Raw genomic sequence first — 54688 nt, 5'->3', positions numbered from 1 at the left:
CAGCAATGGCAGTCGACCGACGGGGATTTCGACTTCCACCCGGCTTGACCCCCGCCGGAGGCGGCGCCCAGACTTCCGCGGAAGCGTCCACGGAAGGAATGCGCCGCATGCTGCCCTTGCAGGGTGTGACGGTGGTCGAGCTCGGGCAGAATTTGGCCGGCCCCTATGCCAGCGAGATCCTCGGCCTGCTCGGCGCCCGGGTGATCAAGATCGAGCGCCCGGAAGGCGACGACGCGCGCGGCTGGGGCCCGCCCTTCCATGCCGGGACGGCGACCACCTTCCATGCCATCAACCGCAACAAGCGCAGCATCGCGCTCGACCTCAAGGACAAGGCGGCCGTCGAGTGGCTGCGGGACTTCCTGCGTGAGGCGGACGTGTTCATCCAGAACATGCGTCCCGGCGCGCTGGAGGGGATGGGCCTCGGCGCCGAGGCGGTGCGGACGCTGAATCCCCGCCTGATCTACTGCTCGCTGCATGCCTTCGGCGCAACCGGCCCGCTGGCGCTGAAGCCGGGCTACGAGCCCATCGTGCAGGCCTTCGCCGGCATGTTCAGCGTGAACGGCAGCGCCGAGGTGCCGCCGGCGCGGGTCGGGATGCAGGTGCTCGACCTCGGCACCGGCGTCTGGGCCGCGCTCGGCTGCCTCGCCGCCCTGCAGCGGCGGCACCTGACGGGGGAGGGGGCGACGGTCGATACTTCGCTCTTCGAGACCGGGCTCGGCTGGATGAGCCAGCATTTCGCCGGCTTCTTCGAGACCGGCCGGCAGCCGCCGCGGCATCGCAGCGGCAACCCGAAGCTCATCGTCTTCCAAGCCTTCGACACGGCGGATGGCGAGATCGTCGTCGCCGCGGCCAATGACCGGCTCTTCGCCAAATTCGCCGCCGTGCTCGGCCACCCGGAATGGGGCACCGACCCGCGCTTCCGCACCAACAAGGACCGCATCGCCCACCGCGACATCATCCTGCCCCTGCTGGAGGCGGCGATGCGGACGCGCGGCAGCGAGGACTGGGCGGCGGCGCTGGAGGCGGCCGGCGTGCCCTGCTCGCCGATCCAGGACCTCGCCGCCGTCGCCGCGCATCCGCAGACCGAGGCGCTCGGCATGGTGCTGCAGGGGCCGGGCGAGGCGCCGCGCAGCATCGGCCTGCCCGTCTCCTTCGACGGGCGGCGGCCGCCGGTGGAGAGCGGCGCGCCGGACCTCGGCGAGGCCAATGCGGAATACGGGGCGCCGCTGCCGCTGCGCCTGAGGGAGGGCGGCTAGGTGACCGGTAGCCGTGCCTTCAGCTCCTCGACCAGGACGCGCTTGTTCTCGGAATAGTCGATCGGTGTCGCCACCAGATGCACGCCGCCGGCCGCGAAGGCGGCCTCGAGCGTCGGGATCAGCGCCTCGGTCGACTCCACCCGGTGGCCCTCGGCGCCATAGGCCCGCGCGTACTGCACGAAGTCGGGGTTGCCGAAGGTCATGCCGAAATCGGCGAAGTCGTCCACCGACTGCTTCCAGCGGATCATGCCATAGGCATTGTCGACCAGGACCAGCACCACGAGGTTCAGCCGGAGGCGGACCGCCGTCTCCATCTCCTGGCTGTTCATCATGAAGCCGCCATCGCCGCAGACCGCGAGCACCCGGCGGTCGGGGTGCAGCATGGCCGCCATCATCGCCGAGGGCAGCCCGGCGCCCATGGTGGCGAGCGCATTGTCGAGCAGCAGGGTGTTCGCCATCGAGGTGCGGTAGTTGCGGGCGAACCAGATCTTGTACATGCCGTTGTCGAGGGCGACGATGCCGTTGGGCGGGATCACCTGGCGCACGTCATGCACCAGCCGCTGCGGCGTCGGCGGGAAGCGCCCCTCCTCCGCGCGGTCGGCGATGCGGGCGAGGATGCCGTCGCGCAGCGGCAGCAGCGCCGCCGCCCGGTGCAGCCTGCCCTCCACCCGGTCGGCCAGCAGCTCGAGGCTCGGGCCGACATCGCCCACGACCTCGGCATGCGGGAAATAGACCTGCTCCACATGGGCCGCGGTGTAGTTCAGATGGATCACCCGCGGGCCGCCCGGCCCCATCAGGAAGGGCGGCTTCTCGATCGTGTCGTGGCCGATGGCGAGGATGAGGTCGGCCCGCTCGATCGCCTCATGCACGTAGTCGCGTTCGGAGAGGGCGGCGGTGCCCATATACAGGTTGGTGCCGCCGGCGACGGTGCCCTTGCCCATCTGCGTGGTGAAGAAGGGGATCCCGGTGCGGCGCACGAAGCCGAGCAGCCCGGCGGTGGCACGCGGCCGGCTCGCGGCGGCGCCGAGCATGATGAGCGGCCGCTCGGCCGCCAGCAGCATCTCCGCCGCGCGGTCGAGCGCCGTGCGGTGCGCGACCGGGATGTCGATCGGGTGCGGCGGCACCAGTGGCGGCGGGCTGGCCACCGTCTCGGCGGCGATGTCCTCCGGCAGTTCCAGGTGCACCGGCCCCGGCCGCTCCTCCTGGGCGACGCGGAAGGCGTCGCGCACCAGGGTCGGGATGGTGGCCGGGCTGACGATCTGGCGGCTGACCTTGGTCAGCGGCCGCATGGTGGCGATGGTGTCGACGATCTGGAACCGTGCCTGGCGGCTGCTCAGGATCCCTTTCTGCCCGGTGATCATGACCATCGGCATGGCGCCGAGCTGCGCATAGGCCGCGCCGGTGACGAGGTTCAGCGCCCCCGGCCCGAGCGTCGAGAGGCAGACGCCGGGCCGGCCGGTGAGCCGCCCGTAGGTCGCCGCCATGAAGGCGGCGGACTGCTCGTGCCGGGTGAGCACGAGCTGGATGGAGGAGGTGCGGAGCGCCTCGACGACGTCGAGGTTCTCCTCGCCCGGCACGCCGAAGATGCGGTCGACGCCCTCGTTCTCGAGAGCCGCGACCAGAAGTTCCGAGCCCTTGCGCATCCACCGCTCCTCCCGTTGTCCGGGGCCGTGCCGGGGTGGCAGGGCCCCGCCGCCTGTCAGGCTTCGCTTCGCACGTGCCGGATGACCGCCTCGGCGAATTCCATGGTCGAGGCAGTACCGCCGAGGTCCCGCGTGCGGATATTGTCCTCGTTCAGCGTCTTCGCCACCGCCGCGCGCATCCGGGCGGCGAGGTGGCCGCGGCCGACATGCTCCAGCATCAGCGCCGAGGCCAGCAGCATGGCCAGCGGGTTGGCGACGCCCCGGCCGGCGATGTCCGGCGCCGACCCATGCACCGCCTCGAAGATCGCCGCATCGGCGCCGATATTGGCGCCCGGCGCCGTGCCGAGCCCGCCGATGAGGCCGGCCGCCAGGTCGGAGAGGATGTCGCCGAAGAGGTTGGTGGTGACGATGACGTCGAAGCGCCAGGGATCGAGCACCAGCTGCATGGCGCAGGCATCGACGATGCGGTCGTCCCACTCGACCTTCCCGGCATAGCGCGGCGCCACCTCCTTCGCGGTCTCGAGGAAGATGCCGGTCAGCGCCTTCAGCACATTCGCCTTGTGGACCACCGTCACCTTCCTGCGGCCGTTGCGCGCCGCGTAGTCGAAGGCGAATTCGAGGATGCGGCGGGAGCCGGCGCGGGTGTTCACGCCCGAGGAGATGGCGACCGCATGCGGGTCGCCGTCGATTGGGATGTAGTGCTCGAAGGCGACGTAGAGGCCCTCGACATTCTCCCGCACGATGACGAGGTCGATATCCTCGTAGCGGCCACCGGGCACCATGGTCTTCGCCGGGCGGACATTGGCGTAGAGGCCGAATTCCTCGCGCAGCCGGACATTGACCGAGCGGAAGCCGCCGCCGACCGGCGTGGTCAGCGGCCCCTTGAGCGCCAGCCGGGTGCGGCGGATGGAATCGAGCGTGACGCCGGGCAGCGGGTCGCCATGCGCCTCGATGCCGGCAAGCCCGCCCTGCTGCGTATCCCAGGCGAAGGGAGAGCCGAGCGCCTCCAACACCGCGACCACGGCCCGGGTGATCTCCGGCCCGATGCCGTCGCCGGGGATCAGCGTTGCCTCGATGGCACCGTCTTTGTCCTGTCCACCCATGGGGGCTCCGATCTGCCTGGGTTAGCGGGAAGGCGCGTGCCGGCCTCGGCTGACGCAGAGGGCCGTCGCCGGTCCCCCCCTCCCGCAGGCGGGCCGACGCTGGCCGAGGGTGATCCCCCGGCACGCCGCCCGGCCATGATTCGGCCGGGACGGGGCCGCGGTCGCGGCCCGCCCTGCATGTACCCCAGCTTGGCCGCCAAATCGAGCCGCCCCCAGGGCCGGTGCCGAGGCGCCCTCGGAATGCGGCGGAACGCCGGCTTGGCATGGCCGTTGCCCCGCGCAGACCCGCTGCGGAGAGTCCATCCATGCCCATCGCCGCCGCCAGCGCCGCCCTCGTCCGCCATCTGCAGGACAGCCTCGAGCAGGCTGGCGCATTGCAGGACATGGCGGTGGAGGCAATGACCCTGTCCCAGGCCCGGACGAATCCGGGCCATGGCATCGCCCTGGTCCTCTGGCGCATCCAGCCTGAGGAGAGCACCGGCGACACCTCGCCGCTGCGGACGGCCTCGCGCGGCGACCCGCCCGATGGGGTCGGCCTGCGGCTGCGCTACCTGCTCACCGTCCGCGGCCATGACAGCGAGGCGGAACAGGAAATGCTCGGCCACTGCATGGCGGCGCTGGAGCGGAATCCGGTCATCGAGCAGACCGGTGCGCCGGGCGAGATCGATGCCGAGGCGCTGGTCGTGACGCTCGAGCACATCCCGGACGAGACTTATCTTCAGCTGCTGGAAGCCTGCGGCGACCCGCCGCCGCTGCTGCTGCCCTACATGGTCCACAGTCTCCGGCTGCGGCCGGGGCCGGGCTGAAGACGGAAGGAACCGACCGGCAGGCGCCTCGTTGGCGAGGCTTCGCGGCAGTGCAGCATGAGCGCGGCCGCCCCTGCCATTGAAGGACGCCCCATGCCCCAGCCTCACCGCATCCCCGCTTCCAACGCCAGGCCGGGCCGGTAGCCGCCATGGACATGCATCTTCCGGAGCGTGCCGCCGAGGCCGTGCCCGCCCATCCTCGCCGCGCCCTGGTGCTGACCGGCGGCATCGCCCTCGGCGCCTTCGAAGCCGGTGCCTGTGCCGCGCTCGATGGGGCGGAGGAGGGGCTGCCGCCCTGGCTGCTGGGCGCCTCGGTGGGGGCGCTGAACGCGGCGATCCTCGCCGGCAACCCGCCGGAGCGGCGCCTCGCCCAGCTCCGCCGCTTCTGGGAGGTGGTGGCGACTGAGCCGATGCCCTTCGCCGGTGCCCTTCTCGGCCTGCCGCCCGCGAGCGGCCTCTGGCGGCGCGGCTACAACCAGGCGAGCGCACTGCAAACCCTGCTCTTCGGCAACCCGGCCCTGTTCCGGCCCCGGCTGCTGCCCGAATTCGGCCCCGCCGCCTCGCTCTACGAGCTGGGCCCGCTGATGCGCCGGCTGCCGGATTTCATCGATTTCAATCGGCTGAACGAAGGCGAGACCCGCCTCACCATCGTGGCCACAGATGTGGAGAGCGGCGAGCGGGTGGTCTTCGATACGGCCGCGGGCGCCCGCATCGGGCCGGAGCACCTTGCCGCCTCCTGCGCGCTGCTGCCGCTGTTCACCCCGGTGGAGGTGGCGGGCCGGCTGCTGGCCGATGGTGGCCTGGCCAGCAACGCGCCGCTCGACCTGGTGCTGGACGCGACGGGGACGGGACCGCTGCAATGCCTGGTGGTGGAGCTTTTCGCCCGGTCGGGCCGGCGCCCGGCCTCGCTGAGCGCGGCCATCGCCCGGGCCGGGGACCTCGCCTTCGGCAACCAGACCCGTCAGGCACTGGAGAGCCGTACCCGCGAATACCGCATGCGTGCCCTGATCGGCCGCCTCGCTGCCGAGTTGCCGCCGGAGCGGGAGCGGGAGGCGGAGCTTGCCGCGCTGCTGGCCCATGCCGAGGCGACCGTGCTCTGCCTCGGCTATCATGCCGCCGAGGATGAGGCGGGGGCGGGCAAGGTGTTCGACTTCTCCCGCGCCACCATTGCCGATCGCTGGGCGGCGGGCGAGCGCGGCATGCGGGAGGGACTCGATCGCCTGCACCGGCCCGAGGCCGCCGAGGTCCTGGCGCCCGGCCTGCTGCTGCACGAGGTCGAGGCGCTGTCGGCGCCCTGACCCCGGGCCCGGGGCTCAGCCGCCGCGGCGGCGGGGCGGGTCCCGGCTCAACCCCTTCTCGGCCAGCGCCTGCTCATAGGCCGCCCAGCGCTCGGCCTGCTCGGTGCCGAGGCGATGGAGGTAGTCCCAGGAGTAGATGCCGCTGTCATGCAGGTCGTCGAAGGCGATCCGGATGGCATAGTGGCCAACCGGCTCCAGCCGCAGGATGCCGACCTCCCGCCGGCCGGAGACCAGTACCTTCTGCCCCGGCCCATGCCCCTGCACCTCGGCCGATGGGCTTTCGACACGGAGGTATTCGGCCGGCAGGCGGAAGCGGCTGCCATCGTCGAAGGCCACCTCGAGCAGGCGCTCGGCGCGCTTGAGGCGGATCTCGGTCGGGGTCGGCACGGCGCCCGTCAGTCGTCGAGCCGGCGGGCCTCGTCCGGCAGCATGATCGGGATGCCATCACGGATCGGATAGGCGAGGCGGGCCTGCTCGCTCACCAATTCGCCGGCAGCGCGGTCGTAGCGCAGCGGGCCCTTGGTCAGCGGGCAGACCAGGATCTCCAGCAAGGCAGGATCCACCTCGGCGGGAGCCGGGCTGGGGGCTTCGGTCGCGGTCTGGCTCATGGCGTCGTCCTTCAACTGGGCCGCGGGCGTGGCGGCGCATCGCCGGATGCCGTGCCATGGGCGCCCATCTGGAGCAAGGCGATCAACATCGCGGCGCGGTCCGCGGGCGTCGCGGCCTCCAGCAGGGCCTGCTTCTCCGGCACCTCGAAGGGGCAGACCATGGCGAGGGTCAGCACCAGCGCGGCATCGGTGGTCTGTTCCACCGCCTCCCAATTCGCCTCGATGCCGCGCGCCTGGAAATAGGGGCGGAGGGCGGCGAGCAGGGCCGGGCGGTCCACCGCCGGCGGCGGGGCCTTGGTGTCGAGATCGGCCAGGAAGGGGCTGTAATCGGCGCGCAGCCGGCGATAGCCGCGGCGCATCTCGAGTTCCTCCACCACGCGGAAGCGGATCATGCCGGTCAGCGTGATGAGGAAGCGCCCATCCTCGGTCTCCGCGAAGGAGGTCAGGCGGCCGAGGCAGCCGGTGCGGTAGAGGCCCGGCCCGGTCTCCCCGCGCGGGGCGGCCGGGTCGGGCTGGATCATGCCGAACATGCGTCCGGCGGCCATGCTGTCCTGGGTCATCGCCAGGTAGCGTGCCTCGAAGATGTTCAGCGGCAGCCGTCCCTCGGGCAGCAGCAAGGCACCCGAGAGCGGGAAGACCGCGATCTCGGCCGGAAGCGCGCCTGGCTCGATCGGGGGGGCTGCCACGAAGCGGGCGCTAGCGGAACAGCAGCGAGGAGAGCTTGCGCCGGCCCGCCACGGTTGCCGGATCGGCGAAGCCCCAGGCCTCGAAGAACTTGAGCAGCTGCTTGCGCGCTGCCTCGTCGTTCCAGGCGCGGTCGCGGCGGAAGGATTCGAGCAGCGCATCGGCGGCCCCGGCGCGGTCCCCGGCGGCGTTGAGAGCAACCGCCAGCTCGATCCGGGCCTCATGGTCGTTCGGGTCGGCGGCGAGGCGCTCCTCGAATTCGGCGGTCTTCTCGCGGGCGCGCCGGCCTTCGGCGGCCAGTTCCAGCGTGCTGCGGACGGAGGCGATGGCGGCATGCTCGGCGATCTTCGGCGGCAGGTTCTCGAGCACCTGCAGCGCCTGCTCCTCCTCGCCCAGCTCCATCAGGCTGCGGGCGACGCCGGCGAAGGCCTCCGGGTTCTCGGGCTCCTCCTGCACCAGGGCGCCATAGAGCTGGAGGGCCGTCTGGTGGTCGCCCTCCTCGGCGGCGGCCTTGGCCTCGGCCAGCAGGTCGGCCGAGGGCATCTGGCCGCCGGCGAGCTTCAACAGGCCTTCAACGAAGCGCTTGATCTCTCCCTCGGGCAGCGCGCCCTGGAACAGGTCGGCGATCTGGCCCTGCCAGAAGGCGGCAACCGTCGGCACGCTCTGCAGCGGCAGGCCGAGCTGGGTGAGCTGCTGGACGAGGGCGCGGTTCTTGTCGATGTCGATCTTGACCAGCTTCACCCGGCCGCCAGCGGCGCGCACCACCTTCTCGATGGTCGGCGTCAGCGTCTTGCAGGGGCCGCACCAGGTCGCCCAGAAATCGACCAGGATGGGAGTTTGGCGGCTGGCCTCGACCACATCCTTCATGAAGGTCTTCTGGTCGCCATCCATGATGAGGTCGGCGCCGCCGGCCGGGGCTCCGGTAGGGGAGGCCTGACGGTTCGGGTCGAAGATGACGTCCATGGCAGGTATTCCTCGGTATGGCTCATAGATGCGCCGGTCCGGCGCGACGGCAATGGGCGGAGCGCAGATGGTACCCGTTCGGGGCGGGTTTCAATAATCACGCGCCTGGCGCGGGCAGTTCCAGCAGCTCCGGCCGGTGGCCAAGGCTTTCAAGGAAGCGCAGCAGGTCGGCCGGGCGGATCGCCGTGGTCTTGCTGTTCACCAGCGGGTGGAAATGCACCCAAGGGTGGTCACGGAGCAGCCCGGCATCCAGCACGATCCGTACCGCGCCGGGCGGGGCATTGACCATGCCGAAGGGTGTCACCGAGCCGGGCTCGACGCCGAGCAGCCGCCGGAGATCCTCGGTCGGGGCCATCTCGACACGGCCGGCGCCCGCGGCGCGGGCGAGCGCATTGACCGATATCTTGCGGTCCTCCTCCAGCACCGCCAGCAGATGCGGGCCAGGGCCGGATTTGGCCGGGCGGAGGAAGAGGTTCTTGCTGTGGCCGCCGGGCAGGCTGCCGCGCAAGGCCTGGCTCTCCGCCACGGTGAAGACCGGGGCGTGGTCGGTGGTGGTGGTCTCGATGCCGAGCGCGGCGAGGCGCGCCAGCAGGGATTCAGGAATTTCGGGCATCCAGGGGGGCCTGTCAGGTCCGGTTGCGGCTGGGCCGGGGAGGCTGTGCCGAAAGCCGGGCCCCAGGGCAACCCCCAGAGCACATGCTCAATCCAGCTTCACGTTGTTGGCGCGGATGATGCGGCCCCAGCTTTCGGTCTCGCTCTCCAGCCAGCCGCGGAAGGCGGCGGGGCCCTCGGCCCGCACCTCGCCGCCCAGATCGGCGATGCGGCGGGTGACCTCGGGCTGGGCCAGCACCGCCCGCAGCACCTCGTCCCAGCGGGCGATCATCGGTGCCGGCGTCGCGCCCGGCAGCAGCACGCCCTGCCAGGTGCCGCTGTCGGTGGCGGGCCATCCCAGCTCGCGGAAGGTCGGCAAGTCCGGGAAGGCCGCCAGCCGGTGCGCGCCGGAGACGGCGATGCCGCGCAGCGTGCCATTCTGCACGAAGGGCTGGGTGGCGGTGGCGCCGTTGATGATGAGGTTCGCCTCGCCGCTTGCCGCCGCCGAGAGCGCCGCCGCCCCGCCCCGATAGGGAACGAAGACAGGCTCCGTTCCCCATTGCTGCGCCAGCATCAGCGCCGTCAGGTGGTTCGCCGCGCCGATGCCGGAATGGGCCACGTTCACCCGGCCGGGATTGGCCTTGGCATAGGCGACCAGCTCGGCGGCATTCCTGGCCGGCAGGCTCGGATGCACGGCGAGGATATAGGGGGCGTAGATGAGCATGGTGGCCGGCGCGAGGTCCCGCCGGACATCGAAGGGCAGGCGGCTGAACAGGCTGGGGGCGGTGGCAAGGATGCCGGCATCGATCAGGAGGATGGTGTGGCCGTCCGGCGCCGCCTTCGCCACTGCATCGGCGCCGAGATTGCCGGCGGCGCCGGGGCGGTTCTCCACCACCACCGACTGGCCGAGCTGCTTCGTCAGCTCCGGCGCCAGGATGCGGGCGAGGATGTCGCTGGTGCCGCCCGGGGCGAAGGGGACGATGACGCGGATGGTGTGGTCGAAGGCCGTCTGGGCGATGGCGGGCGCCGCCAGCAGGGCGGGCATGGCGAGCAACAGGTGGCGGCGAGCAGGCATGGCGATTCCCCGGGCATGTTGGCCGGGAGGCTAGCACCGTTGCGCACGGCGCCCAATTCGCGCGTCAGGGCGTGGGGGTCCAGACCTGCTTCAGGTTGCGGAGGGTGAAGCTGCTGCGGGTATGGCGGATGCCGGGCAGGCGGTAGAGCTTCTCCCGCAGCAGGCGCTCATAGCCCGCGGTGCCGCCGACGGTCGCCTTGATAACGTAGTCGTATTCCCCGGTGACGAGCCAGGCCTCCACCACCTCCGGCATCTCGGTCACCGCCTGTTCGAAGCGGCGCAGGCTCTCCTCGTCGTGCCGCTCCATCATCACCTCGATGATGACCGTGTCCGGCAGGCCGAGCGCCGCCTGGTCGAGGATCGCGACATAGCCCTTGATGACGCCGGCCTGTTCCAGCCGCTTCACCCGCGTCCAGCACGGCGAGGGGGACAGGCCGACCTCCTCCGCCAGCTCGGCATTGGTGAGCCGGGCGTTGCGGTGGAGGGCACGGAGGATGCGGCGGTCGATGGCGTCCATGCGGCATGCTAAGCCGGCAGCCATGCCGCGTGAAATCCGCCTCAACGCCTTCGACATGGCCTGCATCGGCCACATCCAGCAGGGGATGTGGACCCACCCCCGCGACCGGTCGGTGGAGTATGCCAGCCTCGATTATTGGATGGACCTGGCCCGGACGCTGGAGCGGGGGCTCTTCGACGGGTTGTTCCTCGCCGATGTGGTCGGCGTCTACGACGTGCTCGGCGGCAGGCCGGATGCCGCCATCCGCAACGCGGTGCAGATCCCGCTGCTCGACCCGCTGCTGCTGGTGCCGGCCATGGCGGCCGTGACCCGGCATCTCGGCTTCGGCGTTACCTGCAACCTGACCTATGAGGCGCCGCCGCTCTTCGCCCGGCGGATGGCGACGCTCGATCACCTGACCCGTGGGCGGATCGGCTGGAACATCGTCACCGGCTATCTCGACAGCGCGGCGCGGGCCATGGGCCTGCCGAAGCAGATGGCGCATGACGACCGCTACGCGGCGGCCGAGGCTTTCATGGACCGCGTCTATGCCTTGTGGGAGGGCTCCTGGGCGGATGATGCGGTGCTGCGGGACCGGGCAGCAGGCCTCTATGCCGATCCGGCGCGGGTGCGGGACGTGGCGGGCGGCGGGCCCTTCCTCGTCGAGCCTTCGCCGCAGCGGACGCCCGTGCTCTACCAGGCGGGGGCGTCCGACCGGGGCCGGGCCTTTGCGGCGCGGCATGCCGAGTGCGTCTTCGTGAATTACGGCCGGCCGGCGGATATCGCCCGGCTCACCGCCGACCTCCGGGCCCGGGCGGCGCCGCGGCCGATCCGCATCTTCGCCGGCGCCACGCTGATCGTCGGGCGGACCCGGGCGGAGGCGGAGGATCTGCTTGCCGAGTACCGCCGCCATGCCAGCGTCGAGGGGGCGCTGGCCCATGCCGCGGCCTCGCTCGGCATCGATTTCGATCGCTTCGGGATGGATGAGCCGATCGAGGTGGCCGCGACGGACGCCATCAGCTCCAATGTCGAGGCCATGCGCCGGGTCTTCGGCCCCGGCTGGACCAAGCGGCAGCTGGTCGACCAGTTCGTCCTCGGCAGCCGGCAGCGCCCGATCGTCGGCAGCGCGGCGGAGGTGGCCGAGGCGCTGATCGGCTTCGCGGAGGCGGCGGATGTGGATGGCTTCAACCTCGCCCGCACCGTGATGCCCGAGGGGATCGAGGCGGTGGTGGACCTCCTGGTCCCGGCCCTGCAGGAGCGCGGCGCCTATAAGCGCGGCCATGGCGAGGGAACCTACCGGGAGCGGCTGTTCGGCGCCGGGCCCCGGCTGGCCGCCCCGCATCCCGCTGCCGCGCATCGCAGATGATCCTGCCGCCTGTTCGGCGGTGCAGCATGAAAAACGGAAAGAAACCCCGGCGGGAGCGGTTCATCCTTCCATGCTGAAAGGTCGCGCCCGGGGGATTGCCCCGGGGCCGGGACCGCCCGACATTCCAGGGCAACGAAGCGGGAGACGGACCATGGGCAGCATTCAACGCCCCGAAGCGACGCTCGACGACCGCTGGGACAAATCAGGCGAGACCCTGCTGCTGACCGGCATCCAGGCGCTGGTCCGGCTGCCGCTGATGCGCCACCAGCTGGACCGGGCACTGGGGTGGAATACCGGCGGCTATATCAGCGGCTATCGCGGCTCCCCCCTCGGCACCTACGACCTGCAGCTGATGAAGCAGGCCAAGCGGCTGGCCGAAGCCAATATCGTCGTCCGCCCCGGGCTGAACGAGGATCTGGCGGCGACCGCCGTCTGGGGCAGCCAGCAGGTGGCGCTCTACGGCAACCAGACGGTCGATGGGGTCTTCGGCATCTGGTACGGCAAGGGCCCGGGCGTGGACCGCTCGGGCGACGTGCTGCGGCATGCCAACAGCGCCGGCACCGCGCCGCGGGGCGGCGTGCTGGCGCTGGCCGGCGACGACCCCTCCTGCAAGTCCTCGACCATCACCTCGGGCTGCGAGATCAGCTTCATGGATGTCGAGATGCCGGTGCTCGACCCGGCCGGCGTGCATGAGATCCTGGATTTCGGCCTGAGGGCCATCGACATGTCGCGCTTCGCCGGCCTCTGGGTCGGCATGAAATGCGTTGCCGAGACGATGGATGGCTCCGCCTCCGTGCTGGTCGATCCGGCGGCCTATTCCAGCGTCACGCCCGATTTCACCTTCCCGCCGGACGGCGTGCATATCCGCCTCCGCGACCATGCCATCCCGCAGGAGCAGCGGCTGCGGCAGGTGAAGCTGCCGGCGGCGCTGGCCTTCGCCCGGATGAACGGGCTGAACCCCATCGTGCTGGACAGCCCGCAGGCCCGCTTCGGCATCGCCGCCCGCGGCAAGGGTTATGCGACCCTGCGCCAGGCACTGCGCGATGCCGGCATCACCGATGAGCTGGCGCGGATGGCGGGGCTGCGCATCTGGAAGGTCGGGCTGGCCTGGCCGCTGGATGGCATCGCCGCCCGGGAATTCGCCCGGGGCCTCGAGGAGGTGCTGGTGGTCGAGGACCGTCGCCCGGTGCTCGAGCCGCAGCTCCGCGACGCGCTCTATCATGAGCCCCGCAGGCCGCGGATCGTCGGCAAGACCGACGAGCAGGGACGGCGCCTGCTCTCCGACCTGACGGAGCTCGATACCGGCGCCGTGCTGCGGGCGCTGCATGCAAGGCTGCCGGAGGCCCTCCGCACCGAGCAACTCAAGGCGCGGATCGCCGAGCTGGATGGGCTGGCCAACCTCGCCCTGCCGCCGGTGCATGACCGCACACCGCATTTCTGCCCGGGCTGCCCGCACAACACCTCGACGCGGGTGCCGGAGGGCAGCCACGCCATGGCTGGCATCGGCTGCCACACGCTGGCCATCTACATGGACCGCAATACGGACCTGCTGACCCATATGGGTGGCGAAGGCATGCCCTGGCTCGGCATGGCGCCCTTCGTCACCGAGAAACACATGTTCGCCAATCTCGGCGACGGCACCTATGCCCATTCCGGCAGCCTTGCCATCCGCCAGTCGATCGCGGCGGGGGCGAACATCACCTACAAGATCCTGGTGAACAGCGCCGTCGCCATGACCGGCGGGCAGACGCCGGAAGGCGAGCTCGGCGTGCCGGAGATCGCGGCGCAGATGGCGGCCGAGGGCGTGCAGAAGATCGTCCTCGTCTCCGACGATCCGGAGCGGCACCAGGGCGATGCGCGGATGCCGCGGGGCATCACCTACCGCCATCGGAGCGAGCTGGATGTGGTGCAGCGGGAGCTGCGCGAGGTGCCGGGCGTCTCCGTCCTCATCTACGACCAGCAATGCGCGACGGAGCGCCGCCGCAAGCGCAAGCGCGGCACCCAGGCCGTGGCGCTGAAGCGCGTGGCGATAAACCCGCGCGTCTGCGAGGATTGCGGCGACTGCTCCCGCACCTCCAACTGCCTTGCGGTGGAGCCGATCGAGACCGAATTCGGCCGCAAGCGGCAGATCGACCAGAGCGCCTGCAACCAGGATCTCTCCTGCGTCGAGGGCTTCTGCCCCTCCTTCGTCACCCTGGTCGGCGCCGAGCCGGTGAAGAGGCCGGTACCGACGCTGGGCGAGGAGCCGCCGGAGCCGGTGGCGGCCGAGCCGCGCGAGGGCGAGCCGGCCTGGAACATCCTGCTGGCCGGTGTCGGCGGGCAGGGCGTGACGGCTCTCTCGGCCATCCTCGGCATGGCGGGCCATCTGGAAGGCCGGCCGGTGCGCTCGGTCGAGATGCTGGGCCTCGCCCAGAAGGGCGGCGGCGTCTTCGCCCAGCTCCGCATCGGCCGGGCCGGTGCGCCGCCGGAGAGCATCGAGGCGCCACGCATCGGCATGGGCCAGGCGGACCTGCTGCTCTCGGCCGACATGGTGGTGGCACAGGGGCGGACGGCGCGGCCGCTGCTGGGCGCAGACCGCACGGTGGCCGTGCTGAACGCCGACCTGCAGCCGACCGCGCAATTCGTGCTCGACACCTCCACCCGCTATGACCGGCCCGCCATGCTCGAGAGCGTGCGGAAGGCCTGCCGAGAGGTGGTCACCGTCCCTGGCGTGCAGGTGGTGGAGGAAGCCTTCGGCGACCTCATCTACCTCAATGTCTGGCTGCTCGGCATTGCCTTCCAGCGCGGCCTGGTGCCGCTCTCGGCCGAGGCGATCAACCGGGCGCTGGAGCTGAACGGGGCGCAGATCGAGCGCAACAAGGCCGCCTTCGCCCTCGGCCGGGCCGCGGCGCTGGCGCCGCCCGCCCCGGTGATGCCGGAGGACGAGACGCTGGACGCTCTCGTGGCCCGGCGCGTGGCCGAGCTCACCGCCTATCAGAGCGCCGGCTATGCCCGCGGCTACGCCGATTTCGTCGCCAAGGTCCGTGCCGCCGAGGCGCGCGCAGTGCCGGGCGAGGAGCGGCTGACGCGGGCCGTCGCCACCCAGCTCTACCGGCTGATGGCCTACAAGGACGAGTACGAGGTCGCCCGGCTGCACCACCTGCCGGAATGGCAGGCGCAGCTCGCCAGCCACTTCACCGGCACGCAGCGGATCGAGCTCAACCTCGCGCCGCCGATCCTCGCCAAGACCGACCCGGTGACCGGCCAGCCGCGCAAGATGGCCTTCGGCCCCTGGATGCTCTCGGCCATGCGCCTGCTGCGCCACGGCAAGCTGCTGCGCGGCACCCCGCTCGACCCGTTCGGCCGCACCGAGGAGCGCCGGATGGAGCGCGCCCTGCCCGGCGAGTACCGCGCTGGCGTGGAGCGGCTGCTGGCGCTGCTCTCGCCCGAGACCCATGCGCGCATCTGCGCCTGGGCCGAGGCGGCGGCGGGCATCAAGGGCTATGGCCATATCAAGGCCCGCAATGTTGCGGCGACGCGGGCGCGGATGGCGGAGCTGGAGGCTGCGGTGACGCAGCCAGCGGTGGCGATGGCGGCGGAGTAGGGGCCTGGGTTGCCATGCCGCCTCCCCAGGCGGGTGGGCGGCATGGCAATCTCTCCCAGACTGGTACTGAACGCTTTGGAGGAACCCATGCCGCTCGACCAGGCCTTCGAGTTGCCGGAGGCGACGCAGGAACTGCGCGAGACGGCGCTCGGCTTCGCCATGGACACCCTCGCCCCGCGCGCCCTGGAATGGGACCAGGCGCGGCATTTCCCGGTGGAGGAGATGCGCGCCGCCGCCAGCCTCGGCATGGCGGCGCTCTATGTGCGGGAGGAGAGCGGCGGGGCGGGGCTGACGCGGCTCGACGCGGCGGTGGTGTTCGAGGCGCTGTCGATGGGCTGCCCGACCGTCTCGGCCTATCTTTCCATCCACAACATGGTTGCCTGGATGATCGACCGGTTCGGCAACGATGCCCAGCGGGAGCGCTGGCTGCCGGAGCTGATCCCGATGCGCCTGGTCGCCAGCTATGCGCTGACCGAGCCGGGCTCCGGCTCCGACGCCGCCGCGCTCAGGACGCGGGCACGGCGCGAGGGCGACCACTACATCCTCGACGGCAGCAAGCAGTTCATCTCCGGCGCCGGGGCCTCCGACCTGTATCTGACCATGGTGCGAACCGGCGGCGAGGGGCCGGGCGGCGTCTCCGCCCTGCTGATCCCGAAGGACACGCCCGGCCTCTCCTTCGGCGCCAACGAGAAGAAGATGGGCTGGAATGCCCAGCCCACCCGCCAGCTGATCTTCGATGGGGCGCGAGTGCCGGTCTCGGCGCTGTTGGGCGAGGAAGGGCAGGGCTTCCGCTTTGCCATGGCAGGGCTGGATGGCGGGCGGCTGAACATCGCCGCCTGCTCGCTGGGCGGGGCGCAAGCGGCGCTCGACAAGGCCCTGGCCTATGTCCAGGAGCGCCAGGCCTTCGGCAAGGCGATCGCCGATTTCCAGAATACCCAGTTCCGTCTGGCCGATATGCGAACGGAGCTGGAAGCCAGCCGCACCCTGCTCTGGCGGGCCTGTGCCAAGCTGGATGCCAAGGCACCGGACGCCTCGGCCTTCTGCGCCATGGCCAAGCGCTTCGTCACCGATACCTGCCACAAGGTGGCGGATGACGCGCTGCAGCTGCTCGGCGGCTATGGCTATCTGGCGGAATACGGGATCGAGAAGATCGTCCGTGACCTCCGCGTCCATCGCATCCTCGAGGGGACGAACGAGGTGATGCGGCTGATCATTGCCCGTTCGATGCTTGGGCGGCGATAGGTGCTTGCCGGCAGGCGCGGCTTTTAGATACAAATCAGCAATGAAAACTCGCCCGATCCTCATGTGGTCGATGCTGGGGCTGGGATTCGCCGGGCCGGCCGTGGCGCAGCAGCGCGCGGTTGTGGTGCCGGCGGAGGCCAGCGTCGTCGTCCCGGCGCGGGGTGCCGCCCAACCAGCGCCCGCATTGCCGGTCCAGCGGCCACGCCGCGTGGTCAGCGACCGCATGCTGACGGCAACCCGTCCGCCGGAGAGCAGCGCCACCTCTCTTCTCGTTAGCCTGCCGCTCGCCATCGCTGCCGGGGTGCTGGCGGCGACGCTCGGCGGCGGTGGCGGGCATGGTGGCGGCGTCTCGGCGCCGGCGCGGACGCGTTAGAGCACTCCCCGGTTCGATAAAGCCACAGGACCGGAGGCGCTCGCCGAGCGGGAACCGCCGCTCTAATCCTTCTCCGCCAGCGCGAAGACCCGGAGCGCGCTGGCAAGCGGCCGGTCCGTCCCGGCGCGGGCGGTGTCGATCTCCGTCACCAGCCCGGCCAGGCTGCGGCCACGGCGGCTGGCCGTGGCCTCCAGCACCGCCCAGAATTCCGGCTCGAGGGCCACCGAGGTGCGGTGGCCGGCGAGCTGGAAGCTGCGCTTGCGCAGATGGCTGTCACCCATCCAGCGTCGCGCCGGGGGTGACCATGTCCTCCGGCCGGACCCAGCGGTCGAAGTCCTCCGGACTGACATGGCCGAGCTTCTGCGCGGCGTCCTTCAGCGTCAGGTTCTCGCGCAGAGCCAGCTTGCCGATGGCGACCGCCTTGTCGTAGCCGATCCGCGGGTTCAGCGCCGTCACCAGCATCAGCGACTTGGCCAGGTTCTCGGCGATCCGCTCCCGCGCCGGCTCCAGCTTCAGGACCATGTGCTCGGCGAAGCTCTCGGCGGCATCGGCCAGCAGCGTCGCCGATTGCAGCACGCAATGGATGATCACCGGCTTGAAGACGTTGAGCTCGAGGAAGCTCTGCGCCCCGGCCATGGTGACCGTGGTGGTGTTGCCCATCACCTGGGCGCAGACCATCGTCAGCGCCTCCGCCTGGGTCGGGTTGGTCTTGCCCGGCATGATCGAGGAGGAGAGGCCATCCGCCGGCACCACCAGCTCCGACAGGCCGGAGCGCGGGCCGCTGCCGAGCAGGCGGATGTCGTTGCCGAGCTTGTTGAGCGAGACGGCGATGACGTTCATCGCCCCCTGCAACTCCACGAGGGCATCATGCGCGCCCATGCCCTCGAACTTGTTGGGGTTGGGGACGAAGGCGAGGCCGGTGCGCTCGGCGACGATCTCGCAGAAGACGCGGTCGAAGTCGCGGTGCCGGTTGAGGCCGGTGCCGACCGCGGTGCCGCCCTGGGGCAGCATCAGCAGGCGCGGCAGGGTGGCGCGCAGGCGCTCCTGCCCCAGCTCCACCTGGCGGGCCCAGGCGCCGAATTCCTGGCCGAGCGTCACCGGCACCGCATCCATCATATGGGTGCGGCCGACCTTGATGATGTCGGCCCATTCCGCCGCGCGCTGGCCGAGCGCCGCATGCAGCCGGCCGAGCGCCGGCATCAGCCGCCCCTCAACCGTCTCCGCCGCCGCGATATGCATCATAGTCGGGAAGTTGTCGTTCGAGGACTGGCCGCGGTTGACGTGGTCATTCGGATGAACCGGCTTCCGGCTGCCGAGCGGCTGGCCGAGCATCTCGTTGGCGCGGTTCGAGATGACCTCATTGGCATTCATGTTGGTCTGCGTGCCCGACCCCGTCTGCCAGATGGGCAAGGGAAAGTCGGCATCGCGCTGGCCGTCGATGATCTCCTGCGCCGCCTGCCTGATCGGGCCGGCAAGGTCGGGTGGCAGTTCGCCCAGGCGCTCATTCGCCTCGGCACAGGCCGACTTATGCAGGCCGACGGCGCGGATCAGCGCCGGGGTGAAATGCTCCGTCCCGATGCGGAACAGGCGACGCGCGCGCTCGGTCTGCGGACCCCAGTAGCGGTCGGCGGGGATGTCGATGGTGCCGAGGCTGTCGGTCTCGGTGCGGGTATCGGCCATGCTGGCGGCTCCTTCGCAGAGGCAGGCGTGCTCTACGGCTGCGCCAACGTCCTACAGCCCTGCCGGCAGGCCCGAAACCGCGGCAAAGCATCCCACATCCGCGTGAGCCAGCCGAGTCGTTCCACCATGACGGCCTCAGCCCCGCCGGTACAACCGGTCTGACAGCCACCCCGAGGCGAATTCGATGCCAAAATTATCATGTTTGACCAGGTCTGCCAGGACCGAGGCGAAGAACCCCCCCTTGCGGTAGAGCAGTGAGTGATTCTGCGTCTCCAGCAGGAAGATCCGGACGCTTGGGAAATGCGCGATCCGCGCCCAGTGCATATGGTCCAGCCACACGAAGTCCTCGACCGGATTTTCCGTCTCGTTGATCGAGGAAATGACGAAGGCCGGGTTCTGCGAAGGTCTTTCGGCAAAGACCGCAGCCAGGTCGGCAATCGGCTCCTGGACGTAGCTCTTGCGGATGCCGGGCGGGTGGCCGATCCGACCCCGCATCACCCGGTCATCGAAGGTTTGGGGCGAAAAGGCGATGGCAAGGCTGTCCGGCAGGAGACGCGAGGCATGCAGGGCCGCATAGCCGCCGCTCGACTGCCCAAAGACCAGCCAGCGCTGCACCTGCGGCATATGCGCCTGCAATCGGCGCAGCAGGTCGGGCAATTCCGGACAAACGGACGACCCGGTGAACCAGGGCCTGACCGGGTCCTGCACCACGGCGCAGGGGATCGGCATGTCGCGCAGGAGGGACATGCTGCGGAAGCGTTCGTTCACGCCGCAAAAGCAGATGGCGCCGACCGGCCCGACCTGAGGGCCCAGGAACACGGCACCTCCGAGGCGATCCGATACCGCCTGTAACTCACGGCTCAGCGCCAGGAAACGGTCCGGCGCGATCGCGGCCGGAACCTGTGGGATGATGTCGATTTGCATGCGAACGCTCAGGGTGTCTCGGCGCCGGGCGAAAATCCTCGCGGCGTCGGCCCCATGCTACACGACACAAGTCGAAATCGTATCGATTTTACCGCGTCTCAGGCGGAGTAAGACGATACCTCGATCAGATTGCCCTCGGGATCCCGGCAATAGACCGAGCCCATGGCGCCGAGTGCCCCGGTCCGGGTGACCGGGCCAAGCTCAATGGTCACGCCGCAGGCATGGAACTGGCCGACGATCTCCGCCGGCGCCACGGCCACGATGAAGCAGAGATCCTGGGTGCCGGGCACGCAATGCGCGGCGGCCAGCCATTCCTCTTGCGGGACCTCGACAGGGCGGAGGTTGATCTTCTGCCCGCCGAATTTGAGTGCGATGCGGGACGGGGAGCCGAAATCCTCCCGCTCCATGCCGAGGACGCGCTGGTACCAGGAGGCCATGACCTCCACATCGCGGCAATTGATGACGAGGTGGTCCAGCCGGTCGACCGCGAAACGCATCAGGTGGATCCCTTTCCTGGCAGGCGGGCAGTGACCTCGATCTCGATGCGCATCGCATCGGTCTGAAGGCCGGCATGGATCAGGGTGGAGGTCGGGCGGGCCTTGCCGAGATGGCGCTTCACCACGGGCCAGCAGGGCTCCCAATCCTCCCGTCGGGGGACGATGAAGAGCACGCGGACCACGTCGTCGAGGCTGGCGCCGGCCTCGGCAAGGGCGGCCGCGATGTTGCGGAAGGCTTGGTCGGCCTGCACGGCCACGTCGTCGACGATGGTCATCGCCGCGTAATCGTAGCCGGTGGTGCCGGAGACCCAGACGAGGTCGCCATCGACCACGGCGCGGGAGTAGCCGATCTCCTCCTCGAAGCGGGAGCCGGAGGAGATGTGGATGCGGGCCATGCGGTCAGGCTCCGGCGCAGGCGGGGAGGGAGGAACGCTTGCGTGCCGTGGAGGCCGGGAAGCGCGCGAGCCTGTCTGCGGGCCGGACCGGCCGCGCCACAAGCTCACCGCCGCAATTCGGGCAGAGGCCGCCGGGCAGCCGGTTCCCGGCGCAGTCCCGGCACCAGGTGCATTCGAAGGAGCAGATCAGCGCCTCCCGGCTCTCGGGCGGCAGGTCCCGCCCGCAGCATTCGCAATTCGGGCGGAGCTCCAGCATCACTCCAGCCCTTCGTAGAAATCGTTGCCGCCGTGTCCCGGCCGAAGGCCGGGACGCGCAAAGTCACTGCAACAAGGGCGACGGGTGACGGGTGCCATCACTCCAGCCCTTCGTAGAAGTCGTTGCCCTTGTCGTCGACGACGATGAAGGCGGGGAAATCCTCGACCTCGATGCGCCAGACCGCCTCCATGCCGAGCTCCGGGTATTCCAGCACCTCGACCTTGCGGATGCAGTCCTGCGCCAGCCGCGCCGCCGGCCCGCCGACCGAGCCGAGATAGAAGCCGCCATACTGCTTGCAGGCATTCAGCACCGCCTTGCTGCGGTTGCCCTTGGCCAGCATGACGAGGCTGCCGCCGGCGGCCTGGAAGGCGGCGACATAGCTGTCCATCCGCCCGGCCGTGGTCGGGCCGAAGCTGCCCGTCGCATAGCCCTCCGGCGTCTTGGCCGGGCCGGCGTAATAGACGGGGTGGTTCTTGATGTAGTCCGGCAGGCCCTCGCCGCGGTCCAGCCGTTCCTGCAGCTTGGCATGGGCGATGTCACGGGCGACGACCACGGTGCCGGTGAGCGAGACGCGGGTCTTTACCGGATGCTTCGAGAGCTCGGCGCGGATCTCGCTCATCGGCCGGTTCAGGTCGATGCGGACCACATCGCCGCCGAGGATGCTGTCCGTCGCCTCCGGCAGGTAACGCGCCGGATCGTGCTCGAGCTGCTCGAGGAAGACGCCATCGGCCGTGATCTTCGCCTTCACCTGCCGGTCGGCCGAGCAGGAGACGCCGATGCCGATGGGCAGGCTGGCGCCATGCCGGGGCAGGCGGATCACCCGCACGTCGTGGCAGAAATACTTGCCGCCGAACTGCGCGCCGATGCCGAGATTCTGCGTCAGCTTGTGGACCTCCGCCTCCAGCTCAGGGTCGCGGATGGCGTGGCCGGACTTGTCGCCCTCGGTCGGCAGGGTGTCGAGCCAGCGGGTGGAGGCGAGCTTCACCGTCTTCAGCGTGGTCTCGGCCGTTGTGCCGCCGATGACGATCGCCAGGTGGTAGGGCGGGCAGGCGCTGGTGCCGAGGGTCTTGATCTTCTCCTCGAGGAAGGCGAGCAGCTTCGGCTTGTTCAGCACCGCGCGGGTCTGCTGGAAGAGAAAGGTCTTGTTGGCCGAGCCACCGCCCTTCAGGACGAACATCATGTGGAACTCGTCCGCATGATGTTCGCCGGGCTGCGCCATGATGGAGAAGTCGACCGGCAGGTTGTTGCCGGTGTTCACCTCCTCGAACATCGAGAGGGGCGCCATCTGCGAGTAGCGCAGGTTGGTCTCGGTATAGGTGCGGTGGACGCCGTAGCTCAGCGCCTCCTCCTCATCGCCCTCGACCCAGACGCGCTGGCCCTTCTTGCCGAAGACGATTGCAGTGCCGGTGTCCTGGCACATCGGCAGCACGCCGCCGGCGGCGATATTGGCGTTCTTCAGCAGATCGAGCGCGACGAAACGGTCATTCGCGCTCGCCTCCGGATCCTGCAGGATATTGGCGAGCTGCTGCAGATGGCCGGGGCGGAGCAGGTGCGATACGTCGCGGCAGGCCTGGAAGGCCAGCTCCTCCAGCGCCCGGGCGGGGATCTTGAGGACCGTCTTGCCTTCGACCTCGACGGCGCGGACACCCTCGATCGGCAGGCGCCGCCAGGGCGTGCCATCCTCGGCAAGGGGAAACATCGGGCTGTACTGGAAGCCGGAGGGGCGGGTGGGCACGACCACCGGGCCGGCATCGACATCGAGAGGAGGGGTCACGGGCGATCTCCGCGAGGGGGGGCGCCGCGGCTCTGGCACCGGCGGCGCATGTTTCAGCCCGGCTTAGCCCAGCGGCGGGGCCAAGCCAACCAGCCGCCGTGCCGCCCGGCCTCAGTCGCGCGCCGGACGGCGGCGGAAGCTGTCGAGGCTGACGACCTGGCTTGGCCCGGCGGCGGCCTCCGGCATTTCGGACTCCGGCGCCGTCTCCTCCCCGGTCGAGGCGGCCTGGAACCGGAGGCCAAAGCGGACCGAAGGGTCGGCGAAGGCGGTGAGCGCGCGGAAGGGCACTGTCAGCATTGCCGGGACCCCACCGAAGGAGAGGCCGACCGAGAAGGTGCCGGCGTCGCGGTCGACCATCAGGTCCCAGAATTTGTGCTGCAGGACGATCGTCATCTCCTGCGGGTAGCGGGCGCGGAGATGCCCCGGGATCGAGACGCCCGGATAGTCGGTGCGAAAGGTCAGGTAGAAATGGTGCTCGCCAGGCAGGCCGTGCTTGGCGGTATGCGCCAGCGCATCCTGCACGACGACGCGTAGCGCCTCCTCCGTCCATTGGGCGTAGGGAAGGAGGCTTTCAGGACGGGCTGACGAATCGCTCATGCATCGAACTCCACCTCTATATAATGCGATTTTTTCCAATCACGGAAGTGGGAGTATAAGATCGACACATAGAAAGTGGAGAGCAGGAGGGTAGTGGGGGGCTTCTGTTGCCCGGCGCCCCCCGAGCCGCGCTTACCTATTCCTAGGCAGCGAGTGCGACAGCCTCACGGCTGTTATCGTTCGCACTTAGAATCGGCCCGATGACGGCGGAACCATGCCGGGCAAAAGCGGTCTCTTTACCACGCGCGTCGAGCCTGTTTCGCCCCCCCGTGATGGTGGAGGCGCCGGGCACTGCCCCCGGGTCCGCAACGATTATTCCAGACCGTGTTTATCACCATAGCTGCCGAGGCAGCACGATAGAGATACGCGGTCCGGGCGCGGAATTCGAGAGGCGCCACGCCTCATCTCGTAGTGAGCGGCCGGGCGATGCGCCCGGGCCACACTCCGCCGCCGGCGCGGCGCGATCGTGGCGCGGCATCCGGGGCTGCGCTACATCCAGGGCCGATCAAGGGAACCCCAATGCCGCTCACCACGGACCAGCAACAGGAAATCGAGGCGGCCCGCGCCGCCGAGGGGCGCACCCGGCGCCCCGTCGCGCCGGGGCTGGAGGCGCTGCTCTACCAGGCCGTCCCGGTGCTGGATCACGGCTTCGTCCGGGTGATCGACTATATGGGCGACGACGCGGCGGTGGTGCAGGCCGCCCGCGTCTCCTATGGCCGTGGCACCCGCGCGGCGAACGAGGATCGGGGCCTGATCCGCTACCTGATGCGGCACCGCCACTCGACCCCCTTCGAAATGTGCGAGATCAAGTTCCACGTGAAGCTGCCGATCTTCATCGCGCGCCAGTGGATCCGCCACCGCACTGCCAATGTGAACGAATATTCGGCGCGCTATTCGATCCTCGACCGGGAGTTCTACATCCCGGCGCCGGAGCAGCTGGCCGCGCAGTCCACCGCCAACCGCCAGGGGCGTGGCGAGGTGCTGGCGGGCGAGGAAGCGGCGCGGGTGCTCGACCTGCTGCGTGGCGACGCCATGCAGACCTATGACCACTATGCCTGGATGCTGAACGAGGATGCCGACGGCACGCCGCTCGACCCCGGCCGGCAGGGCCTGGCGCGCGAGTTGGCGCGGATGAACCTGACGCTCAACACCTATACCCAGTGGTACTGGAAGACCAACCTCCACAACCTGTTCCACTTCCTCGCGCTGCGGTCGGATACGCATGCGCAGTACGAGATCCGCGTCTATGCCGACGCCATGCTGGAGATGGTGAAGGCCTGGGTGCCGGCCTGCCACGAGGCCTTCGTCGATTACCGCATGGGGGCGGCGACGTTCTCGGCCGGCATGCTCGGCGTGGTACGGCGGCTGCTGGCGGGCGAGGCGGTGGAGCAGCCGGGCAGCGGCCTCTCCAAGCGGGAATGGCGCGAGTTGATGGAGACGCTCGGCCGTCCCGTGGCATGAGCCCGGACGGCGCTTCCACCCTGCTGGAGTTCCTGGCCGGATGAGTGGCACTGCACGGCCCACCTCGAAGCCCCGCGCGCCCCGCCCGGCCGGGCGGGCGGCAAGCCGGGCGCCCGCGGCCCGCGCCGCGCGGCCGGCGGCGCCGGATTCCCCCTTTGCCGGCTGGCGCCGCTGGCTCTGGGTCGGCGTGCTGGTCTTCGCCGTGCTGATCGGCCTGCCCCTGGCGCATGCGCTGTTCGGCGAGGTGGTGGCGTTGCTCGGCGGCATGATGCTGTTCGGCTTCCTGCTCGGGCGCTGGACGGCACCGCGGCGGTGAGCCTCATCGTCTTCGGCTCCGTCGCCGCCGACCTCGTCTTCACCCTGCCGGAGCTGCCGGTGCCGGGCCATACCGTGCTCGCACCGGGCTACCAGGCCCTGCCGGGCGGCAAGGGCGCCAACCAGGCGGTGGCGGCGGCACGCGACGGGGCGCAGGTCGCCTTCGCCGGTGCGGTCGGTGCCGATGCCATGGCGGAGGTGGCACTCTCCGGCCTGCGGGAGGCAGGCATCGACCTCAGCCGCCTCGCCACCGTCACGGCGCCGACCGGCTGCGCCGCGGTCTGCGTCGACCCGGCCGGGCGCAACCAGATCGCCGTCGGCAGCGGCGCCAACCGCCTCGCCAGCGCCGCCCAGGTGGAAGCGGCGGCGCTGACGCCCGCCACCACCCTGTTGCTGCAGATGGAGGTGCCGGCCGAGGAGAATGCCGCCCTCATCGGGCGTGCCAGGGCAGCCGGGGGCCGGGTGGTGCTGAACCTCGCCCCCGCCGCCCCACTGCCGGCGGCGGCGTTGCGGGCGTTGAGCCTGCTGATCGCCAATGAGCACGAGGCCGCCTGGCTCGCCAGCCAGCTCGGCTGCGGCACCGGGGCCAAGGCGCTGCACCGGGCGCTCGGCATCGATGTGGCGGTGACGCTGGGGGAGGCGGGGGCGGAATTCGCCGGTGCCGCCGGAGCGGTACGAGTGCCGGCCTTCCCGGTGACGCCGGTCGATACCACCGGCGCTGGCGATGCCTGGTGCGGCGTATTCGCTGCCGCGCTCGATCGTGGCCTGCCGATGGCGGCGGCGATGCGCCGCGCCTCGGCCGCCGCTGCCATCGCCTGCACCCGGCCCGGCGCCGCCATGCCGGCCGCGGCCGAGACCGAGGCTCTGCTCCTCGGAGCATGACTCCCCGAGGCACGCCCCTAGCCGTTCCAGCCTTCGGCGATCAGGCTCCTACTCGATGACGATGCGTGGCCCCGCCGCCGCCTCCGCCCCGTTCAGCTTGCCCCAGAGCCGCGCGGCCATGCGGCGATAGGTCTGCGCCTCCTCGGTCTCCGGCCGGGCGGCGACGATCGGCGTGCCGGCATCGGCCAGCAGGCGGATGTCGAGCTTCAGCGGCAGCTCGCCGAGGAATTCGACGCCCATCTTCGCCGCCTCGGCCCGCGCCCCGCCATGGCCGAAGAGCTCGTCCCTGTGCCCGCAATTGGGGCAGCAGTAGTAGGACATGTTCTCGATGACCCCGAGCACGGGGACATTCACCTTTTCGAACATCTTCACCCCGCGGCGGGCATCGATCAGCGCGACGTCCTGCGGCGTCGAGACGATGACGGCGCCGGCGAGCGGCACCCGCTGCGACATGGTGAGCTGCGCGTCGCCCGTGCCGGGCGGCATGTCGACCACCATGATGTCGAGCGGGCCCCAGTTTACCTGGCCCATCAGCTGCTCCAGCGCGCCCATCACCATCGGGCCGCGCCAGATCATCGCCGTTTCCTCCTCGACCAGGAAGCCGATGGACATGGCTTTCAGCCCCCAGCGGCTGATCGGGATGATGCGCTGGCCCTCGGTGCGCGGCCGCTCCCGCGTGCCGAGCATCTGGGGCAGGGACGGGCCGAAGATGTCGGCATCCAGCAGCCCGACCTGCAGCCCCTCGGCGGCCAGCGCCACGGCGAGGTTCACCGCCGTCGTGGACTTGCCGACGCCGCCCTTGCCGGAGGCGACGGCGATGATCTTCTTCACCTCGGGCAGCAGCATCGGCCCCTGGCCGGCCGGCGCCTTGGGGCCGGGCCGGGCCGGCGCCGCCGGGGCTGCGGCCGGCCCGGGGGCAGGAGCGGGGCGGTGGGCGGTCAGCACCGCCGTCGCGCTCAGCACCCCAGGCACCGCGGCGGCAGCCTGCTCGGCCGCCAGGCGCAGTGGCTCCATCGCCCGGGCCCGCTCGCGCGGCACCGCCAGGGCGAATTGCACGAGGCCGTCCCGGGCTGCCAGACCCTGCACCATGCCGGAGGAAACCAGGTCCTGCCCGGTCGCCGGATCGCGGATGGCCTGCAGTGCGGCCCGCACCGTTTCGACCAGTTGTTCGGCCATCGCTTGAAAATCCCCCGTTTCCGGCCAATATCGCGCCCGCCTGGGGCGCTCAATAGCGTGCGGGCACCCGTCGCCCGGCCGGGCGTGTCATATTGGCCGGGCGCCGCCGCGCATCCAGCCCCAAACGTGCCCAAAGGCGCGTCAAGGCTCCTGCCGGCGGCCAAATGAACAGGGCAGTGGAGGCCGGACCAAACAATGGCGCTGAACAGTGGCGGACCCAGCCCCTGGGGGAATCCCCGACCGGGCGGGCCGTGGGGGACACCTCCACCCGGGCCTCCGGGGGGCGGCCGCGGCCCAGGCGGGCCGGGACCCGACCTCGACGACCTGATCCGCCGTGCGCAGGACTGGGTCCGGGCCAATCTCTGGATGCCGAAAGGCGGCGGCAGCGGACGCATCGCTGCCATCCTCGGCCTCCTCGTCATCGGCATCTGGGCCGCGAGCGGCATCTATCGGGTGCAGCCGGACGAGGAGGGCGTGGTGCTGCGCTTCGGCGCCTATAACCGCAACGCCGCGCCCGGCCTGAACTATCACCTGCCCTGGCCGGTCGAGACCGCGCTCACCCCGCGCGTCACCACCGAGAACCTCATCTTCATCGGCTTCCGCTCCGGCGACCCGAGCGCGCCGCGCACCGTCAGCGGCCGCGACGTGCTCGAGGAGTCGCTGATGCTGACCGGCGACGAGAACATCATCGACATCGATTTCGTCGTGCGCTGGCGCGTGCGGGATGCGGCCGAATTCCTGTTCAACACCCGCAACCCCGAGGTCACGATCAAGTCCGCCGCCGAGAGCATGATGCGGGAGGTGATCGGGCGCACCCCGATCCAGCCGGCGCTGACCGAGGCCCGCGGCCAGATCGAGACCCAGGTGGCCCAGGGCACCCAGGCCATCATGGACCAGTACAAGGCCGGCGTCGCGATCACCCAGGTGCAGCTGCAGAAGGTGGATCCGCCGGCCGCCGTCATCGAGGCCTTCCGCGACGTGCAGCGCGCCGCCGCCGACAAGGAGAGGCAGCGCAACGAGGCCGAGGCCTACCGCAACGACATCATTCCCCGCGCCCGCGGCGAGGCGGAGCGCATGATGCAGGAAGCCCAGGGCTTCCGGGACAGCCAGGAAGCCCGCGCCAAGGGCGAGGCGACCCGCTTCGTCAGCGTGCTCGGCGCCTATCGCCAGGCACAGGACATTACCATGCGCCGGCTCTATCTCGAGACCATGGAGGACATCCTGCGGCGCAACCCGAAGGTCATCGTGGATGACCGGCTGCAGGGGCTGGTGCCCTTCCTCAATCTTTCGGAGCAACCGCCGCGTGCGGGCAATCGCCCGGCCGCGCCGGCGCCCTCGGCGCTGCCAACCACGCCGCGCGCCGCGCAGCAGGGAGGCACGCGATGAACCGCGCCGCTATCCTCGCAGTCCTGGTGCTGCTGGCGCTCTTCGCCGCCGTCTCCTCGCTGTTCACCGTGCACCAGACCCAGCAGGTGCTGATCACCCAGTTCGGCGAGCCACGGCGCGTGGTGCGTGAGCCGGGGCTGAACATGAAGGTGCCCTTCATCCAGACGGTGATCCCCTTCGACCGCCGCCTGCTCGATTTCGACGCGCAGGGCCAGGAGGTCATCCTCGGGGACCAGCGCCGGATCGTGGTGGACACCTTCACCCGCTACCTGATCACGGACCCGCTGCGCTTCTACCAGACCGTCGGCGCGACCGAGAACGGCATCCGGCTGCGGCTGGGCCCGATCGTCTCCTCGACCCTGCGGAACACGCTTGGCAGCGAGACGTTGCTGGCGGTGCTCTCGGCCGACCGCGCGCGGATCATGGGCGACATCCGCCTGCGGGTGAACGCGGAGGCGCGCAGCTTCGGCATCGAGGTGACGGATGTGCGCATCCGCCGCGCCGACCTGCCGGAGGAGAACACCCAGGCCATCCTCTCCCGCATGCAATCGGAGCGCGAACGCGTTGCCCGGGAACAGCGGGCCGAGGGTGCCGAGCAGGCCCAGCGCATCCGCGCCGCAGCCGAGCGCGACCGCACCGTGCTGATCGCCGAGGCGCAGTCGCAATCCGAGATCCTGCGCGGCCAGGGCGAGCAGACCGCCATCCGCATTTTCGCCGAGGCCTTCCAGCAGGACCCGGAGTTCTTCCAGTTCTGGCGGACAATGCAGGCGATGCGGGAAGCCTTCTCCGATGGCGAGACGCGCCTGCTGCTGAGCCCGGACAGCGACTTCTTCAAGTACTTCCGCAGCATCCCGGCGCCCGGCCAGGGCCGGGCGCCATGAGGCAGGGGCGTGGTGACGGGCCGCGCCCTTGCCGGCTGGCGCAATAGGCGCCAGCCCCCAACTATCCTAGCCTGAGCTTCAGCCCTTCCGGCGGGAGTTGCGTTGAACCCGCGCCGCTCCCCCTTCGCAATCGAGGTGTCCCCGATGCGTCCAGCCTATCCCGTCCTCGCCATGCTGATCGCCGGCCTACCCATGCTGGCCCAGGGCCAGCCCGCGCCGACCGCGCCTGCGCCGGTCACGCCACTGCCGGCCCCACCGGCCGCCGCGGCGCCCAACAACGCGCCGCCAGCGGTGCCGATGCGGGATGCGCCGCCCTCCTTCGCGCCGCTGGCCCGCCAGCTGCTGCCTGCGGTGGTGAACATCTCGACCACTCAGAACGCCCAGGCCCGGGCCAACCGGCCGGATGCGCCGGACATGCCGCAGGCCCCGCCCGGCAGCCCCTTCGAGGAGTTCTTCCGCGACTTCTTCAACCGCAACCGGCCGGGGCAGCCTGGCCAGCCGGGCCAAGGCCCCGAGCAGCAGCGGCCGCGCCGCGCTCAGTCGCTCGGCTCGGGCTTCGTCATCGACACCAGCGGCATCGTGGTGACGAACAACCACGTCATCGACGGCGCCGACGAGATCAACGTCATCCTGCAGGACAACACCACCATCCGGGCGGAGCTGTTGGGGACCGACCCGCGCACCGACCTCGCGGTGCTGCGGATCAAGACCGACAAGCCGCTCTCGGCGGTGCAGTTCGGCGACAGCGACACCGCCCAGGTGGGCGACTGGGTGCTGGCCATCGGCAACCCCTTCGGCCTCGGCGGCACCGTCACCGCCGGCATCGTCTCGGCCCGCGGGCGGGACATCCGCCAGGGCATGTATGACGACTTCATCCAGACCGACGCGGCCATCAACCGGGGCAATTCCGGCGGGCCGTTGTTCAATCTCGAAGGCAAGGTCGTCGGCATCAATACCGCGATCTACTCGCCCTCCGGCGGCTCCATTGGCATCGGCTTCTCCATCCCTTCTAACCTCGCGCGCAACATCACCGCCCAGCTCCGCGATGGCGGCAAGGTGCGGCGCGGCTGGCTCGGCGTGAACATCCAGCAGGTGACGGACGAGATCGCCGAGAGCCTCGGCCTCTCGGGCGGCGGCCGCGGCGCGCTGGTGGCGCGGGCGCAGGAGGACGGTCCGGCGGCCCAGGCCGGCATCAAGAACGGCGACGTGATCCTCCGCTTCAACGGGCAGGAGGTGCGCGAGATGCGCACCCTGCCGCGTGTCGTGGCGGAGACGCCGGTCGGGCGGCCGGTGCCGGTGGTGGTCTGGCGCGATGGCCGCGAGCAGACCGTCAACGTGACCGTCGGCGAGCTGCCGGCCGAGCCGCAGCAGGCGGCAGCGACCTCGGCCCCCTCGGCCAGCCGGCCGACTGAGTTGAGCGGCCTCGGCCTTCGCGTGGCGCCGATCTCGCCGGAGACGCGGGAGCGGTTCAGCCTGAAGCCGGACCAGCGCGGCGTGGTCATCATGGAGGTCTCGCCCGACAGCCCGGCTGCCGAGCGGGAGCTGCGTCCCGGCGATGTCATCGTCGAAGTCCAGCAGGAGCGGGTGACGACGCCGCAGGAAATCCAGGCGAAGCTGGAGCAGCTCCGCCGGCAGAACCGGCCAAGCGCGCTGCTGCTGATCGAAACGGCGCAGGGCCAGCGCTTCGTCCCGCTGCGGCTGCGCGGCGAGCGCGGCAGCCCGGGCTGATCCGGAGGGGGCCGGGTGACCGGCCCCCGTCATGCCTGTCAGGCGGCGGCTACCCGCCCCGCCCGGCAGCGCATCAGCGGCTGGATGCGCTCGCCGAACTCATCCATGCCTCGCAGGAAGTCGTCGAAGACCAGCATGATGCCGCTGGTCCCCGGCACCGCGGCCGCCTCGTCCAGCAGCCGGGCGACGGTGGCGTAGGAGCCGACCATCAGCCCCATGTTGAAATTCACGGCCGACTTCGCCCGCGCCATCCAGCGGGCGGTCGAGGAGTCGTCCGCCGCCGTATCGGCCCCGGCCTGTTCGGTGAGCCAAGCCACGGCCTCGAGGTCGACCCCGTCGCGGTAATGCTCCCAGCGCGCCTCGGCCTCGGCATCCGTCCCGGCGGCGATGACCATGTAGAGGACATAGGCGCCGACCGCGCGGCCCGTCTCCCTCGTCGCCTCGACCAGGCGGGCGATGTTGGGTGCGGTCTGCATCGGGTCGTTCACCCCGGCGCCGGCGCAGAAATTATAGTCCCCGTATTGGGCCGCGAAGCGGATGCCGGTCGGGCTCTGGCCGGCGCAGACGATCTTCACCTCGCCCTTGGGCCGGGGGCTGACGCGGCAATCCTCCATCTGGAAGAAGCGCCCCTTGAGATCGGACCGGCCGGTGGCCCAGAGCTCGCGCAGGATCTGCACATATTCGGCGCAATACTCGTAGCGCCGGGCGAAATGCGCCTCGCCGGGCCAGAGGCCCATCTGGCTGTATTCGGCCTGCTGCCAGCCGGAGACGATGTTCACCCCGAAGCGGCCGCGCGAGATGTCGTCGATGGTGGCGGCCATCCGCGCCACGATCGCGGGTGGGATGGTCAGCACCGCGACCGAGGCATAGAGGCGGATGCGGCTGGTGACGGCCGCGAGCCCCGCCATCAGGGTGAAGCTTTCGAGGTTGTGGTCCCAGAACTCGCTGGGGCCGCCGAAGCCCCGCAGCTTGATCATGGAAAGGGCGAAGTCGAAGCCATGGCGCTCGGCCCGCTGCACCACCTCGCGGTTGAGGTCGAAGCTCGGCATGTATTGCGGCGAGGTGGTGGAGATCAGCCAGCCATTATTGCCGATCGGAATGAAGACCCCGATATCCATCCTGCCTCTCCCGCTGATGCCCGGCGGGAGAGGCAAGCGCTATGCCGCGACGATCTCCTCGGCCCGGTAGCCCTGGGCGAAGAGCAGGGCGCGGAGATCGGCATGGTCCACCCGCGCCCGCGCCGCGGCGGCAACCACCGGCTTGGCGCGGAAGGCGATGCCGAGCCCGGCGGCATCCAGCATGGCGAGGTCGTTCGCCCCATCCCCCACCGTCAGCGCGGCCGAGAGAGGCAGGCCGAGTTCAGCCGAGAGGCGCTTGAGGGTGGCCAGCTTGGCGTCGCGGTCGAGGATCGGCTCCTCCACCCGGCCGGTCAGCTTGCCATCGGCCACGCCCAGGGTGTTGGAGTAGTGGGCATGGAAGCCGAGCCTCTCCGCCACCCGCCCCGTGAAGAAGGTGAAGCCACCGGAGACGATAGCGCAATGCGCACCATTGGCCCGCATGGTGGCGACCAGCGCCTGGGCGCCCGGGGTGATCTCGGTCGCGGCCCAGGTCTCCTCCAGCGCCGCGGCATCGAGGCCGGCGAGCAGGCCGACGCGCTCGGTCAGCGCCTGGCGGAAGTCCAGCTCGCCATTCATCGAGCGGCGGGTGATGGCGGCGATCCGCTCCTTCAGCCCGGCGAAGGCGGCCAGCTCGTCCAGCGTCTCGCTGGTGACGATGGTGCTGTCCATGTCGGCCAGCAACAGGCGCTTGCGACGGCCCTCGGCGGGGAGGGCGATGGCATCGATCGGCGCGCCCTCCAGCGTGGCGAGGGCGGCGGCTGTCGCCTGCTCGGGCGAGAGGCCGGCGAAGGGGATGTCGGCCGCCTCATCCGGCGCCAGCCAGTCCGGCGTGCCGGCATCGGCGCCGAGATCCGCCAGGGCGGTGCGGAGCCGGGCGAGGGTGGCGGCGGCGAGGCCGCCGGCCGGGGCCACCAGGGTCAGGATGTGGGACATGCGGCGCGGGATATGCCGGGGCGGGCGGCATGACGCAACGGCCCCTTGCGCTCATCGTCGCCGGCCCGACCGCCAGCGGCAAATCCGCCCTGGCGCTGGCGCTGGCGCGGCGCTTCGGCGGAACCGTCATCAATGCCGATTCCATGCAGCTCTACCGCGAGCTGCGCGTGCTGACGGCCCGGCCGACGCCGGAGGAGGAGGCGCTGGCGCCGCACCGCCTCTACGGCATCCGCCCGGCCGCCGAGGCGGCGAGCGTCGCCTGGTGGCGCGAGGCGGCCCTGGCCGAGATGGAACAGGCGGCGCTGCCCATTCTGTGCGGCGGTACCGGCCTCTACTTCCTCTCGCTGACCAGGGGGCTTTCCGCCATCCCGCCAGTGCCGCCCGAGGCGCGGGAGGAGGCGCGGGCGCTGCTGGCCGAGCTCGGGGCACCCGGCCTGCATGCCCGGCTGGATGCGGAGACGGCCTCCCAGCTCCGCCCGGGCGACAGTCAGCGCATCGCCCGTGCCTATGAGGTGCTGCGTGGCACCGGGCGGGGCCTGGCCGCCTGGCAGCGGGAGGCCGAGCATACCGGGCCGGCACAACGCGGCGAGGTTCCCTGGCGCTTCGCCGCCATCCGGCTCGACCCGCCGCGGGAGGCGCTGCGCACCGCCATCACCACTCGCTTCGACGCCATGCTGGCGGGCGGGGCGGTGGAGGAGGTGCAGGCGCTGCTGGCGCAGGGGCTCGAGCCCGCGCTGCCCGCCATGCGGGCGCATGGGGTGCCGGAGCTGGCCGCCATGCTTCGGGGCGAGATGGCGCCGGACGCGGCGCGGGCGCGGGCCATCCTGCATACTGGCCAGTACACCAAGCGGCAGGCGACCTGGTTCCGGCACCAGGACTTGGCTGCCCCGACCGAGACGCATATCATCCATGCGCGCATAGCGAGCGTGACGCAATTTCAGGAAAGATATGCGGCAGAAATCTTCGCATTTGTTGAAAAGCGGCGTTGACCTGCCGCGAGGAGGGGTCTAACCCTCCCTCTCCGCCGCGAACCGGGGTCGAACCCGGCGGGGCGATGTGTGTTCGAGGAGCCCGCCATGTCCGCCACCCTTCAGACGACCGAGACCCGCACCATGAATGGTGCGGAAATCGTCCTCCAGGCGTTAAAGGACAATGGCGTCGAGGTCATCTTCGGCTATCCCGGTGGCGCGGTGCTGCCGCTCTACGATGCGCTGTTCCAGCAGAACGCCATTCGCCACATCCTGGTTCGCCATGAGCAGGCGGCGGTGCATGCGGCCGAGGGTTATGCACGTTCCACCGGCAAGGTGGGCGTAGTGCTGGTGACCAGCGGCCCGGGTGCCACCAATGCGGTGACCGGCCTCGTCGATGCGCTGATGGACAGCATCCCGGTGATCTGCCTGACCGGGCAGGTGCCGACCCATCTCATCGGCAACGATGCCTTCCAGGAGGCGGACACCACCGGCATCACCCGCCCGGCGACGAAGCACAACTACCTGGTCAAGGACATCCGGAAGCTCGCCGGCGTGGTGCATGAAGCATTCTACGTGGCGAAGTCCGGCCGCCCCGGCCCGGTGGTGATCGACCTGCCGAAGGACATCCTGATCGGCAAGGGTCCCTATAGCGAGGCACCGCAGGCCCCGCATCGCAGCTACCGCCCGCAATCCGAGCCCGACATGGCCAGCATCCAGGCCGCGGTGCGGCTGCTGAAGGGTGCGAAGCGCCCTGTCGTCTATGCCGGCGGTGGCGTCATCAACTCCGGCCCCGAGGCGTCGCGCCTGCTCGGCGAATTCGTCCGCATGGCGAGCATGCCCTGCACCAACACGCTGATGGGGCTCGGTGCCTTCCCCTCGGAGGATCCGCAATTCCTCGGCATGCTCGGCATGCATGGGACCTATGAGGCGAACCTCGCCATGCATGGCTGCGACGTCATGCTGAATATCGGCGCACGCTTCGACGACCGCGTAACCGGGCGGCTGAACGCCTTCTCGCCAAATTCGAAGAAGATCCACGCCGATATCGACCCGTCCTCGATCAACAAGAACGTCAAGGTCGACGTCGCCATCGTCGGCGATGCCGGGGCGGTGCTGAAGGCGCTGATCGAGTGCTGGCAGGCCGACGAGCAGCCACAGGACCGGGCGGCCATCGCCGAGTGGTGGCGCGCCATCGATGGCTGGCGCGGCACGGGCTGCCTGCAGTACCGGCAGGAAGGCAGCATCATCAAGCCGCAGCATGCGGTGAAGCGCCTCTACGAGATCACCCAGGAGATGGGGCGCGAGACCTTCATCACCACCGAGGTTGGCCAGCACCAGATGTGGGCGGCGCAGTATTTCGGCTTCCAGAAGCCGAACCGCTGGATGACCTCGGGCGGCCTCGGCACCATGGGCTACGGCCTGCCGGCGGCCATGGGCGTGCAGATCGCCCACCCGGACGCGCTCGTCATCGACATCGCCGGCGAGGCCAGCATCCTGATGAACATCCAGGAGATGGGGACGCTGGCGCAGTACCGCCTGCCGGTGAAGGTCTTCATCCTGAACAACGAGTATATGGGCATGGTGCGGCAGTGGCAGGAGCTGCTGCATGGCAGCCGCTACTCGGAAAGCTATTCCGAGGCGCTGCCCGATTTCGTCCGCCTCGCCGAGGCCTTCCATGCCCGCGGCATGCGGGTGACGGAGGCGAGCCAGCTCGACGATGCGATCCGCGAGATGATCGCCCATCCCGGCCCGGTCATCGCCGACATCGCAGTCGCCAAGGACGAGAATTGCTTCCCGATGATCCCCTCGGGCGCGGCGCATAACGAGATGATCCTGGCGCCCGGCCAGGAGGGTGGCGTCACCGGCGTGACGGATGAGGGCAAGGTCCTCGTCTGACCGTTCCGCACTTGCCGATTCTCCACGGGGCGGCTACGCCCCGCGCGCCCTCCTGCCCTTGGCTGACCGATGCCTGATTCCCTGGAAACCACGCTGCGCAACGCCACCATCGCCGTGCTCGTCGAGAACGAGGCCGGCATCCTGGCGCGTGTCGTCGGCCTCTTCTCCGGCCGCGGCTACAATATCGAGAGCCTGACCGTCGCCTCGGTCGATGCCGACCGGCGCCTGTCGCGCATCACCATCGTCACCTCGGGCACCGACATGGTGATCGAGCAGATCAAGGCGCAGCTCGACCGGCTGGTGCCGGTGCACAAGGTGAGCGACCTGACGCTGGAGGGCCCGCATCTCGCCCGCGAGCTGGCGCTCATCAAGGTCGTCGGCAAGGGCGAGGCGCGGATGGAGGCGCTGCGGCTGGCGGATGCCTTCCGTGCCCGCGTGGTGGATGCGACCATCGAGAGCTTCGTCTTCGAGATGACGGGGGCGGGCGAGAAGCTCGATGCCTTCATCGCTTTGATGCGGCCCATCGGCCTCGCCGAGGTGTCGCGCACCGGCGTCGTCGCCATCGCCCGTGGCCCGGGCGGCTTCGAGGCCTGACATTTTCCGAGTTTTGCAGTGAGGAGGAGCGCGATCATGCGCGTGTATTACGACCGCGATGCGGATGTGAACCTGATCAAGGCCAAGCGGGTCGCGATCATCGGCTTCGGCAGCCAGGGCCATGCGCATGCGATGAACCTGCGCGACAGCGGCGTCGCCGATGTGGCGATCGGCGTGCGCCAGGGCGGCTCCTGGAAGAAGGCCGAGGGCGCCGGCTTCAAGGTCATGAGCCCGGCCGATGCGGCGAAGTGGGCCGATGTCGTCATGGTGCTGACGCCGGACGAGCTGCAGGGCGACCTCTACCGCGAGGCGCTCGGGCCGAACATGAAGGAAGGTGCGGCGCTGGCCTTCGCGCATGGCCTCAACGTGCACTTCAACCTGCTCGACCCGCGCCCTGACCTCGACGTCTTCATGATCGCGCCGAAGGGCCCGGGCCACACCGTGCGCTCCGAGTACCAGCGTGGCGGCGGCGTGCCCTGCCTCGTGGCCCTCGCCCAGAACCCCTCGGGCAACGGGCTCGAGATCGCGCTCTCCTATGCCTCGGCGATCGGCGGCGGCCGCGCGGGCGTCATCGAGACGACCTTCAAGGAGGAGTGCGAGACCGACCTCTTCGGCGAGCAGACCGTGCTCTGCGGTGGCCTGGTCGAGCTGATCAAGGCGGGCTTCGAGACGCTGGTCGAGGCGGGCTATGCCCCCGAGATGGCCTATTTCGAGTGCCTGCACGAGGTGAAGCTGATCGTCGACCTCATCTATGAGGGCGGCATCGCCAACATGAACTACTCGATCTCCAACACCGCTGAGTATGGCGAATACATCACCGGCCCGCGCATCATCACCGCCGAGACCAAGGCGGAGATGAAGCGGGTGCTGGACGACATCCAGACCGGCAAATTCGCCCGTGACTGGATGCTGGAGAACCGGGTGAACCAGGCCAGCTTCAAGGCGACCCGCCGTCGCCTCGCCGAGCATCCGATCGAGGAAGTGGGCGAGAAGCTCCGGGCGATGATGCCCTGGATCAAGAAGAACGCCCTGGTCGACAAGGCGAAGAACTAAGGCCAGGCAGGGTCCGGCCGTCACGGCCGGAAAGGATTGCGGGGCGAGGGGAGGCCGGGCCACACTTCCGGTATGATCCTCGCCTCCAACACCGAGCATCCCCGCGATTTTCACGGCTACGGCCCCAATCCGCCGGACCCGCGCTGGCCCGGCGGCGCCCGCCTCGCCCTCTCCTTCGTGCTGAATTACGAGGAGGGCGCGGAGAACACCGTCCTCAACGACGATACGGGCAGCGAGCTCTATCTGCACGAGGTCCCTGGCGGCACGCCGCGGCCGGAGCGGGACCTCTCCACCGAGAGCCAGTTCGACTACGGCGCCCGTGCCGGCCTCTGGCGCATCCTGCGCCTCTTCCGCGAACGGAACCTGCCTCTCACCATTTATGCCGTCGGCCGGGCGCTGGAGCTGCACCCGGAGGCCGGGCGCGCCTTCGCCGAAGCGGGCCATGAGGTCGCGAGTCATGGCTGGCGCTGGATCGACTATCGCCGCGTGCCGGAGCATGTGGAGCGCGACCATATCGCCCGCTGCGTCGAGGTGATCGAGCGCACCACGGGCACGAGGCCCGTCGGGTGGTATACCGGCCGCATCAGCCTCCGCACCCGGCGGCTGGTCGCCGAGCATGGCGGCTTCCTCTACGACAGCGACAGCTATGCCGATGACCTGCCCTATACCGTGCAGGTGGCAGGGAGGCCGCTGCTCGTCATCCCCTACACGCTCGACAACAACGACATGAAATTCGCGGTGCCGCCGGGCTTCACCGCGAATAGCGGCTTCACCCAGCACCTGACCGACAGTTTCGACATGCTGCACCGCGAGGGCGGGCGGATGATGTCGGTTGGGCTGCATTGCCGCCTCGCCGGCCGCCCGGGCCGCGCCGCGGCGCTGGAGCGCTTCCTCGACCATGTCGCGCGGCACCAGGATGTCTGGGTCTGCCGCCGCGCCGAGATCGCCCGCCATTGGCTGGCGCAATACCCACCATAAGAATCCACGAGGACACGTCATGAGGATCCACCGCCGCACCGCACTCGGCCTCGGCTTCGCTGCCCTGGCCGCGCCCGCGCTGGCGCAGCCATCCCGCGGCACCGCCCGCGTCATCGTCGGCTTCCCGGCCGGCGGCAGCGCGGATACCACCGCACGGCTGATCGCCGAGCGGCTGCGTGGCAGCTATGCGCAGAACGTCATCGTCGAAAACCGCGTCGGCGCCGCCGGGCGGTTGGCGGTGGAGGCGGTGAAGGCGGCGGAACCGGACGGCAACACCATCCTGCTGACGGCGGCGAGCATGCTGGTGATCTTCCCGCATCTCTATCGTCCGGCGACCCTGCGCTACGATCCCTTCACCGACCTGCTGCCGGTGACGCCGGCAGGGGAGTTCACCTTCGGCATGGGTGTCGGGCCGATGGCCAATAGCGTCGGCACGCTCTCCGCCTTCAAGGAATGGGCGGCGGGGAAAAGCGAGATTCCCTACAGCAGCGCGGCTGCCGGCAGCATGCTGCATTTCCTCGGGGTGCAGGTGGCGAAGGCGACCGGCCTCTCCATGACGCATATCCCCTATCGCGGCAGCGCGCCGGCCATCCAGGACCTGATCGGCGGAAGGCTCGCCGCCAGCTACCATCCGATGGTCGATCTGGCGCCGCATGCGGCGACGCCGGGCGGGCCGGTGCGGGTTGCTGGTGTCTCCTCCGAGCAGCGGCTGCCGCGCTTTCCGGATGTGCCGACCTTCGCCGAGCAGGGCTATCCGCAGCTCACCGGCAGCGAATGGTTCGGCCTCTTCCTCCCCGCCCGGACGCCCACCGCGGTACAGGAGGCGCTGCATCGCGCCGCCATCGAGGCGATCGCCACGCCGGACTACCGCGAGGCGATCGCTCGGCTGGAGATGCGGCCCTCCCCGCTCTCCATCGCCGACTTCACCCGCCGCTTCCGGGCCGATTACGAAAAATGGGGCCCGATCATCGCCGAAAGCGGCTTCCGGCCGGAGGAGAGCTGAGCCTCAGCCCTTGTGGCGGCGGCCGGCGAGGTATTCGGCCCCCTTCGGCCCTGCCAGTTCGGCATGGGGCTCACCCGCCGGGACGCTGAAGAGGTCGCCCGGCCCATGCCGCGTGGCGATGCCGCCTCGCGTGAGGGTGAAGGCGCCGGCGGTGACCAAGATCTTGGCGTCGAAGGGATGGGTATGCTCCGGCACCGGCTGGCCGGGGGCGAGGCTGCGGGGTATCGCCGGGGCGAAGCCCTCCGCCGTGAGGAAGGCGGCGAACTCTCTCGGGTCCATGCTCGGCTCCTGTATCAGGCGATGTCGCCATTCACCATGAAGGCGGGGTCCCGCTTGCCGTCCAGCACATCGAGGATGTTGCGCGCCGCCTGCCGTGCCATGCGGGCCAAGCCCTCCTCCGTGCTCGCCGCGTTATGCGGACTGACCACGACATTGGGCATCGCATAGAGCGGGTTGGTGGCGGTCGAGGGCTCCACCTCCAGCACATCAAGCCCGGCGCCCTGCAAGCGGCCGGACTGCAGCGCGGAGACCAGGGCGGCTTCCTCCACGATCGGGCCGCGGGCGGTGTTCACCAGGATGGCGCCCGGGCGCAGGGCGGCGAAGGCGGCCGTGTCCATCAGGTGATGGGTGGCGGGCGAGAGCGGACAGTGCAGCGTCACCACATCCGCCTCGGCGAGCCCGGCACGCAGATCGCGGATCGGGGTGAAGCCGTCGGCGGCGATGCGGGCCGGGTGGAAGCCGGGGTCCATCACCATGACCTTCATCTGGAAGGCGCGGCAGTAGCGGGCGACGCGGCTGCCGATGCGGCCATAGCCCACCACCAAGACGGAGCGCCCGGCGAGGTCGACCATGCCTGGCCCATCCTTGGCCCACCAGCCGCCGGCCTTGACGATCTGGTCATTGTCCAGCACGCGCCGGGCGACGGCCAGCATCAGCATCATCGCATGCTCGGCGACGCTGAGGTCGTTCGTGCCGTTCACCACCATCACCGGGATATCCCGCTCGGTGCAGGCGGCGATGTCGACCGTGTCGAAGCCGACGCCATAGCGGGAGACGACCTTCAGCCGCGGCGCCGCCGCCAGCGCCGCCCGGTCCACCCGCTCCAGCCAGCAGAGCACGGCATCGGCCGAGGACAGGTGCTGGTGGAATTGCTCGACCGGCGGGTCATGCAGCGCAACGATGTCGAGGTCCTTGCGCTCCGCCAGCACCGCCATGCCGGCGGGATGCAAGGTACGGCAGAGCAGGATGCGATGCGGCATTCGTCGGTTCCTCCCAATACTGGCGCGATGGTGAAACCATCCCCGGCCCGCGCCAAGGCCCTTGCCGCATCCGAGGGCGGGCGCTAGTCTTCAAGTCACATGATCCTGCGCGCCACCCGTACCGGTTTGATCCGCGGCTCCGCCGCTGGCTGCGCGCGCCTGTCCCTCGGCCTCCTCCTTCGACTTACTCGCCCCTGGGCGTGACGCTCGGCTGATGGCCGGCATCGCTCAGGGGAAACTGAGCGAGAGGCTGCGCGAGCACGAAGGAAACAAGTCCATGGCCATTCATCATCCCAGCTTCGGCACGCTGGACGACAACCGCATCATCTTCTTCGACACCACGCTGCGGGATGGCGAGCAATCCCCCGGCTTCTCCATGAATCTGGAGGAGAAGCTGCGCATGGCGGAGGCGCTGGCCGAGCTTGGCGTCGATGTCATCGAGGCCGGCTTTGCCATTGCCTCCCCAGGCGATTTCGAAAGCGTGCAGTCGATCGCGCGGAAATTCGCCAAGGACGGGCCGGTGGTTGCCAGCCTTGGCCGTGCCAACCCGGCCGATATCCTGCGTAGCGCCGAGGCGCTGAAGCCCGCCGCCCGCAAGCGTATCCATATCGTCCTCGCCACCTCCGAGCTGCACATGCGCGTCAAACTGCGCATGTCGCCGGAGGAGGTGCTGGACCTGACGACGAGCAGCGTTGCCCTTGGCCGCCAGCACAGCGACGATGTCGAGTGGTCGGCCGAGGATGGCAGCCGCTCCGACCCCGACTTCCTCTGCCGCTGCGTCGAGGCGGCGATCAAGGCGGGTGCGACCACCATCAACATCCCCGACACCGTCGGCTATTCTATGCCGGAAGACATGGCGCGGATCTTCCGCGACCTGCGCAACCGCGTGCCGGGGATCGAGAAGGTCATCCTCTCCGCGCATAACCACAATGACCTCGGCATGGCTGTCGCCAATACCGTCGCCGCCATCCAGGCCGGCGTGCGGCAGATCGAGAGCACGATCAACGGCATCGGCGAGCGTGCCGGCAATGCCTCGCTCGAGGAGGTGGCGATGGCGCTGCGCACCCGGCGTGACGCGCTGCCCTACACGAACAACATCGTCAGCCAGAAGCTGCTGAAGACCAGCAAGCTGCTGGCGACCATCACCGGCTTCGACGTGCAGCCGAACAAGGCGATCGTCGGCCGCAACGCCTTCGCGCATGAAAGCGGCATCCATCAGGACGGCGTGCTGAAGGACGCCTCGACCTACGAGATCATGACGCCGGAAAGCGTTGGCTGGACCAAGAACAGCCTGGTGCTGGGCAAGCATTCCGGCCGGGCCGCCTTCCGCGACAAGCTGTCCGCGCTTGGCTATACCGTCGGCGACAACCAGCTGAACGATGCCTTCCGGCGCTTCAAGGATCTCGCCGACCGCAAGAAGGTCGTATACGACGAGGACGTCGTGGCGCTCGTCGATGACGAGGTGGTGCGCGCCAATGACCGGGTGAAGCTGCTGGCACTGACGGTCGCCACCGGTCTCGGCACCAAGCCGATGGCGACCCTCGCGCTCGAGGTCGATGGCGAGCACCGCGACGGCATGGCGAGCGGCGACGGCGCGGTGGACGCGACCTTCAACGCCATCCGCCAGGCCTTCCCGCATGAGGTGGCGCTGAAGCTCTATGCCGTGCAGAGCGTCACCGGCGGCACCGATGCCCAGGCCCGGGTAACGGTGCGGCTGGAGGAGGATGGCAAGCTGGTCGATGGCCAGGGTGCCGATACCGATACCATCGTCGCCTCGGCCCGTGCCTATGTCCATGCGCTGAACAAGCTGCTGGTGAAGCGCGAGCGCACAGCTCCGGCAGAGATCCAGTCGGCGCTTTCCGCCTGAGGAGGCGCCGGAGACTGCGCCCCCGGGCGCAGTCCCCGTGGCAGCCGGCTTCGATCACGAAAAAGAGCCCTGGCCAGCCGGCCAGGGCTCTTTTTCATGGCGCCGGCGAGGGCGCTACTTCTTCTCGGAGGCGCGGTCTTCCTCGATCAGGCGGAGCAAATCCTCCGGAATCGGCTCGCGCGCGACCGTGTCGTAGAGCTGGTGCAGCCCACGCCGCAGCCAGACATCGAAGGCCTGGTCCACCTCCTCGCCCTCCTGCTCGATACCGGGCTTCGCCGGGGTGTTCGCGCGTTTCTTTTCGGTCTTGCCCATCATCCCGGCCGCCAAGGACGGGCTGGCGACGGGCCTTTCCAGGATCGCCGCCCCACTCCGTGTCATGTTACACTAGACCACAGAGCGGTTTTCGCCAACGACCGTATCGGTCCGGCTCCGCTGCGTTCCGGTCCGCAGCTCGGCAGCCGGCTGCTCCTCACCCATCAGCCAGGCCTGGAGCTGGCGACGGGCCCGGAAGACGCGGCTCTTGGCGGTGCCGACGGCGCAACCGGTAGCCTGGGCGACCTCCTCATAGGAGAGGCCCTGCAGCACCACCATGAACAGCGCCTCGCGCTGGTCGGCGGGCAGCTTGCCAAGGGCGCGGCTGAGCTCCTTCAGCACCAGCCGGTCCTCATGCGCGCCGCTGACGGCGAAGGCGGACATCGGCAGATCCTCGATATCCGTCGTCTCGCGCTGCTTGCGGAGCGTGCTGATGAAGCGGTTGCGCAGGATGCGATGCATCCAGGCGGCGAAATTGGTGCCCGGGGTGAAGCTGTCCTTGGCGGCCAGCGCATTGGCAACGGCGTCCTGCACCAGGTCCTCGGCGGCGGCACGGTTCCGCGTCAACGCCAGGGCCTGCACACGCAGCTTCGGCAGCAAGGCAACGAGCTGGCCATGGAATTCGGCAGCGGTGCTGACAGCGTGGGTCGGCTTCGCGGTGGCGTCGGTAAATCCGTCCATGGTGTCCGGTGTCCCCTTGCTTCGTCTGATGAGGAGTGACCGGCAGGGAGGAAGGGATGCATCACGCACGCGTCAGGTCATCACAGGATCGGGAGGTGGTGGCTTGTCGAGCGCCTCGGCCAGCAGCCGCCTTGCGCGGGAGACACGGGCCTTCATGGTGCCGAGCGGCACCGCGCAGATGTCTGCGGCTTCCTGATGCGACAGCCCTTGCGCGCCGACAAGGATCACCGCTTCGCGCAGCAGCGGCGGCAATTCGCGCAAGGCCCGCGTCAGATCGCGTATCCGGCCGGGCACTTCCTGCTCGGCGGGTGCCTCCTGGTCCTCTGGCATAACCTCAGCCAGGCGCTGTTCGCGGCGGCGCGAGCGGAGCTGCTCATGGAAGGTGTTGCGGATGACGGCCAGGCACCAGGCGCGGAGGTCGACACCCTCCGAACGGCCGTCGAGGGAGCGCAGGGTACGCAGGACCGCTTCCTGCACGAGATCATCCGCCTCGGTGCGGGAGCCCGTCAGATACCGGGCAAAAGCTCGGAGATCGGGCAACAATTGCGCGAGCGCCGTGCGCAACCCGCGATCCATGGCTTGTTCGGTCACGACATGCTCAATATCACCCCCACAGGAGTGCGGTAAGGATGTCCTTCGCCTGTGCAGGATGAGAACGGCATGAGTGCCATCGACCGGGCGGGGATGATCAAGGCTCTGCCTTATGCGCGGCGCTATGCCCGCGCTTTGACCGGAACCCAAGCCCAAGGCGATGCCATGGTGGCGGATGCGCTGCGCCAGGTGATGGCACAGCAATTCCCCGAAGGCATCTCGCCCAGGGCGATCATGTACGGTGCTGTCGGCGATGCCGTCCGTGCCGCCGAGACGGAGCCGCGGCTCGATCCCGCCGGCCTGTCGCTGCTGCAGCGGATGCTGCTGCTGCTGACGGCGCTCGAGGAGCAGCCGCTGACGGCCGCGGCGGCCGCCTGCCGCATCGCCCCCGCCCAGGCGGAGGCCGAATTGCGCCATGCGCGCGACGGGTTGCGCACCGGCGTTACTGCCCGTGTGCTGATCATCGAGGACGAGCCGATCATCGCGCTTGACATCCAGGAGCTGGTGGAGCGCTGCGGCCACAGCGTGGTCGGCATCGCGGCGACGGAGACGGAAGCCGTCGAGATCGCCCGCGCGGAGCGCCCCGGCCTGGTGCTGGCGGACATCAACCTCGGTGCCGGCGGAGATGGCGCCAATGCCGTTGCGCGTATCCTGCGTGACCTGACGGCGCCGGTGATCTTCGTTACCGCCTATCCCGAACGGCTGTTGACCGGCGAGGCGGTGGAACCCGCCTTCGTCATCACCAAGCCCTTCGACCCGACGACGCTCGCCGTCGCCACCTACCAGGCCGTGACGCGGGGCGTCCGCCCCGTCTGATCTGACCCGTCTGACGGGTGCGTAACGCAACTCGTTGAGCATTGGCAACCGAACTGGGGCGGCGGCGTTCAGCCGCCGCAAACCTGCGGAGGACACTATGCTCTACTGGACGCTCATCTTCCTCGTCGTCGCGCTCGTTGCAGGCCTCTTCGGCTTCGGTGGCATTGCCTCCGCCTCGGCCGGCATTGCCAAGATCCTCTTCACCATCTTCATCGTGCTCTTCCTGGTGTCGCTGATCTTCGGGGTCGTCCGCGGGGCATGATGATGGGGAGGCGCGACCTGCTGGCCTTGCTGGCTGTCGCCGCCCCGCTGGGCGGCGGCCGGGCACAGACCGCCACGGGCCGCCGCGGCGAATCCGATCTTTGGTTCGACCCGACCCAGCTTCCCTCCTTCACCGGCACGGTCGAGCGCTACCTGCCCAATCCGCGCGGCGAAACCGACGCGCTGATCTTCCGCGAGGGCCCGCAGATCGTATTCCCGCCGGATGTGGCGGAGGCGGTGCAGCGGGATGCACCGAGGGGACGCAGCATCATCGTCTGGGGCATCCGCGCGCGCTCGGCGCCGGTCATCACCATGCTGGCCTTCGCGCCCAGCTCGGATGCGACGCCGGTGGTGGTCGATCGCTTCTACTGGCGCCTGGGTGGGCGGCTGCCGCAGGCGGAGGGCACATCCCTCCAGTTCTCGGGCACGGTGAAGCAGCCCTATTACACGCCTCAGGGTGAGGTCGCAGGCGCCATCCTCGAGGATGGCAGCGTGATCCTGGTTCCCACCGAGGCGGCCAAGGGGGCCGCCGACCTGCTGAAAGCCGGCCAATCCCTCGCGGCGGCCGGACCGGGGCGCGAAAGCTCCGAGGGCCGCGCCTTGTTGGCCGACCGCATAGGCCCTGCCTCCGAGTCGATGCGGCCCCTGGCGGGGCCAGCGCGCTGACGATGGCGCTCGACGAGACGGTAAGGCCTGACGACAAGCCCAGCCTCATGCGCGGCTTCTGGGTCCTGACGGGGCGGTATTTCAACGGCGACCAGCGCCGCCGCGCCCGGCTGCTGGCGGCCGGCGTGCTCGGATTGACGCTGCTGCAGATCGGCATCCAGGTGCGGTTCAACATCTGGAACCGCGACTTCTTCAACGCCCTCGAATCACGCGACCGCGATGCCTTCTTCGGCCAGATGGGTCTGTTCCTCGGGCTGACCCTGGCCAGCATGGTGACCGCGGTCTTCCAGCTCTATGTCCGCCAGATGCTCCAGCTGCACTGGCGCGAATGGCTGGTCGAGCGGCTGCAGCACCGCTGGCTTGATGGCGGGCGGCATTACCGCATCAATTTCCTCCCCGAGGCGGCCGACAATCCGGACCAGCGCATCAGCGAGAACACCCGCTGGGCCACCGGCATCGCCGTCGACATGGCGGTGGGGCTGGTCAGCTCGGTGCTGATGCTGGTCTCCTTCGTCGGCATCCTCTGGACGCTGTCGGGGCCCCTGCACCTCACGCTCGGCTCCGGCGAGTTCGAGATCCCGGGCTACATGGTCTTTGCTGCGCTGTTCTATGCCGGCATCGGCTCGGCGCTCACCTGGTTCATCGGCCGGCCGATGGTCGCCGCCAATATCCGCCGCAACGAGGCGGAGAGCGACCACCGCTTCGCCCTCATTCGGCTCCGGGAGAGCAGCGAAGGCGTGGCGTTGATCGGCGGGGAGGCGGATGAGGAGCGCGGGCTGAAACGCGCCTTCAGCCAGGTTTCGCAGGCCATGCTCGACCTGATGCGGAGCGAGCGGCGCCTGATGTGGCTGACCTCGGCCTATGGGATGCTGCTGACCGTTTTCCCGGTGCTGGTGGCGAGCCCGCGCTATTTCGCCGGGGCCATCACCCTCGGCGTGCTGATGCAGATATCTTCCGCCTTCGGGCAGGTGACGACCAGCCTCAACTGGTTCGTCGATAACTTCCCCCGCCTGGCTGACTGGCGCAGCCATGTCGCCCGCGTGGTGGAGCTGGAGGAGACGCTCGACGGTGCCGATGTGCGGGAGACCGACACCGTCATTTCCATCGAGGAGGGCCCCGGCGAGGACGGGCGTGAGGTGCTTGCCTTCCGCGGCCTGCAGATCGCCCAGGCCGATGGCACGCTGGTCATCCAGGAAGCGAATGCCGAGATCGGCCCCGGCGAGCGGGTGCTCATCGTCGGCGAGAGCGGCAGTGGCAAGTCCACCCTGTTCCGCGCCATTGCGGGGCTATGGCCCTGGGGCTCCGGCTCGATCCGGATTCCAAGCCGGTCGCATATGATGTTCATGCCGCAGCGGCCCTACCTACCGCTCGGCACCCTGCATGGGGCGATGACCTATCCGGCGCCGGCCGAGCAATACCCCGTCGAGGTGGTGCAGGCGGCGCTGGAGCGCTGCGGACTGGACGCGCTGGTGCCGCGTCTTGCCGAGGAGGAGCGGTGGGATCGCATCCTCTCCCTCGGCGAGCAGCAGCGCCTGGCCTTTGCCCGCCTGCTGATCCATCGCCCTGGCTGGGTCTTCATGGATGAGGCGACGGCCGCGCTCGATGAGGCCAACCAAGACAGCATGATGCGGCTCTTCACGGAGGAGCTGGCGGAGAGCGCCCTGGTCTCCATCGGCCATCGCCCCGGCCTCGACGCCTATCACGACCGCACCCTGAAGCTGGTACCCGACGAGAATGGTGCCCGACTCGGCAGCCGGCGCCGGCCGCGGCCGGAGAAACCGAAGCGGACCTCGGCCCTCGGGAAGGAGGCGCTTCAGCGCCTGCTGCGTGGCAAGCGCCGGGTCAGCCGCACGAGTGACCGGCCGAGGCCATGAAAAAGGCCGGGGTGGCAATGCCGCCCCGGCCCATCGGCTCCGCTTCAGGCGGGATAGTGCCTCAGCGCCAGGCCGGGCGGCCGAGGTTCACGTTCCGCCCGCTGGTCAGCGCGCCGCCTGCGGCACCCGCGGCACCGCCGATCAGGGCGCCGGTGCCAACGCTGCCGCCGGTCAATGCGCTGACGCCGGCCCCGGCCCCGGCCCCGAGCAGGCCACCCGAGACGGCACGGTCGCCGGTGCGATAGCCACAGGCGCCAAGGGCGAGGGCGGCAAGAAGGACAACGCAGGTTTTCCGCATGGCTTTGGTTCTCCCGTGTTTCGGGTGCAACAACGCCGGACGATCCGCTGCGGTTGCGGTTCGGTCCTGTCCCGGAGCCGCGATGTGACGGACAGAAAACTTGAGCGGCAGCCGCCGGACGGGTAGAGGCACCCCTCTGCCCCACCTCGCGGTCCGGTGATCGCACCTCCTCTGCTCCCGCCCGGCGGGTGCGGGGTGGAGGGTCGGCGGCGCGATCAGGAAGGTTGCCTTCTCATGTTCTCTCGCCTGTTCGGCTTCCTCTCCGCCGACATGGCCATCGACCTCGGGACCGCGAATACGCTGGTCTATGTGAAGGGTCGGGGCATCGTGCTGAACGAGCCGAGCGTCGTCGCCATCGCCGATATCCGTGGCCGCAAGCAGGTGCTGGCGGTGGGCGAGGAAGCCAAGATGATGCTGGGCCGCACCCCCGGCAACATCGCCGCCATCCGGCCGCTGCGGGATGGCGTGATCGCCGATTTCGAGGTGGCGGAGGAGATGATCAAGCATTTCATCCGCAAGGTGCATAACCGGCGGAGCTTCGCCTCGCCCATGATCATCGTCTGCGTGCCCTCGGGCAGCACGGCGGTGGAGCGGCGTGCGATCCAGGAGAGCGCCGAGAGCGCCGGCGCCCGCAAGGTGCTGCTGATCGAGGAGCCGATGGCTGCCGCCATCGGCGCCGGCCTGCCGGTCACCGAACCTTCGGGCAGCATGGTCGTCGATATCGGCGGCGGCACGACCGAGGTGGCGGTGATCTCGCTCGGCGGCATCGTCTATGCCCGCAGCGTCCGCGTCGGTGGCGACAAGATGGATGAGGCGATCATTTCCTACATCCGCCGGCAGTTCAACCTGCTGATCGGCGAGAGCAGCGCCGAGCGGATCAAGATGGAGATCGGTGCCGCCACCGCCCCGGATCATGGCGAGGAAGGGCCCGTCACCGAGGTGAAGGGCCGCGATCTGATGAACGGCGTCCCGCGGGAGGTCTATGTCTCCCGGCGGCAGATCGCCGAGAGCCTGGCCGAGCCGGTGACCTCGATCGTCGAGGCGGTGAAGGTGGCCCTGGAGAACACCCCGCCGGAGCTCGCCGCGGATATCGTCGACAAGGGCATCGTGCTCACCGGTGGCGGCGCCCTGCTGCACCGGCTGGATGAGGTCCTGCGAGTCTCGACCGGCCTGCCGGTCGTGGTGGCGGAGGATGCACTGTCCTGCGTCGCCCTCGGCACCGGTCGGGCGCTCGAGGAGATGAAGCGGCTGCGCCAGGTGTTGAGTTCGATGTATTGAGGTCTAATTGGGTTTCCAGGGCGGCGTAGGTTCAACCTAAGGGTCGTGGAGGCGGCGTGATCCGGCTCAGCATTCCGCTTCGGCAGGCCCTGGCGCGACTGTCGCTCCCGGTCCTGATTGCACTGGCCTTCGGCACCATGCTGCTGGGCAAGGCCGATGCCGTGCTGGCCGAGCGGGCACGGATGGGGCTGGCGGACCTGCTGGCGCCGATCTGGTCCGCCTTGCAGCAGCCGGTGGCGACGATCCGCGAGGCGGGGCAGGAGGCGGAATTCCTGTTCAACCTGCGGGCCGAGAATGCCCGGTTGCGCGAGGAGAACGAGCGCTTGCGCCGCTGGCAGGCGACCGCCCTCGCTCTCGAGGCCGAGAATGCGATGCTGCAGCGCCAGCTTTCCTTCGTGCCGGAGGCGGCGCCGGCCTTCCAGACCGCCCGCGTGGTGGCCGATGGGGGCGGGATCTATGCGCGTGCGGTGCTGCTCGGTATCGGCCCGAACCATGGCGTGCGGAAGGGGCAGATCGCCCTCGACGAGCGCGGCCTGGTCGGGCGGGTGACCGAGGTGGGGCTGCGCTCAGCCCGCGTGCTGCTGGCGACCGACATGAACAGCCGGATTCCGGTGGTGCTGGAGAGCAGCCGGGCACGGGCCATGATGGTCGGCACCAATGGCGCCCGGCCACGCTTGCAGCATTGGCCGGAGGGCTCGGCACCGGTGGAAGGCGACCGGGTGGTGACCAGCGCCGAGGCCGGCGCCTTCCCGGCCGGCCTGCCGGTCGGCATCGTCCGCCGCAGCGAGGGCGGGGCACCGGAGGTGGAGCTCTTCGCCCGGCTCGACCGGCTGGATGTGGTGCGGCTGTTCGATTACGGGCTGGCCGGCATCCTGCCGCCGGAAGCGGTGACGCGGCCCGAGCCGCGGCCGCGGCGGTAGCGCCATGAAGGGGCGTCCTGCCCCGGCGACGGGGCTCCTGCGGCAGATCGACGCGGTGGCCCGCGCCGCCTTCCCGACCGGGCTCACGGCATTGCTGATGGTGCTGGCGGCGGTGCCGGCCGGCCTGCCTGGCTTGGTGCCGGCGGTGGCGCTGCCTTGCATCGTGTTCTGGGCGATCTTCCGCCCGGCCGCGCTGCCGCCGCCGGCCGTCTTTGCGCTCGGCCTGCTGGGCGACCTGCTGAGCTTCGCCCCGGTCGGCTCTGGCGTGCTGACCCTGCTGGTGGTGGCCGGGCTGGTCACCCGCTGGCGCCGCTCCCTTGCCCAGCAGTCCTTCCTTGCCGTCTGGCTGGCCTATTGCGGCGTGGCGCTCGGCGCGGCCGCCCTGGAATGGGTGCTGCAGGTGGTGCTCGGCTGGCAGCTGCTGCCGCTGGCGCCCGGTCTTTACCAGGTGATGCTCAGCGCCGGCCTCTATCCCGGCCTCGCCTGGGTGCTGAGCCGCATGCACGAGGCGATGAGTCGCGCGGAGAGCGCGCCATGAAGCAGATCGCGGAGAGCACGCCATGAACCAGACTACGGAGAGCGCGCCGTGAGGTTCTGGTGGCGTCCCGAGAGCGGTCTCGGCAGCGGCAAGCCGGGCGGCTCGGGCTTCCGGGGCGTGCGGCGGGAGGAGGAGCGTCGCCGTGGCGTCTTCACCCGGCGCGCCCTGCTGCTCGGCGCCGGCCAGCTCGGCCTGTTCGGCTTCCTCGGCAGCCGGCTCTACCGGCTGCAATCGGAGGAGGGCGAGCGCTACACCACCCTCGCCGAGGAGAATCGTGTCTCCGCCCGGCTGATCCCGCCGCCCCGTGGCAGGGTGCTGGACCGCAACGGCCAGGTCGTGGCCGGTAACCGCCTGAATTGGCGCGCCCTGCTGGTTGCCGAGCAGACCCAGGATGTCGGCGCGACGCTCGAGACCTTCTCCCGCATCGTGCCGCTGACCGAGCAGGAGCGTGCCCGGATCGAGCGTGAGGTGCGCCGCCGCCGCCGCTTCGTGCCCGTCGCCGTCCGCGAATTCCTGAGCTGGGAGGATATGGCGCGCATCGAGGTGAACGCGCCGGACCTGCCGGGCATCCTCATCGATGTCGGCACCACGCGCCTCTACCCCGAGGGGGAACACCTGTCGCACCTAGTCGGCTATGTCGCCCCGCCGGCGGAGCGGGACATGGACGGTGATCCGCTGCTGGAATTACCTGGCATCCGCGTCGGCCGCGCCGGCATCGAGCGCCACCACGACCTGCTGCTGCGCGGCCGGGCCGGGGCGGTGCAGCTCGAGGTCAATGCGGTCGGCCGCGTCATCCGCGAGCTCGACCGGCGGGAGGGTGTGCCTGGCCAGGACGTGCAGATCTCGGTCGATGCCGAATTGCAGAAGACGCTGCGCGGCAGGATCGAGGAGGGCACCAGCGTCGTCGTCCTCGACGCCCGCAACGGGGAGGTGCTGGCCATGGCCTCCCAGCCCTCCTTCGACCCGAACGTGTTCAATGCCGGCGTCTCGGCCGCCCAATGGCGGGAATGGACCCGCAACCGGGCGACGCCGCTGATCAACAAGGCGACCAATGGCCTCTACGCCCCGGGCTCCACCTTCAAGATGATCGTCGGCCTCGCCGGGCTCGAGGCGCGGGTGGTCACGCCGGGCGACCGCGTCTTCTGCCCCGGCCATCTGGATCTCGGCGACACGCGCTTCCATTGCTGGCAGCGGCACGGCCACGGCTCGCTCGACCTGCGCAGCGCCGTCAAACTGTCCTGCGACGTCTATTTCTACGAGGTGGCCAAGCGGGCCGGCATTGACCGGATCGCCGCCATGGCCAACCGCTTCGGCCTCGGCACCGATCTCGAGATCGAGCTGCCGGGCACCAGGAAGGGCCTGGTGCCGACCAGGGCCTGGCGCCAGGCCCAGGGCAAGCCGTGGAACCTGGGCGACACCATCGTCCATGGCATCGGCCAGGGCTTCTACCAGATCACCCCGCTGCAACTGGCCACCATGGCAGCGCGGCTGGCGACCGGACGGGCGGTGCAGCCGCATCTGACGCGAAGCGTCGGCGGCAAGCCCGCCCGCGGCGGCAAGCCCGAGGAATGGCCGAGCCTCGGCATCCCCGACCGTGACCTGAAGCTCATGCGGGAGGGCATGTGGGCTGTGGTGAATGAGCCGGGTGGGACGGCGCTCGGCGCGCGGCTGCCGGCCTCACTCGGCGTCATGGCCGGCAAGACCGGCTCGGTGCAGGTGCGCCGCGTCAGCCGCGAGCAGCGGGAGCGCGGCTACAAGGCGGAGAACCAGCCCCGCGAATGGCGCCCGCATGCGCTCTTCGTCGCCTTCGCCCCCTATGACAACCCGCTCTACGCGGTCAGCGTGGTGGTGGAGCATGGCATGAGCGGCTCCGGCGCCGCGGCGCCGCTGGCGCGGGATGCGCTGGTGGAGGTCTTCAACCGCTTCCGCGCCGCGCCCGGGCCGCGCGTTGCGGAGGCCAGCCCGGCGGAGCCGCGCCGATGAGCGTCACCTACGAACGCCGCCTGCTGACGCGCGACCGCGGCGCCGGCCTGCTGCAGAAGCTCTGGCTCATCCCCTGGAGCTTCGTGCTGCTGCTCTGCGCCGTTGCCGCCGTCGGCTATGTGGCGCTCTACTCGGCGGGCGGCGGCTCGCCGGAGCCCTATGCGGCGAAGCACGCGCTCCGCTTCGGCTTCGGCCTGGTGCTGATGCTCTCGATCGCCCTGGTCGATATCCGCCTCATCGCGCGGCTGGCCTGGCTGGGCTATGCCGCCGGCATCGCGCTGCTGGTGCTGGTGCTGCTGCACGGCAATGTGGGGAAGGGGGCCCAGCGCTGGATCGATATCGGCCCGCTGCAGCTCCAGCCCTCCGAGTTGATGAAGATCATGCTCGTGCTCGGCCTCGCTGCCTGGTTCCAGCGGGCGAGTTGGGAGCGGATGGGCAATGTCCTCTTTCTCCTCCCGCCGGCGCTGATGGTGCTGCTGCCGGTCGGGCTGATCCTGAAGCAGCCCAATCTCGGCACTGCGCTGATCACCGGCATGGTGGGCGCCGCGGTCTTCTTCGCCGCCGGCACACGCTGGTGGAAATTCGCCCTGATCGGGGCCGGCGTCGCCGTCGCGGCGCCGATCGCCTATGACCATCTGCACGACTACCAGCGGGCGCGGATCACCACCTTCCTCGACCCGGAGAGCGACCCGCTCGGGGCGGGCTACAACATCATCCAATCGAAGATCGCACTCGGCTCGGGCGGGCTCTGGGGCAAGGGCTTCCTCCAGGGCACCCAGGGCCACCTCAACTTCCTGCCGGAGAAGCAGACCGACTTCATCTTCACCATGATCGCCGAGGAGTTCGGCCTGGTCGGCGCGCTGACCGTGCTCGGCCTGCTCTCGCTGGTGCTGATGTTCTGCTTCGCCGTCGCGCTGCGCTGCCGGCACCAATTCGGCCGGCTGATCGCGGTCGGGCTCGGCACCAATTTCTTTCTCTACGTCTTCGTGAACGTGGCCATGGTGACGGGCTCCATCCCTGTGGGCGGGGTGCCCCTGCCGCTGATCTCCCATGGCGGCTCCGCCATGCTCACCACCATGCTGGGATTCGGGCTGCTGCTCTCGGTCTATGTCCACCGCGATGCGGAATTCGGTGCAGCCCAGGATTGACCGGCAATAGGGGCTGGACAAAGCCGCAGCGGGCGCTAAAAGGCGCCTCCCGGTGGGGCGCCTAGCTCAGTTGGTAGAGCAGCTGACTCTTAATCAGCGGGTCGTAGGTTCGAATCCTACGGCGCCCACCAATCACTTTAAAAGCTTAAGCGCCACTTGGTGACGCCTACAGCCAAGCGCATCTGTCGCGGACCCACCAAGCGGCATTTGGCTTTGGTTGGCCAGCTGACGAGACCGCCACGGGTGCAGGAGTAAGCGCAAGCTCGCCCGAGGGCTCATACCAAATCCCATTGATCAGAACCGATGCGCCCAATCGCGCAGTCCGATGGACATGATAGTCCAGGGCTGCTCGACGAGGCGGTTCCAGGCCCGACAGCAATGGTCGACGATGTCGTCGTAGCAGTGGAAGACGCGGTTCGAGAGCCAGTTGTCCCGCAGGAACTGCCAGGTGTTCTCCACCGGGTTCAATTCGGGACACTTGGGCGGCAGCGGGACGAGGGTGATGTTCGGCGGCACCTCGAGCCTGTCCGATAGGTGCCATCCGGCTTGGTCGAGCAGCAGCACGGCATGCGCGTTCGGCGCCACAGCGGCAGCGATCTCGGCGAGATGCA

The 54688-nt window shown here is 69.8% G+C and carries 57 protein-coding genes, 1 tRNA gene and 1 other RNA gene (1 of these 59 cut by a window edge); 31 read left to right on the top strand and 28 right to left on the bottom strand.

Features of this window, described 5'->3' with window-relative positions; translation table 11 throughout:
• Together BLR02_RS16630 and BLR02_RS16625 are read left to right on the top strand one after the other, a co-directional pair.
• Positions 1-48: the 3' portion of a cupin domain-containing protein gene (locus tag BLR02_RS16630; protein ID WP_176849627.1), read on the top strand. Its footprint begins 318 nt before the window's first position; the window shows 48 of its 366 coding nt (coding positions 319-366); its start codon lies off the left edge, out of view; its stop codon occupies positions 46-48.
• 59 nt (positions 49-107) lie between these two features.
• Entirely contained in the window at positions 108-1256 is a 1149-nt protein-coding gene (locus tag BLR02_RS16625) for a CaiB/BaiF CoA transferase family protein (RefSeq protein WP_218127971.1), read from the top strand.
• Here the strand turns inward: BLR02_RS16625 and BLR02_RS16620 are convergent.
• Both BLR02_RS16620 and BLR02_RS16615 read right to left on the bottom strand, forming a co-directional pair.
• Positions 1253-2899, bottom strand: coding sequence for an acetolactate synthase large subunit (locus BLR02_RS16620; RefSeq protein WP_090663968.1), 1647 nt, complete (start codon positions 2897-2899; stop codon positions 1253-1255). The genes BLR02_RS16625 and BLR02_RS16620 overlap by 4 nt on opposite strands.
• Before the next feature lie 56 nt (positions 2900-2955).
• Positions 2956-4002, bottom strand: a complete 1047-nt coding sequence (locus BLR02_RS16615) for an isocitrate/isopropylmalate dehydrogenase family protein (RefSeq protein ID WP_090663967.1) — start codon at positions 4000-4002, stop codon at positions 2956-2958.
• 305 nt (positions 4003-4307) lie between these two features.
• Here BLR02_RS16615 and BLR02_RS16610 point away from each other — a divergent pair, with 305 nt between their 5' ends.
• Positions 4308-4808 carry a Pvc16 family protein gene (locus BLR02_RS16610; RefSeq protein WP_176849626.1) on the top strand — a complete coding sequence of 167 codons (501 nt, stop codon included), beginning with the start codon at positions 4308-4310 and terminating at the stop codon, positions 4806-4808.
• A 149-nt stretch (positions 4809-4957) separates the two neighbouring features.
• The gene (locus BLR02_RS16605; RefSeq protein WP_090561219.1) at positions 4958-6106 is read left to right on the top strand and encodes a patatin-like phospholipase family protein; all 1149 of its coding nucleotides are present in this window, start codon (positions 4958-4960) and stop codon (positions 6104-6106) included.
• Between the two features lie 15 nt (positions 6107-6121).
• Here the strand turns inward: BLR02_RS16605 and BLR02_RS16600 are convergent, their stop codons facing one another.
• From BLR02_RS16600 to BLR02_RS16570, 7 genes are all read right to left on the bottom strand, one after another.
• Complete coding sequence (locus tag BLR02_RS16600) at positions 6122-6493, bottom strand: gamma-butyrobetaine hydroxylase-like domain-containing protein (protein WP_090561220.1); 372 nt, start codon at positions 6491-6493, stop codon at positions 6122-6124.
• Between the two features lie 8 nt (positions 6494-6501).
• Positions 6502-6714, bottom strand: coding sequence for a Trm112 family protein (locus BLR02_RS16595; RefSeq protein WP_090561221.1), 213 nt, complete (start codon positions 6712-6714; stop codon positions 6502-6504).
• A gap of 11 nt (positions 6715-6725) precedes the next feature.
• Positions 6726-7400, bottom strand: a complete 675-nt coding sequence (locus BLR02_RS16590) for an LON peptidase substrate-binding domain-containing protein (protein WP_090561222.1) — start codon at positions 7398-7400, stop codon at positions 6726-6728.
• 10 nt (positions 7401-7410) lie between these two features.
• Complete coding sequence (locus BLR02_RS16585; RefSeq protein WP_090561223.1) at positions 7411-8361, bottom strand: tetratricopeptide repeat protein; 951 nt, start codon at positions 8359-8361, stop codon at positions 7411-7413.
• 97 nt (positions 8362-8458) lie between these two features.
• Complete coding sequence (locus BLR02_RS16580; RefSeq protein ID WP_090663965.1) at positions 8459-8974, bottom strand: prolyl-tRNA synthetase associated domain-containing protein; 516 nt, start codon at positions 8972-8974, stop codon at positions 8459-8461.
• An 87-nt stretch (positions 8975-9061) separates the two neighbouring features.
• On the bottom strand, positions 9062-10027 hold the full coding sequence (locus BLR02_RS16575; RefSeq protein WP_090663964.1) for a Bug family tripartite tricarboxylate transporter substrate binding protein: 966 nt from the start codon (positions 10025-10027) through the stop codon (positions 9062-9064).
• Positions 10028-10091: 64 nt separating this feature from the next.
• Positions 10092-10544 (bottom strand): Lrp/AsnC family transcriptional regulator, encoded by a 453-nt coding sequence (locus tag BLR02_RS16570; protein WP_090561226.1) that lies wholly within the window; start codon positions 10542-10544, stop codon positions 10092-10094.
• A 22-nt stretch (positions 10545-10566) separates the two neighbouring features.
• Here BLR02_RS16570 and BLR02_RS16565 point away from each other — a divergent pair, with 22 nt between their 5' ends.
• From BLR02_RS16565 to BLR02_RS16550, 4 genes are all read left to right on the top strand, one after another.
• Positions 10567-11889 (top strand): NtaA/DmoA family FMN-dependent monooxygenase, encoded by a 1323-nt coding sequence (locus tag BLR02_RS16565; protein ID WP_090664061.1) that lies wholly within the window; start codon positions 10567-10569, stop codon positions 11887-11889.
• 151 nt (positions 11890-12040) lie between these two features.
• Positions 12041-15472 (top strand): indolepyruvate ferredoxin oxidoreductase family protein, encoded by a 3432-nt coding sequence (locus BLR02_RS16560; RefSeq protein WP_090663963.1) that lies wholly within the window; start codon positions 12041-12043, stop codon positions 15470-15472.
• 87 nt (positions 15473-15559) lie between these two features.
• Complete coding sequence (locus BLR02_RS16555; protein ID WP_090663962.1) at positions 15560-16714, top strand: acyl-CoA dehydrogenase family protein; 1155 nt, start codon at positions 15560-15562, stop codon at positions 16712-16714.
• 70 nt (positions 16715-16784) lie between these two features.
• On the top strand, positions 16785-17087 hold the full coding sequence (locus BLR02_RS16550; RefSeq protein WP_176849625.1) for a hypothetical protein: 303 nt from the start codon (positions 16785-16787) through the stop codon (positions 17085-17087).
• Between the two features lie 62 nt (positions 17088-17149).
• Here BLR02_RS16550 and BLR02_RS16545 read toward each other — a convergent pair whose 3' ends face one another.
• The 9 genes from BLR02_RS16545 to ssrA all read right to left on the bottom strand — a co-directional run bounded on the left by BLR02_RS16545 (position 17150) and on the right by ssrA (position 23602).
• Entirely contained in the window at positions 17150-17368 is a 219-nt protein-coding gene (locus BLR02_RS16545; protein ID WP_090663960.1) for a ribbon-helix-helix domain-containing protein, read from the bottom strand.
• Complete coding sequence (locus tag BLR02_RS16540) at positions 17361-18767, bottom strand: class II fumarate hydratase (protein ID WP_090663959.1); 1407 nt, start codon at positions 18765-18767, stop codon at positions 17361-17363. The genes BLR02_RS16545 and BLR02_RS16540 overlap by 8 nt, the downstream gene beginning before the upstream one ends.
• Before the next feature lie 135 nt (positions 18768-18902).
• Positions 18903-19691, bottom strand: coding sequence for a hypothetical protein (locus tag BLR02_RS16535; protein ID WP_090561232.1), 789 nt, complete (start codon positions 19689-19691; stop codon positions 18903-18905).
• Between the two features lie 98 nt (positions 19692-19789).
• The gene (locus BLR02_RS16530) at positions 19790-20188 is read right to left on the bottom strand and encodes a VOC family protein (protein WP_090663958.1); all 399 of its coding nucleotides are present in this window, start codon (positions 20186-20188) and stop codon (positions 19790-19792) included.
• Positions 20188-20583 carry a RidA family protein gene (locus tag BLR02_RS16525; protein WP_090561234.1) on the bottom strand — a complete coding sequence of 132 codons (396 nt, stop codon included), beginning with the start codon at positions 20581-20583 and terminating at the stop codon, positions 20188-20190. The genes BLR02_RS16530 and BLR02_RS16525 overlap by 1 nt, the downstream gene beginning before the upstream one ends.
• A 4-nt stretch (positions 20584-20587) precedes the next feature.
• Positions 20588-20839 carry a DUF1272 domain-containing protein gene (locus BLR02_RS16520; RefSeq protein WP_090561235.1) on the bottom strand — a complete coding sequence of 84 codons (252 nt, stop codon included), beginning with the start codon at positions 20837-20839 and terminating at the stop codon, positions 20588-20590.
• A gap of 97 nt (positions 20840-20936) precedes the next feature.
• Positions 20937-22538, bottom strand: a complete 1602-nt coding sequence (locus BLR02_RS16515) for a fumarate hydratase (protein ID WP_090664060.1) — start codon at positions 22536-22538, stop codon at positions 20937-20939.
• A 186-nt stretch (positions 22539-22724) separates the two neighbouring features.
• Complete coding sequence (locus tag BLR02_RS16510) at positions 22725-23210, bottom strand: SspB family protein (protein WP_090663957.1); 486 nt, start codon at positions 23208-23210, stop codon at positions 22725-22727.
• A 92-nt stretch (positions 23211-23302) separates the two neighbouring features.
• Positions 23303-23602, bottom strand: a transfer-messenger RNA (tmRNA) gene (gene ssrA, locus BLR02_RS16505).
• A 127-nt stretch (positions 23603-23729) separates the two neighbouring features.
• Between ssrA and thyX the strand changes: the two genes are divergently transcribed.
• The 3 genes from thyX to BLR02_RS16490 are packed head-to-tail and all read left to right on the top strand — an operon-like array spanning position 23730 to position 25868.
• Positions 23730-24671, top strand: a complete 942-nt coding sequence (gene thyX, locus BLR02_RS16500) for an FAD-dependent thymidylate synthase (RefSeq protein ID WP_090663956.1) — start codon at positions 23730-23732, stop codon at positions 24669-24671.
• Between the two features lie 40 nt (positions 24672-24711).
• Positions 24712-24987 carry a hypothetical protein gene (locus tag BLR02_RS16495; protein ID WP_090561238.1) on the top strand — a complete coding sequence of 92 codons (276 nt, stop codon included), beginning with the start codon at positions 24712-24714 and terminating at the stop codon, positions 24985-24987.
• A complete protein-coding gene (locus BLR02_RS16490; RefSeq protein ID WP_090663955.1) occupies positions 24984-25868 on the top strand; it encodes a PfkB family carbohydrate kinase in 885 nt (294 codons plus the stop codon). The genes BLR02_RS16495 and BLR02_RS16490 overlap by 4 nt, the downstream gene beginning before the upstream one ends.
• A gap of 48 nt (positions 25869-25916) precedes the next feature.
• On the opposite strand, the gene BLR02_RS16485 is transcribed toward BLR02_RS16490, so the two are convergent.
• Positions 25917-27044: an Mrp/NBP35 family ATP-binding protein gene (locus tag BLR02_RS16485; protein ID WP_090561240.1), complete on the bottom strand. Its 1128-nt coding sequence runs from the start codon at positions 27042-27044 to the stop codon at positions 25917-25919.
• Between the two features lie 366 nt (positions 27045-27410).
• Here BLR02_RS16485 and hflK point away from each other — a divergent pair, with 366 nt between their 5' ends.
• The 3 genes from hflK to BLR02_RS16470 all read left to right on the top strand — a co-directional run bounded on the left by hflK (position 27411) and on the right by BLR02_RS16470 (position 31039).
• Positions 27411-28430, top strand: coding sequence for an FtsH protease activity modulator HflK (gene hflK, locus BLR02_RS16480; RefSeq protein ID WP_342670582.1), 1020 nt, complete (start codon positions 27411-27413; stop codon positions 28428-28430).
• A complete protein-coding gene (hflC, locus tag BLR02_RS16475) occupies positions 28427-29311 on the top strand; it encodes a protease modulator HflC (RefSeq protein WP_090561242.1) in 885 nt (294 codons plus the stop codon). Before hflK ends, hflC begins: the two co-directional genes overlap by 4 nt.
• Positions 29312-29503: 192 nt before the next feature.
• The gene (locus tag BLR02_RS16470) at positions 29504-31039 is read left to right on the top strand and encodes a DegQ family serine endoprotease (RefSeq protein ID WP_456303798.1); all 1536 of its coding nucleotides are present in this window, start codon (positions 29504-29506) and stop codon (positions 31037-31039) included.
• Positions 31040-31077: 38 nt separating this feature from the next.
• On the opposite strand, the gene rutA is transcribed toward BLR02_RS16470, so the two are convergent.
• Positions 31078-32157, bottom strand: a complete 1080-nt coding sequence (gene rutA / locus BLR02_RS16465; protein ID WP_090663954.1) for a pyrimidine utilization protein A — start codon at positions 32155-32157, stop codon at positions 31078-31080.
• Positions 32158-32196: 39 nt separating this feature from the next.
• Complete coding sequence (serB, locus tag BLR02_RS16460) at positions 32197-33090, bottom strand: phosphoserine phosphatase SerB (RefSeq protein ID WP_090663953.1); 894 nt, start codon at positions 33088-33090, stop codon at positions 32197-32199.
• Positions 33091-33119: 29 nt separating this feature from the next.
• Between serB and miaA the strand changes: the two genes are divergently transcribed.
• The 6 genes from miaA (at position 33120) to BLR02_RS16430 (ending at position 39585) form a co-directional block, all read left to right on the top strand.
• Positions 33120-34079, top strand: a complete 960-nt coding sequence (gene miaA, locus BLR02_RS16455; protein ID WP_090663952.1) for a tRNA (adenosine(37)-N6)-dimethylallyltransferase MiaA — start codon at positions 33120-33122, stop codon at positions 34077-34079.
• Between the two features lie 87 nt (positions 34080-34166).
• The gene (locus BLR02_RS16450; protein ID WP_090561246.1) at positions 34167-35957 is read left to right on the top strand and encodes an acetolactate synthase 3 large subunit; all 1791 of its coding nucleotides are present in this window, start codon (positions 34167-34169) and stop codon (positions 35955-35957) included.
• 69 nt (positions 35958-36026) lie between these two features.
• Entirely contained in the window at positions 36027-36551 is a 525-nt protein-coding gene (gene ilvN / locus BLR02_RS16445) for an acetolactate synthase small subunit (protein WP_090561247.1), read from the top strand.
• A gap of 36 nt (positions 36552-36587) precedes the next feature.
• The gene (gene ilvC, locus BLR02_RS16440) at positions 36588-37604 is read left to right on the top strand and encodes a ketol-acid reductoisomerase (protein ID WP_090561248.1); all 1017 of its coding nucleotides are present in this window, start codon (positions 36588-36590) and stop codon (positions 37602-37604) included.
• 72 nt (positions 37605-37676) lie between these two features.
• On the top strand, positions 37677-38582 hold the full coding sequence (gene puuE, locus BLR02_RS16435) for an allantoinase PuuE (protein ID WP_090663951.1): 906 nt from the start codon (positions 37677-37679) through the stop codon (positions 38580-38582).
• Between the two features lie 19 nt (positions 38583-38601).
• Positions 38602-39585, top strand: coding sequence for a tripartite tricarboxylate transporter substrate-binding protein (locus BLR02_RS16430; RefSeq protein WP_176849624.1), 984 nt, complete (start codon positions 38602-38604; stop codon positions 39583-39585).
• 3 nt (positions 39586-39588) lie between these two features.
• On the opposite strand, the gene BLR02_RS16425 is transcribed toward BLR02_RS16430, so the two are convergent.
• Both BLR02_RS16425 and BLR02_RS16420 read right to left on the bottom strand, forming a co-directional pair.
• Positions 39589-39864, bottom strand: coding sequence for a cupin domain-containing protein (locus BLR02_RS16425; RefSeq protein WP_090663949.1), 276 nt, complete (start codon positions 39862-39864; stop codon positions 39589-39591).
• A gap of 14 nt (positions 39865-39878) precedes the next feature.
• The gene (locus BLR02_RS16420; RefSeq protein WP_090663948.1) at positions 39879-40844 is read right to left on the bottom strand and encodes a hydroxyacid dehydrogenase; all 966 of its coding nucleotides are present in this window, start codon (positions 40842-40844) and stop codon (positions 39879-39881) included.
• Between the two features lie 277 nt (positions 40845-41121).
• Here BLR02_RS16420 and BLR02_RS16415 point away from each other — a divergent pair, with 277 nt between their 5' ends.
• A complete protein-coding gene (locus tag BLR02_RS16415) occupies positions 41122-42711 on the top strand; it encodes a 2-isopropylmalate synthase (protein ID WP_090561253.1) in 1590 nt (529 codons plus the stop codon).
• Between the two features lie 114 nt (positions 42712-42825).
• Here the strand turns inward: BLR02_RS16415 and BLR02_RS16410 are convergent, their stop codons facing one another.
• The 3 genes from BLR02_RS16410 to BLR02_RS16400 all read right to left on the bottom strand — a co-directional run bounded on the left by BLR02_RS16410 (position 42826) and on the right by BLR02_RS16400 (position 44295).
• A complete protein-coding gene (locus BLR02_RS16410) occupies positions 42826-43023 on the bottom strand; it encodes a NepR family anti-sigma factor (RefSeq protein ID WP_090561825.1) in 198 nt (65 codons plus the stop codon).
• 72 nt (positions 43024-43095) lie between these two features.
• A complete protein-coding gene (locus BLR02_RS16405; RefSeq protein ID WP_090561254.1) occupies positions 43096-43704 on the bottom strand; it encodes a sigma-70 family RNA polymerase sigma factor in 609 nt (202 codons plus the stop codon).
• A 72-nt stretch (positions 43705-43776) separates the two neighbouring features.
• A complete protein-coding gene (locus BLR02_RS16400) occupies positions 43777-44295 on the bottom strand; it encodes a sigma-70 family RNA polymerase sigma factor (protein WP_245704825.1) in 519 nt (172 codons plus the stop codon).
• A 69-nt stretch (positions 44296-44364) separates the two neighbouring features.
• Here BLR02_RS16400 and BLR02_RS16395 point away from each other — a divergent pair, with 69 nt between their 5' ends.
• The 4 genes from BLR02_RS16395 to BLR02_RS16380 all read left to right on the top strand — a co-directional run bounded on the left by BLR02_RS16395 (position 44365) and on the right by BLR02_RS16380 (position 47912).
• Positions 44365-45111, top strand: a complete 747-nt coding sequence (locus BLR02_RS16395) for a PhyR family response regulator anti-anti-sigma factor (protein WP_090561827.1) — start codon at positions 44365-44367, stop codon at positions 45109-45111.
• Positions 45112-45208: 97 nt separating this feature from the next.
• Positions 45209-45373, top strand: a complete 165-nt coding sequence (locus BLR02_RS16390) for a DUF1328 domain-containing protein (protein ID WP_043339068.1) — start codon at positions 45209-45211, stop codon at positions 45371-45373.
• Between the two features lie 2 nt (positions 45374-45375).
• A complete protein-coding gene (locus BLR02_RS16385) occupies positions 45376-46038 on the top strand; it encodes a hypothetical protein (protein ID WP_090663946.1) in 663 nt (220 codons plus the stop codon).
• Between the two features lie 2 nt (positions 46039-46040).
• Positions 46041-47912 (top strand): ABC transporter ATP-binding protein/permease, encoded by a 1872-nt coding sequence (locus tag BLR02_RS16380; protein WP_090663945.1) that lies wholly within the window; start codon positions 46041-46043, stop codon positions 47910-47912.
• A gap of 61 nt (positions 47913-47973) precedes the next feature.
• Here BLR02_RS16380 and BLR02_RS16375 read toward each other — a convergent pair whose 3' ends face one another.
• Positions 47974-48210: a hypothetical protein gene (locus BLR02_RS16375; protein WP_090561258.1), complete on the bottom strand. Its 237-nt coding sequence runs from the start codon at positions 48208-48210 to the stop codon at positions 47974-47976.
• 234 nt (positions 48211-48444) lie between these two features.
• On the opposite strand from BLR02_RS16375, the gene BLR02_RS16370 reads away from it, so the two are divergent.
• The 6 genes from BLR02_RS16370 to BLR02_RS16345 all read left to right on the top strand — a co-directional run bounded on the left by BLR02_RS16370 (position 48445) and on the right by BLR02_RS16345 (position 54208).
• Positions 48445-49488 (top strand): rod shape-determining protein, encoded by a 1044-nt coding sequence (locus BLR02_RS16370; protein WP_090561259.1) that lies wholly within the window; start codon positions 48445-48447, stop codon positions 49486-49488.
• A gap of 56 nt (positions 49489-49544) precedes the next feature.
• Positions 49545-50408: a rod shape-determining protein MreC gene (mreC, locus tag BLR02_RS16365; RefSeq protein WP_090663944.1), complete on the top strand. Its 864-nt coding sequence runs from the start codon at positions 49545-49547 to the stop codon at positions 50406-50408.
• 4 nt (positions 50409-50412) lie between these two features.
• Complete coding sequence (gene mreD, locus BLR02_RS16360; RefSeq protein WP_090663943.1) at positions 50413-50946, top strand: rod shape-determining protein MreD; 534 nt, start codon at positions 50413-50415, stop codon at positions 50944-50946.
• Between the two features lie 117 nt (positions 50947-51063).
• Complete coding sequence (mrdA, locus tag BLR02_RS16355; RefSeq protein ID WP_090664058.1) at positions 51064-52929, top strand: penicillin-binding protein 2; 1866 nt, start codon at positions 51064-51066, stop codon at positions 52927-52929.
• The gene (rodA, locus tag BLR02_RS16350; RefSeq protein WP_090663942.1) at positions 52926-54077 is read left to right on the top strand and encodes a rod shape-determining protein RodA; all 1152 of its coding nucleotides are present in this window, start codon (positions 52926-52928) and stop codon (positions 54075-54077) included. Before mrdA ends, rodA begins: the two co-directional genes overlap by 4 nt.
• 55 nt (positions 54078-54132) lie before the next feature.
• Positions 54133-54208: transfer RNA gene (locus BLR02_RS16345), tRNA-Lys, on the top strand.
• A 163-nt stretch (positions 54209-54371) separates the two neighbouring features.
• On the opposite strand, the gene BLR02_RS16340 is transcribed toward BLR02_RS16345, so the two are convergent.
• Positions 54372-54688, bottom strand: a 317-nt coding sequence (locus BLR02_RS16340) for a transposase (protein ID WP_176849623.1), incomplete at its 5' end; no start/stop codon positions are given.

Source organism: Belnapia rosea (assembly GCF_900101615.1).
In the GTDB taxonomy this organism is placed as follows: domain Bacteria; phylum Pseudomonadota; class Alphaproteobacteria; order Acetobacterales; family Acetobacteraceae; genus Belnapia; species Belnapia rosea.
This window is presented reverse-complemented; position numbering and strand designations above follow the sequence as displayed.

Excerpts from the sequence above, each read along its gene's own strand:
- serB (WP_090663953.1), bottom strand. The coding sequence starts at position 33,090 with ATGTCCCACATCCTGACCCTGGTGGCCCCGGCCGGCGGCCTCGCCGCC.
- rutA (WP_090663954.1), bottom strand. The coding sequence starts at position 32,157 with ATGGATATCGGGGTCTTCATTCCGATCGGCAATAATGGCTGGCTGATC.
- miaA (WP_090663952.1), top strand. The coding sequence starts at position 33,120 with ATGACGCAACGGCCCCTTGCGCTCATCGTCGCCGGCCCGACCGCCAGC.
- BLR02_RS16520 (WP_090561235.1), bottom strand. The coding sequence starts at position 20,839 with ATGCTGGAGCTCCGCCCGAATTGCGAATGCTGCGGGCGGGACCTGCCG.
- BLR02_RS16385 (WP_090663946.1), top strand. The coding sequence starts at position 45,376 with ATGGGGAGGCGCGACCTGCTGGCCTTGCTGGCTGTCGCCGCCCCGCTG.
- BLR02_RS16620 (WP_090663968.1), bottom strand. The coding sequence starts at position 2,899 with ATGCGCAAGGGCTCGGAACTTCTGGTCGCGGCTCTCGAGAACGAGGGC.
- BLR02_RS16570 (WP_090561226.1), bottom strand. The coding sequence starts at position 10,544 with ATGGACGCCATCGACCGCCGCATCCTCCGTGCCCTCCACCGCAACGCC.
- BLR02_RS16605 (WP_090561219.1), top strand. The coding sequence starts at position 4,958 with ATGGACATGCATCTTCCGGAGCGTGCCGCCGAGGCCGTGCCCGCCCAT.
- BLR02_RS16565 (WP_090664061.1), top strand. The coding sequence starts at position 10,567 with ATGCCGCGTGAAATCCGCCTCAACGCCTTCGACATGGCCTGCATCGGC.
- BLR02_RS16370 (WP_090561259.1), top strand. The coding sequence starts at position 48,445 with ATGTTCTCTCGCCTGTTCGGCTTCCTCTCCGCCGACATGGCCATCGAC.
- BLR02_RS16575 (WP_090663964.1), bottom strand. The coding sequence starts at position 10,027 with ATGCCTGCTCGCCGCCACCTGTTGCTCGCCATGCCCGCCCTGCTGGCG.
- BLR02_RS16545 (WP_090663960.1), bottom strand. The coding sequence starts at position 17,368 with ATGGGTGACAGCCATCTGCGCAAGCGCAGCTTCCAGCTCGCCGGCCAC.
- BLR02_RS16410 (WP_090561825.1), bottom strand. The coding sequence starts at position 43,023 with ATGGGCAAGACCGAAAAGAAACGCGCGAACACCCCGGCGAAGCCCGGT.
- BLR02_RS16550 (WP_176849625.1), top strand. The coding sequence starts at position 16,785 with ATGCTGGGGCTGGGATTCGCCGGGCCGGCCGTGGCGCAGCAGCGCGCG.
- BLR02_RS16555 (WP_090663962.1), top strand. The coding sequence starts at position 15,560 with ATGCCGCTCGACCAGGCCTTCGAGTTGCCGGAGGCGACGCAGGAACTG.
- BLR02_RS16375 (WP_090561258.1), bottom strand. The coding sequence starts at position 48,210 with ATGCGGAAAACCTGCGTTGTCCTTCTTGCCGCCCTCGCCCTTGGCGCC.
- BLR02_RS16580 (WP_090663965.1), bottom strand. The coding sequence starts at position 8,974 with ATGCCCGAAATTCCTGAATCCCTGCTGGCGCGCCTCGCCGCGCTCGGC.
- rodA (WP_090663942.1), top strand. The coding sequence starts at position 52,926 with ATGAGCGTCACCTACGAACGCCGCCTGCTGACGCGCGACCGCGGCGCC.
- BLR02_RS16450 (WP_090561246.1), top strand. The coding sequence starts at position 34,167 with ATGTCCGCCACCCTTCAGACGACCGAGACCCGCACCATGAATGGTGCG.
- puuE (WP_090663951.1), top strand. The coding sequence starts at position 37,677 with ATGATCCTCGCCTCCAACACCGAGCATCCCCGCGATTTTCACGGCTAC.
- BLR02_RS16510 (WP_090663957.1), bottom strand. The coding sequence starts at position 23,210 with ATGAGCGATTCGTCAGCCCGTCCTGAAAGCCTCCTTCCCTACGCCCAA.
- hflC (WP_090561242.1), top strand. The coding sequence starts at position 28,427 with ATGAACCGCGCCGCTATCCTCGCAGTCCTGGTGCTGCTGGCGCTCTTC.
- BLR02_RS16420 (WP_090663948.1), bottom strand. The coding sequence starts at position 40,844 with ATGCCGCATCGCATCCTGCTCTGCCGTACCTTGCATCCCGCCGGCATG.
- BLR02_RS16585 (WP_090561223.1), bottom strand. The coding sequence starts at position 8,361 with ATGGACGTCATCTTCGACCCGAACCGTCAGGCCTCCCCTACCGGAGCC.
- ilvC (WP_090561248.1), top strand. The coding sequence starts at position 36,588 with ATGCGCGTGTATTACGACCGCGATGCGGATGTGAACCTGATCAAGGCC.
- BLR02_RS16430 (WP_176849624.1), top strand. The coding sequence starts at position 38,602 with ATGAGGATCCACCGCCGCACCGCACTCGGCCTCGGCTTCGCTGCCCTG.
- hflK (WP_342670582.1), top strand. The coding sequence starts at position 27,411 with ATGCCGAAAGGCGGCGGCAGCGGACGCATCGCTGCCATCCTCGGCCTC.
- BLR02_RS16485 (WP_090561240.1), bottom strand. The coding sequence starts at position 27,044 with ATGGCCGAACAACTGGTCGAAACGGTGCGGGCCGCACTGCAGGCCATC.
- BLR02_RS16405 (WP_090561254.1), bottom strand. The coding sequence starts at position 43,704 with ATGGACGGATTTACCGACGCCACCGCGAAGCCGACCCACGCTGTCAGC.
- BLR02_RS16470 (WP_456303798.1), top strand. The coding sequence starts at position 29,504 with ATGCTGGCCCAGGGCCAGCCCGCGCCGACCGCGCCTGCGCCGGTCACG.
- BLR02_RS16595 (WP_090561221.1), bottom strand. The coding sequence starts at position 6,714 with ATGAGCCAGACCGCGACCGAAGCCCCCAGCCCGGCTCCCGCCGAGGTG.
- BLR02_RS16525 (WP_090561234.1), bottom strand. The coding sequence starts at position 20,583 with ATGGCCCGCATCCACATCTCCTCCGGCTCCCGCTTCGAGGAGGAGATC.
- BLR02_RS16495 (WP_090561238.1), top strand. The coding sequence starts at position 24,712 with ATGAGTGGCACTGCACGGCCCACCTCGAAGCCCCGCGCGCCCCGCCCG.
- BLR02_RS16425 (WP_090663949.1), bottom strand. The coding sequence starts at position 39,864 with ATGGACCCGAGAGAGTTCGCCGCCTTCCTCACGGCGGAGGGCTTCGCC.
- BLR02_RS16380 (WP_090663945.1), top strand. The coding sequence starts at position 46,041 with ATGGCGCTCGACGAGACGGTAAGGCCTGACGACAAGCCCAGCCTCATG.
- BLR02_RS16415 (WP_090561253.1), top strand. The coding sequence starts at position 41,122 with ATGGCCATTCATCATCCCAGCTTCGGCACGCTGGACGACAACCGCATC.
- BLR02_RS16610 (WP_176849626.1), top strand. The coding sequence starts at position 4,308 with ATGCCCATCGCCGCCGCCAGCGCCGCCCTCGTCCGCCATCTGCAGGAC.
- BLR02_RS16540 (WP_090663959.1), bottom strand. The coding sequence starts at position 18,767 with ATGGCCGATACCCGCACCGAGACCGACAGCCTCGGCACCATCGACATC.
- BLR02_RS16390 (WP_043339068.1), top strand. The coding sequence starts at position 45,209 with ATGCTCTACTGGACGCTCATCTTCCTCGTCGTCGCGCTCGTTGCAGGC.
- ilvN (WP_090561247.1), top strand. The coding sequence starts at position 36,027 with ATGCCTGATTCCCTGGAAACCACGCTGCGCAACGCCACCATCGCCGTG.
- BLR02_RS16560 (WP_090663963.1), top strand. The coding sequence starts at position 12,041 with ATGGGCAGCATTCAACGCCCCGAAGCGACGCTCGACGACCGCTGGGAC.
- BLR02_RS16615 (WP_090663967.1), bottom strand. The coding sequence starts at position 4,002 with ATGGGTGGACAGGACAAAGACGGTGCCATCGAGGCAACGCTGATCCCC.
- mreD (WP_090663943.1), top strand. The coding sequence starts at position 50,413 with ATGAAGGGGCGTCCTGCCCCGGCGACGGGGCTCCTGCGGCAGATCGAC.
- BLR02_RS16395 (WP_090561827.1), top strand. The coding sequence starts at position 44,365 with ATGAGTGCCATCGACCGGGCGGGGATGATCAAGGCTCTGCCTTATGCG.
- thyX (WP_090663956.1), top strand. The coding sequence starts at position 23,730 with ATGCCGCTCACCACGGACCAGCAACAGGAAATCGAGGCGGCCCGCGCC.
- BLR02_RS16535 (WP_090561232.1), bottom strand. The coding sequence starts at position 19,691 with ATGCAAATCGACATCATCCCACAGGTTCCGGCCGCGATCGCGCCGGAC.
- BLR02_RS16625 (WP_218127971.1), top strand. The coding sequence starts at position 108 with ATGCTGCCCTTGCAGGGTGTGACGGTGGTCGAGCTCGGGCAGAATTTG.
- BLR02_RS16515 (WP_090664060.1), bottom strand. The coding sequence starts at position 22,538 with ATGTTTCCCCTTGCCGAGGATGGCACGCCCTGGCGGCGCCTGCCGATC.
- BLR02_RS16530 (WP_090663958.1), bottom strand. The coding sequence starts at position 20,188 with ATGCGTTTCGCGGTCGACCGGCTGGACCACCTCGTCATCAATTGCCGC.